This window comes from Shewanella sp. AC91-MNA-CIBAN-0169, from assembly GCF_040310165.1.
GTDB lineage: Bacteria > Pseudomonadota > Gammaproteobacteria > Enterobacterales > Shewanellaceae > Shewanella.
In genome coordinates, this window is the sequence record NZ_JBEOPM010000032.1 from 1 (window position 1) to 49,213 (window position 49,213).

Consider the following 49,213-nt stretch of genomic DNA (forward strand, 5'->3'; position numbering starts at 1 on the left):
TTCATGCAGAATCTCCCTGCGTATATATTACGAGAAAATTCTACTTTTGAAATCTACTATTTTTAGGGGGGATTACCCTGGTGATTATTACGATGGTGCTGAAGTGTTTTGGATGCTTTCAATATTCATTTATACGCCTCAAAAAAGAGCATAAGGTCACAGACAGATCTGCAGGTCAATTACCTTATTAATAACTGACTAAAAAACATTCATGATCTTTCCCTGCAGAAATACCTAGGTTTTTAGTGAGAACATTGAAGTAACTAGCGAAACAAAAATACTTATGCAATGTACTTAAAAAGAACATGTGATCATGATGATAATAGTGGGTCAAATAGCTTGTGAGTTATGTGAAAAACATTCAAATTTAAACTGATTCTTAGATCAATAATTTAACGAAGTAAATAAAAGCGATTGCTGTTGATTTAAACCATTAGCCGCTTAATTTGGCGAGTGTCGCACTTCGGAGTTGAATTAGGGCTTAATCGAATATCATAAAGATATAGATCTATATTTCAGGAAATAAGTATGACATTGATGAACGTAAACAATTGACCACGTAATTATCATGGTCATATTTATTACATTCTCATGTCTAATTCATTGTGTATTAACACCACGCATTGTGATGCAAACAACATTTTGGGCCCCAAGTTTATGTGCTGGGTACCCAGGCGTTTAAGGCTATTAAAGCTCTTCTTAGGCATAGGGATGTGATCGGTCAGTAAAAAACACGGGTTAGCTGCAAACTCTATATCACGTACAGGTGTACCTTTTTTCTCTAACATATACAGCTGATAATCTTCCGCTAACTCTTGCACCAGTTTTTCAAAGCTAACAGTGCGCACTGTGATACCTGCTTCAACTTCACGTAACTGTTCTTTCGCCATGCCTTTAGATGTCGTTAAAGCTTTAGCAATTTTATGGGTTAAGTTTTGCTCATGGAAGCCGCCAATATGACCTAACTCACTTGAACGGAAACAGATGGTGCGAGAAAAATCGAGGGTGCTTTCTAACACTAAATACACCACTACATCGTCGCGATGTGATTGGGCGACAAAAATGGTATTCATCAAAGTGTGAGCTAAAATTTCAGTGTGGGCCGATTGACCAATACCTGCCAAAAATTGTTGGCTATCAACGGGAGCTGCTCTGGCTCGAACTACAAAAGCGCGCATGGGGAAATCCTATTAGAGGTAAATTAAACATGAAGCGGATAACGTAGTCGAATAATCAATCAGTTACTGCGCATAGCATTATTATTGCAGTTTTGAGCTTGGCTGTAACGCGATTAATCTAATGGTTGAGTTTTAGATGGCACAGACTAGTGCTATTGAGCAATACAGTTGTTAAAACAAGCGCTAAGCGTTATGTTATTGATAATGAAGACGTGTGATTTATTCAATTATTGGTGCTGGTCACCAAACCCGTAAATTACATTCATGAGGTCACTAATTCAAGGTCATTTATGATGAAAATCAGGAAAGCGCTAGAGTCTGACGTTCAATCTATTTACAGCATGAGAAACCGAGCTATTATTGAAAAATGCACCGGCTTTTATAGTTCATCGCAGTTGGCACTATGGACACAAGGCGACATTTCAGCAGCATTGATTAATGATATTGTAGCGAACTTCTTTGTATCGGTATTCAAGGATCGTGTTATCGGATGCGGTAAAGTTAATCTCGAAACTGGCATGATAGACGCTATTTTTGTCGATCCTGACCATTCTGGCCAAGGGGTCGCAAAGTTCATGTTGGTTTTTCTGGAAGAGTTAGCCTTGGATAATGATCTGAAATTATTACAACTTGAATCTACACTGAACGCAGCGTCATTTTACCGTGCCTGTGGTTTTGTTGGTGATGAAGTATCGACTTATCATTCGCCAAGGGGAATTAGTTTGGATTGCATTCCGATGCGAAAATTGCTTAAAAACTAAAGCATCAATTATCATTCTGCAATTGCGGTAACAGTCATAACCCCTTAATCACCGCCAAATAAATAGCAAAGTCCATAATTATAGACAGTTATCTACAAGATGTAATCCAGAAGTTCACAGATCTGCTATCTGTGACTTCTCATTTCATCAGCTAAGGTTCGGCGAATCGCAGTTACTTGATTTCTGCAAGTAGCGCTGGGTTAGTGACTAAGTTTCTCACACCAAGAGCGTTTTCTCCTTGAAAATGTTACCCACACACCACTTGCCCGCAGTGCTAACATTCACTTTAACCCCTTTAGGGCGGACACTCCAAGACACTTGGAATGGTGATCCTTTTTCATTATAACTAAGGCCTGTTGTTGAACCATTATACAGAATCAAATTTTGTGTGTGAGATCGGTATTTATAACTAAAAAATACGTTATAAAGTACAAATAAATTACATCTTTAATTGGAGATACTATGTCTGGATCAGTTCACGGCCATCAAGTTATGCAAATGATGCTAACCCACGGCTCAGCGTTAACAAAACAAGAACTTAAAATGATGATGCAAACTACATTTGGTGCAGATACTCGTTATCATACTTGCTCTGCAACAGAGATGGACGCTGAGATGCTGATTGAGTTTTTAGAGGGCAAAGGTAAGTTTATTCCCAGTGACGGCGGTATTACCACTGCAGCAGATAAAATTTGTAATCACTAAATTAATCAAGATGACAATATGTGGCTTAGCACTAGTTGGTTCTAGATAAGCCTAATGTAAATATAATTTACCATACACTCTTCAATTTCACTCACTAACTCTTCAGTGTTGATTTCTGGCTCGGATAAATCCATTTCACCAATTAAGCACACAATCCCCTTTGAACCTTTGAATTTCAATATGTGATCAACATCAAACTTTAACAATAGGAAGGCTCGTATTGTGTAGATAAAGGTAAAGGTGTGGTTATACATATAAATATAGATTTTCTAATTACGCAATCTAATCACGCAATCTAATATCACACAAATAATCGCTGTTAAATAGCACACTTACGCAGATACTCAGGATTGGCTGAAGCCCATCCTGCTGATTTAAACACTCATGCCATTGGCAGTATCTAAGACTAAGGCCAACTCATGAACACATTCTTTTCGTCCTCAAAGTTGAATATTGCCACAAGCAGCCTTGACTGGGTTATGGGCCAAACCATAAGACATTCATTAAATCTGCAAGATGCTGTAGCACTTGATGAATTACAACAGCTGATTGTGCCAGACAAGCCGATTGAAACGCTTTATATCCACATTCCTTTTTGTCATACCTTGTGCCGTTATTGCTCGTTTCATAAAATTAAATTTAATGAACCAGTAGCCCGCGAATACTTTAAGGCGCTGAGACAAGAAATCCGCCAAGTGCTTGCCAAAGGATTTCGTTTTAATCGGGTGTATATCGGCGGTGGTACCACAACTATTTTAGAAGATGAGCTGATCAAAACAATAGAGTTGATTAAGTCATTAACATCAGTACGTGAAGTCACTTGTGAAAGCGATCCTATTTACTTTAAAAATGGTCAGCCGCATTTGCTTAACGGTTTGGTCGACCGAATGTCGATTGGAATACAAAGCTTTGACGATAAGATTTTAAAAGCGGTTGGTCGTTTTGAAAAATTTGGCAGCGGTTTACAACAAGCTGAGTATGTTAGCCGCGCTATCGAGATTATCCCTACGGTTAATCTAGATATGATGTATGGCTTTACCATGCAAACACCGCAGACGGTGGCGAACGACTTGGCTCAAACCATTCGTTTACGTCCAGATCAAATTACCACTTATCCGTTAACCATTGGCATTGGTAAAAATCGCAAAAAAGCCGGTTGCCTTGCTGGCGAACCTGAAGCGTTATGGCCACAGTTTTTAGCGGTAAAACAAGCGTTAGCTGAACACTATATTATGGAGTTTCCGTGGACCTTTAGCCGTAATTTTGGTCAGCCAGTTGAACATAAATATGTATTAGATGGTGAAGACTGCTTCGGTGTCGGTTCAGGCGCATTTGGCCGCTTTGGGGAGCAATTTAGAATTTCCAGTTTTAATATCCCAGATTACATTAACCGTATCAAAGCAGGACATAGCGGCACTTGTTATACCAAACCATTAAAAACCAAGGCACTGTCACAGCATTATTTAATGATGATGATGGGCTGCGGCTTACTGGACAATCGACAATGTAAAGCCTATACCGGCAAGTCTTTGTGGCACGCATTCCCGTTAGAAATGAGTTTTTTAATTTCAGCTGGAGCACTGAATAAGCAGGGTGATAATTATATCACTACGGTTGAGGGTCAGTTTATAGCGCTAAAAATGTTTTCAGGCTTTTTGTCTGGAATGGATTTTTTACGCGAACAGGCCTGTGGATTGCCCTTAAGCGCAATTGAAACGATGCCGAATATTTAGTCTGTGCGTTAGCGATAAACGTTTAAAAAAGCCACAGGTAAGCATATCTGTGGCTTTTTAATGAGATACTTTTTTACATAAACTAAACAATTATAAGTATCAGTTTATGCCTTATTGGCGACGTTAAGAATAACAGACTGCAAAGGGGCTAATTCAATATCAACACTGGCGCTGCCATCTTTGTGTAAAATGAGTTGTTGATTCTGTGGGGTACTTTTCAGCAAATCTGTCAGCTTTTTATTACTGCTAATTTGCCACGTTTGTATCAGTGTGTTTGGCAACTGAAGGGTAAATTGTTTGCTGTGGCTTTGACTGAAATTACTGACAATGATCAATTGCTGTACTTCGTTAAAACGGCTAAAAGCAAATACGCTGTCGTCATAGCCTTTAAGCTTATTTTGGCGTTGTAGGCTATCGAGTTCCCTGTACTCACCGCTTAGCGCAGTAGCAGTGTGGCTTAAGTTTAATAACGTTTGATAATAACCGCGTAATGTCTTTTCATCGCTTGTGGACTGTCCGCCATCAAACTTGCCGTTGTTCATCCAGCGTTGATGAGCCGGTACGCCCACATAATCAAAAATACTGGTGCGAGTCGGTTGGCCAAAGCCTGCATTTTCAGCGCCTTGTTCGCCAACATCTTGGCCAAAATACAGCAAGGTGGGTGAGCGACTTAAGGTTGTAGACACCACCATCGCTGGTAGGGCATTAAATGGATTGCCAGCAAACTCGTTGGTGTTGATGCGTTGTTCGTCGTGGTTTTCTAAAAAATGCAGCATGTGCTGATCGATGTCACTGACTTTGGCTTGAACTGTCGCAATGGCTGCAGTGCTAGCTTTACCTTGAATAATGGCTTTTAAGGTGTCATATAAATCGACTTTGTCGTACAAGTAATCCATTTTACCTAAATGAATATAATCGCGGTATAAATCGGGGTTATACACCTCAGCCAGAATAAATGCATTTGGATTAGTGTGCTTAATGTGGCTATTGAGGTAGCTCCAAAACTCTACTGGTACCATTTCAGCCATGTCGTAGCGAAAACCATCTACGCCTTTGGCTAGCCAATATTGCGCAATGTGCTCAAATTTACGCCATGAATCGGGAATGTTATCGGCCGCTTGTGTTTGCCAAAAGGCTAAATGCTCGGCGGTGCTTTTGTTTGCATATTCTTTTGGCAGAGCAGGGAAGTCATGGCTACCATCGGGTTTGACTCCATAATTTATTTTAACGGTTTCGTACCAATCGTTGGCATCGGGCTTGGCTAAACGTGAACCGTTGCCGGTCCATTTAGCCGGTGACTCGGCAAACTTTCCGTCTATGAGGGGATGTGTTTCGCCGCCTAATGGCAAATAACCATCCGATGCTTGTGGGACTTGAAAGTCTTCACCGACTACATAATAGAAATTGTTGTGTCTACTATAGGTGTTAGTTTTATCGTCGTTAGCACCAAAGTCTGGCTCGCCTTTTGGCGCTGAAATAGAATGATAATTGCGCGCGACATGATTAGGCACTATGTCGATGATGACTTGCATACCATTGGCATGGGTGCGGTCGATTAATGCTTCGAATTCTGCTAATCGAGTCGCTGGATTATCCGCTAAATCTGGATTAACGTTGTAATAATCTTTTACCGCATAAGGTGAACCCGCACGGCCTTTGACGACATCAGGATCATCATTACCAATGCCATAATATGTATAGTCATTGACTAATGCATGATGCGGTACGCCGGTATACCAAAGGTGAGTGGTGCCTAAGGACTTAATATCTTGTAATGCCACATCGGTAAAATCACGGAATTTGCCTACGCCATTTTCGGCAATAGTTCCCCAAGCTTTGTTGGTAGTATTGGTGTTGCCATACAGACGAGTGAATACTTGATATACCACAGGTTTGCCTGTTGCAGCAGTTTGACTTGTTTGAGTAACTGATACGTTTTCGTTATCGTTTTTTACAGCAGTATCAGTTTGTTCAACGGTATTGGGTTGGCAAGCGCTTAATCCTAACCCCAGTATACAGGCTAGTACCAATGCCTTTGGGGTCGGTGAAGGTAGGCGAAGTTGGCTTACTAACGGTTTAGTGATGGGGCGCATGAGTCTCTCTTTTATTGTTTTTATGAGAGTGATTCTATTGAAGAACATAGAACCACTCCTTAATGTCAAATAACTGAACGTATCTGTATCTAAACTTTAGAGCGTAAATTCCAACGTCTAAATATTCGACTCTAAATATTCGACTCTACATATTCGAGTATACATATCTGTGATAAAAATCAATGGCTCAGTTTAAGAATCGTGACACCTTTATTGGCCAAGGTAAGCGGCTTAGATAATGAGTACGTTTGTTTGTTGATAATATCAACGCCAGTAGTGTTGTCATTAATCGCAGGTTTGAAACGTTGTAAATCAAGTTCAATAGGCTGGCTGTTTTTATTGTAAATGATCAGTAAGGTTTCATCGCCCTGATGACGGCTTTGGACATAAACACCGTCTTTGGGCACAAAGTGCTGCAACTTACCTTGTTGAATCGCTAATGAGTTTTTACGGTAATTTAATAATGTACGTACGAAGGTAAGTGCTTCGGTTTGTTGTGCATTCAACCCTTTACCTGTAAATACATTGACACTGTCTTGCGGCCAGCCACCGGGGAAGTCTGCGCGCACAGCGCCGTCGTTACGGTCTTCTGTAGGACTTTGCATGACTATTTCTGAGCCGTAAAATATTTGTGGGATTCGGTTGCTGGTCAGTACATAAGCCATGGCCATTTTGTACAGTGCAATGTCGTTTTTCATTAAACTGTAAATACGGTTGGTGTCGTGATTACCTTCAAATAACACTAACTGGCTTGGATTGGCATACACCACATCGTTAGCCAACATTTGGTAAAGATCGATAAATCCAGCTCCCCAATCTTCCTCTTTGGTTAAGCTTGCTATAAGAGTGTCATACAAGGGGAAATCCATCATGCTCGGTGCAAAAGATTGATAACCATCTGCATTTACCTTACCAGCTTGCCAGTAGCTTACCGTCACTGGGTTACTACTCCATTCTTCACCAACAATATTAAAATGCGGGTATTCATCCATAATGGCTTTTGACCATGCTGTTAGAAAATCTTTGTCAGCATAAGAGTAAGTATCTTCACGAATACCGCTCAGCCCCGCATATTCAACCCACCAAATGCTATTTTGGATTAAGTATGTTGCCATGTGTGGATCGCGCTGATTGAGATCTGGCATAGTGACGTCAAACCATCCATCACTAAAATCGACCGTGTCTGCATTCACAGAGTAAGGATCTTGTACGGTAGTGCGTCTATGGCTTGAATAGCTAACATTTGTAGGGTCTTTCACCCAACGGGATTGACCGTTAATCCAAGTGTTACTCGGCATACTGTTCATCCATTTATGACCAGAGCCCATGTGATTAACAACCACATCTTGGATGATGCCAATGCCAAAGGTTTGCGCTTCTTCTGCCAAGGCTTGGTATTCTTGATTGCTACCAAAACGAGGGTCTATTTTATAAAAATCTGTGGTGGAATAACCGTGGTAAGAATATTTTTGTTGGTTATTTTCAAGCAGTGGATTAATCCACAATTGAGTGACACCTAAATCATGCAAGTAGGGCAGAGCTTTGCGGATCCCCATAATATCACCACCATGGCGGCCGCCATCAAAGCTTCTATCGGCTTTTTCAAGCATGTCTGGGTGGTTATCATTGTCGGAATTACCGTTAACAAAACGATCTGGAGTGATTAAGTAAATCACATCTTTATTACTAAAGCCTTGGCGATCGCGTGAACCTTTTTGACGGGTTTGCAGCTCATAATCAAATTGCTCAACTAATTGGTCGTCTTTATATACCCCCAAAGTCAGTTGTTGTGGTTTAGCTTGGCTTAAGTCCAAATTAACAAATAAATGGTCGTTACTGTCGGTTTTATCAACGCTGCTGAGTGTGACACCTTCAGCCTTGATTAATTTCACTTGGGTGTCGCGAATGTTATCGCCAGCAATCAATAGTTGTAACGTAGGTTGTTGCATACCCGCCCACCATGACATGGGCTCGACGTTAAGTGCGGCATTCACCGACATGGAGCTGACACTGAGCGCACAGCCTAATACTAAACGTGATGCGAGCTTGCTGATGCGATGTTGGCCTAGGGGCGTTGGGTGTGAGTAATGTGATGACATGATTACTAGTCCTGTTTTATATAATTTATTTTTATTTTGTTAACTCATTATTACTTTTTATCAAATACTTAAATTTTTTCGATATAGGTTTCATGGGTCGGCATTTGCTTCACCGTGCTGGCAATGACCTTACGGATATTAGTTAAGTAGTCGGTTAAATCGACTTGGGTGACCGCTTGGGTAAGTGGATGATAATCTGCAGGAATAATGCCTTGCCCTAACATGACCTGGATCCAGGCCGCTTCGGTAAAGAGTTCATCTTGATGCCGAAAAACCGTTGCCGTGGTGGTAAATAAATCTATTTTACGTTGTAAGCTTTCGGGAATGTCCATGTCGCGACATTGCTGCCATAAACCGTGTTCACCGTCGGCAGATTGTTTAGCATTAAGATGATAGTGCAAAATAATAAAGTCGCGGATTTGCTCAAACTCTGTTTGTGATTGGCGATTAAACTCATCAATGTGCTGTGCTTGAATGCCGTTTCGGGGAAATAATTTGGTTAAACGAATTATCGCCGATTGGACTAAATGTAAGCTGGTGGACTCTAACGGTTCTAAAAATCCGCTCGATAACCCAATAGCAACACAGTTTTTATGCCATTGCTTGACGCGCCTGCCTGTGGTGAAGGTGATTTTACGCGGCTCGGCTAACTGTTTTCCGTCTAGGTTGGCTAATAAATGCTGTTTAGCTTGCTCGTCGCTCATATGTTTACTGCTATACACAATGCCATTACCAGTGCGATGTTGCAGTGGAATACGCCATTGCCAACCAGCATCGTGGGCGGTTGCTTTAGTGTAAGGCGTGACAGGAGAGGTGCTTTCACAAGGCACGGCATATGCGCTGTCACAGGGGAGCCAATGCTGCCAGTTTTCGTATTCTATTCCTAATGCTTTTTCAATCAATAAAGCAGAAAAACCCGAACAATCAATAAATAAGTCACCATTAATGCAGTCACCATTTTGTAAGGTGACACTGTCTATCGCGCCATCATTAGTGAGTTGAGTGCTAGTAATAGTGCCTTCAACCCGAACAACACCACGTTGTATGCTGTATTGGCGTAGTAAGTTGGCGTATAAGCTGGCATCAAAATGATAGGCATGGGTGATACCACTCATCTGCGCTTGAGCAATACTTTGAATAGGTTGGAATTTATTATGTTTAGCGGCCTGATAATTAAGCGAGTATTGCCAAAAGTCATTAGCGTTAAATGAACTTTGATTTTGTTGGCTACAATTAGCTTGTGCGCTGAGCCAATAATGATGAAACGAGGTAAAGCCTAAGTCACGACCAATGTTACCAAAAGCGTGCATATAAGCATCGCCTTGTTGGTGCCAGTTTTCAAACTCGATGCCCAATTTAAAGGTGGCTTGAGTTGCTTTAATAAAGTCTTTCTCGCTAATGCCTAATACGCTGTTAAATATCTGCAGGGGCGGAATGGTGGCTTCACCCACACCTATAGTGCCGATGGTATCAGACTCAATAAGGGTGATGTTAAGTTGTGTTTTAAACAACTTGGCTAACATCGCTGCGGTCATCCAGCCCGACGTTCCGCCGCCTACAATGACAATGTTTTTTATTATTGTTTGATCCATTGTTATCGCCTTTTTAACTATTTTTGATTTATTTTTACTGAATCCGATAATATAAAAAAGCCCCTGTAATAGGTTACAGAGGCTTTTTTGTCGGTTTAGTACATTCTATAAGCCCATTAGAACTTGTAGTTTGCGCCTAACATAAAGTTACGACCGTAGTTTTGATAATCACGCACGTGACGTGCATCTTCACCTGTGTACGATGTAAATGGCTCGTTGGTTAAGTTGTTTACTTGGAATTGAACCGATAAGCCGTAAAGAGCATCGATACCGCTTTCGGTAAAGTCATAACCAATTTGGGCGTCAACAACTGTTTCAGCTTTTACGTTTACGTTGACACGAGTCAAGCTGATTGCGGTGACTTCACCTAAGAAGTCACTACGGTAACGTGAGCTAATACGTGCTTCGAAGCCAGCATTTTCATAGTAAACCGTGGCATTGAAGGTTTTTTCTGAAAGGCCAGGTAACGTGGTTGGATCGCTATCTGGTGTTTCTTTCACTTCACTGTCGTTGTACGAACCACTTAAGATAGTACCAAAACCTTCTAGTTGGTCTGCAAAAAGGCCAAAGTCGAGAGACAAAGACGCTTCTATACCTTGTACATAACCACCTTCACCATTTTGTGGTTGTGAGGCTAAACCAATTGGATTACCTTCACGATTTGGGAACAACTCTCCAAAGTTAAAAGGTGCTTGTTGGTCATATACATAGTTTTCTAAGTCTTTATAGAACACAGCTAATGAGAAATAACCTTGGTCGCTAAAGTAGTTTTCGTAGCTAATGTCGTACTGACGCGCTAACCATGGACGTAGTTCTGGATTACCCGCACCACCGGACCAGTTTACGCCGTCAGTTGGGTTTTCGTTGTAGCTAAAGTTTACGTTAGCATTCATTTTGTCCATGCGTGCGCGGGTTAACGTACGTGCAGCGGCAAAACGCAGCATTTGACCATCGGCAACTTCAAAGCCTAAGTTCATGCTTGGTAACCATTCAAGGTAGGTATCGCCCGCTGTGCGTGCTGTCAATACAACTGCATCATCTTCAACTGTCGCGACAGTGCCATTTGAGCTTTGATCAGTATGAACGGCCTGTATACCAATGTTACCGGTTAGTGGGAATCCGAATAGCTCAGACTCTAAGTTGGTTTTAACATAAAAAGTTGAGACTTCTTCTGAAACGTCCCAAGAGTTAGTCGCACGGGATAAATCGACATCTGCTACGTCTGTTTCGGTATAGCCGCCCGCATTGTAAAAGGCTAACGAATCATAACTGAGCACATCACCCATGCCGAAAAAGTCGAGTGAGGTTGGCGATAATAAATATTGCTCTGGTACAGATTCTAGGTAGTTATCAGAACCGTCATAGCCCGCTAACGTTAGGTAATAACCTTTATCAAGTTTGCTTTTATCACGATTAGTGCGGTTAACACCAAACTCAACGCTGCGCACTGCACCGTCATCAAACACATATTCTGCGCTTAAACGGAACGAGTTTAACTCATCTTCAATTTCAGGCTTGTTAATAAAACCGTCTTGAGTATTGGCACCAAGTGGGCTACCCCAACCGAGTGGGTCACCTAATTTGATGACATTAGGGTCTGCATAGTTAAGGTCATGAGTAAAGTTGTAACCACCATTACCGTTGTAAGCAAAGCCTAAGTCATCAACTGCACCAACACCGGTGCCACGGCCTGTACCAGTATAACTTTCCATACCAATGTCGGTACGATCAACTTTTGATAAAGCAATATCGGCTTCAACGCGCCAGTTATCATTAATGGTGAACTTGTTATTCCAGCCAATTGAAAGTGATTCAGCATCACGTTTGTTGACATCATTACGGATAACGACTTCGGCACCATTAATGGTTCCTTGTGTCACTAAACCATCTTCGGTAGTTGTCGCAGTCACTCCACCGTTAGTACCCCAAGCTGCAGGGATTTCAATACCGCGTAAACGCTGGTCATCAGTGAACTTTGTATAGTAAATGTCAACAACTGAAGTGAATTTTTCGTTAGGTGCGTATTCAAATACAGCTAATACACCATCACGTTCTAATTCACTTGAGCGCACAAATGGTTTTGCGCCACCTAAAACACTGTCACCGGCATCATTTTCTGGGTAACCCCATGCCTGCCAGCGTTCTTCTTGGTTGGGTGACATCATGCGGGCATAACCTAACGCAATACCGATAGTGTCGTCTGCAAACTGGTCGATGTATGAAATGCTGCCACGATAACCGGTGTCACTTGAACCACTGTTAAGTGATCCTAAATCATTCATTTCGCCACGAAGCGACATCGCAATAGTTTGCTCACCATGGGTTAATGGGCTGATAGTTTGCATATCTACCGTGCCGCCGATGGCCTGCGCCATGACAGACGCATCAGGTGTTTTGTACACCACAACACGATTTAATAATTCAGAAGGATATTGGTCAAACTCAACACCACGGTTATCGTTAACCGAGGCTTGTTCGCGACCGTTTAATGTCGCAGTAGTGAAGTCTGGGCCTAAACCACGGATAGAGATAACGTTTGCACGTCCATCTAAACGCTGTGCTGATACACCGGGTAAGCGTGCGAGTGATTCTGCAATACTGACATCAGGCAATTTACCAATGTCTTCGGCAGAAATGGCTTCAACAATGGATGATGAAGACATTTTTAGTGATTGTGATTCTTGTAAGCTGCGACGAATACCAGTGACTTGAATCACTTCAATATTTTCTTCGGCAGTATCAGTAGTATTAACGTCATCAGCAGCGTAAGCACTCATGCTTGCACCTGCAGCAACTAACGCTAGCGTAAGTAGGCTCGGTTTAAATAGCAACATTCATCTTTCCCCTTTAGTGGATACTTAACAACTTGAAGTCCAGGTCGAGTGTTAGTGTCCTTTTGAATTTTGGTTACAGTCTTTATTGTGTTTTTCCCTCAGCATGCTTAATTAACTTTTATAAGTGACTGCATAAGTGCTGAAGTTATGACCAAATTGTTGCGCAACAGTGACGATACTACTCCCAGTACAGTTTTGCCGACAATATTATGCATACGTATTCAACGTTATTAGTGACGAATTAGCGGCTCAATTTTACAATTTCGAAACAACTTAAGGATACTATTTATGTAAGTTAACCTATTGTATTAATAGCTTTTTTATTGTTTCCAGTAAGTGCGATAGGTCAATTAATTCTTTGCATACGTATGCAGGTGTATTGAACCTGATTTCCTTATTCACGTATCCTCGGGGTAATGAAAAACAACAGCGAGCTGTTACCCAGCCGCAACATCAAGGTAACTCACAGGTAATTTTGGGGTTAGCTTAATTCTAAGGGGAAGCAATGGATCAGGTAACCTGGTGGCGCGGTGGAGTGGTATATCAAATCTATCCACGCAGTTTAATGGATTCTAATGGTGACGGTGTTGGCGACTTACAGGGCATCATTACTAAACTTGATTATATTGCCAGTTTAAACGTTGATGCTATTTGGATTTCGCCTTTTTTCAAATCACCGATGAAAGACTTTGGTTACGACATTAGTGATTATCTTGAAATAGACCCACTGTTTGGCACCATGGCCGACTTTGATCAACTTATTGAGAAAGCCCATCAATTAAATATAAAAGTGGTGATTGACCAAGTACTCAGTCACACCTCAGATCAGCATGATTGGTTCGAGCAAAGTCGTCAAAGCCGTGATAACGATAAAGCAGACTGGTACGTGTGGGCCGATCCTAAAGATGATGGCAGTGCGCCAAACAATTGGCTCGCTATTTTTGGCGGTTGTGCATGGGAATGGGAACCACGCCGTCAGCAATACTATTTGCATAATTTTCTTAAAAGTCAGCCAGATTTGAATTTCCATTGTCCGCAGGTTCGTCAAGCTGTGCTGGATAATGTTGAATTTTGGCTTAAAAAAGGCGTTGATGGTTTCCGTCTCGATGCGATTACATTCTGTTATCACGATGAACAATTACGCGATAACCCCGCTAAACCAAAAGATAAGCGTCAAGGCCGTGGCTTCAGTGAAGATAACCCGTATGCTTACCAATACCATTACTACAATAATACTCGTCCACAAACCGTTGGCTTTATTGAAGAGTTACGCGCATTAATTAATCGTTACCCTGGCGCGGTTACCTTAGGTGAAGTGTCTTCTGAAGATTCACTTGCCACGATGGCAGAATACACTCAAGGCGATGACCGTTTACACATGGCCTACAGTTTTGAGTTGTTAACCGATGATTTTAGCGCGGCTTATATTCGCCAAACTGTTGAAGAACTGGAAGCCAGTATTGGTGATGGTTGGCCATGTTGGGCTATCGGCAATCATGATGTGAAGCGGGTTGCATCACGTTGGGGTAAAGATAGTGTTAACCCAACGATGGTGAAAATGCTCAATGCGATGTTGTTTTCATTACGCGGCAGTGTGTGTAGTTATCAGGGTGAAGAATTAGGCTTAACGGAAGCACCGATTGAGTTTAATCAATTACAAGACCCCTTCGGCATAGCATTTTGGCCGATGTTTAAAGGCCGTGATGGATGTCGCACGCCAATGCCTTGGGTAAAAGAAGCACCTAATGCAGGTTTTAGTGACGCAACACCTTGGCTACCAATAGATCCGTTACACAATAATAGTGCCGTAGATGTACAAGAAGCCGATCAAGATTCGATACTGAACAGTTATCGTCATTTTTTACAGTGGCGTAAACAGCAACATATCCTGATTGAAGGTGATATTCAGTTTATTGATAGCCATCCTGATGTATTAGCGTTCATCCGCAGTCAAGATCAACAACGGATGCTAGTTCTGTTTAACTTGTCAGCAATGCAACAAACCTTTGACCTAAAAGCGTTAGGTTTATCTTCGACCTTAGAGGGCCATGGGTTACTCAGTGGCATGCAAGATAAACAGCATCCTGCGACTATCGTATTACCAAGTTATGCCAGTTTTTATGGCTTGCTTGCTAAGTAGAGTGACTAAGCTGAAATACGACAGTATTTCAGCTTTTTTGATCTATTAGTTTTCAGTAGAGAGACAATATAAAAATTAATGTATCAAACTTCAAATGCTATACGGCCGCCATTATAATTTATAAAACAGCGACATAATAATAATTAACAACAAGAGACCACACTATGGCTTCATCAATGCAAAGTACTCAACAAACAACAGTGACCGGAGGCAGCGGTAGTTATCGCTTTGCACTTGTGTCATTAACTTCACTGTTTTTCATGTGGGGGTTTATTACCTGTTTAAATGATATTCTCATTCCACATTTAAAAGCGGTGTTCTCACTTAATTATACAGAAGCGATGTTGATTCAATTTTGTTTCTTTGGGGCGTACTTTTTAGTCTCATTACCAGCAGGTAAGTTAGTCAAAAAATTAGGTTATCAAAAAGGTATCGTCACTGGGCTTGTTATTGCTTGTATCGGGTGTTTGTTATTTTATCCTGCTGCAGCGTTTGCAACGTATGGATTATTCCTTGGTGCACTGTTTGTATTGGCGTCGGGGATCACCATTTTACAAGTGGCGGCAAACCCTTATGTCAATGCGTTAGGCAGCGTTGAAACCGCATCAAGTCGTTTAAACCTAACTCAAGCATTTAATGCATTAGGCACGACGGTTGCTCCTTTCTTTGGTGCTGTGTTGATATTATCTGTTGCATCTGGCGCAATAGATGGCTTAAGCCAAGCGCAATCAGAAGCTGAAGTGGTTAAGCTTCCATACCTTATTTTGGCTGCGATGTTAGGCTTACTCGCATTAATTTTTTCCAAACTCAATTTACCTACCATCGCTGAACACAGTGATGATTCTGCTACCGGCGTGATAACGCATAATGGCAAAACAAGTGCCTTACAAAGCATCCATTTGGTGTTAGGTGCTGTAGGTATTTTTGTCTATGTTGGTGCCGAAGTGTCTATTGGTAGTTTTTTAGTTAACTTTTTAGGCGAAGAGCAAGTTGCCGGTTTACAAGAAGCAGAAGCCGCTAAATATATCACCTACTATTGGGGCGGGGCGATGATAGGCCGTTTTGTCGGTTCGGTTATTATGCAAAAAATTCCAGCAGGTACTTTGTTAGCCTTTAATGCCTTTGTTGCCGCTGCACTGGTGTTAGTGGCAATGAACAGTACTGGCGCATTGGCCATGTGGTCTATCTTGGCAGTTGGATTGTTTAATTCGATTATGTTCCCAACTATCTTTAGCTTAGCACTCCGAGATTTAGGCCCACACACCTCACAAGGCAGTGGCATATTATGTTTAGCCATTGTTGGCGGCGCAATTGTACCGTTATTACAGGGTGTGATGGCCGATAGTATGGGCTTACAAGTGGCGTTTATTTTACCGGTTGTGTGTTACGCGTTTATTTTATTCTATGGTGCTAAAGGCTCAAGAATGTAATCTCGTTTTGATTGCAGGTCATTAGTATTAACCATCAGCGGCTTTCGGGCCGCTTTTTTAATGCGTTGCATTAGTGAACATAACATCATGCAGTTATGAATGGGGACGGGTTAGCTTCAGGGTATTAAGGTCGGTTGCTGCTACAAAATGTTATTCACAGAAAACCTATAAAGGTAGAATAATTGGCTATTTTATGCTGTCAAAGTGAGGAGTAAAGCCTGATATGGCCTTGCTATCAACAGCGTTAATCCCTATGATCAGCACGTTTTTAAATTGATCGTTATATTAGATAGAGAGCCCCCATGTTGACTTATCCGTTGTCAGGCAGTTCATCAGAGTTAGTCTTAAATGTACTAACCATGGTGTTAACCCGAGGAAAACCATTAGATAGAGCTTATTCAGAGCATTTTTCTGGTTTAACGCTTAACCCATCAGAGCAAGCGCGGATCACGCAAGTCACCGGCGATATTTTACGTCGTTTAAACTTATATTGTTTTCTGGTTGATATTAAACCAGAAGAATTTGATCGTTTAGGGTCAAAACTACTCAACGGTTGGCATGTATTTCACGGCTTAGATTTACCTAAAATGCAGTATTCATTGCAACTAGAGCAAGCAGCATTTGAGGCGAATCTAGAACAAGCCAAAACTGATCCTGTATTATGGGATGGTTGTCCTGAGTGGCTAAATGAGCTTGGTCAGGCACAATTGGGTGATAAGTGGCCTGCTGAACGTGCGGCACTGGCTGAACAACCAAAACGCTATTTACGCGTTAATGAACTGAAATGTAATCGCGACGCCCTTATTGAAAGACTTAAAAAAGAAGGCGTAACGGCAATAGAAGTAAGCGATGTAGCTTCTGCTATTGAGGTCACATCAGACTCAGCATTATTTCGCACCGATGCATTTAAAGACGGTTGGTTTGAACAGCAAGACGCGGGTTCACAGTTAGTTGCCAATGCTGTGGATGCAAAACCAGGTATGCGTGTTGTTGATGCTTGTGCTGGCGCAGGTGGAAAAACTTTGCACATCGCAGCACAAATGCAAGGTAAGGGCCGTTTGCTCGCGATGGATGTTGAGCAATGGAAACTGGATAATCTTAAAACTCGCGCTAAACGTGCAGGTGCCCATAACGTTGAAACGCGGATTATTGCCAGTTCAAAAACCATTAAACGCTTAAAATTAACCGCTGACCGTGTGCTACTAGATGTACCTTGTTCTGGACTTGGTGTGCTAAAACGCAATCCAGATTCAAAATGGCGTGATACTCCAGAGCGTTTGCCTGTGCTGGTTGAATTGCAGAAACATATTTTGCAAAGCTACAGCCGTATGGTTAAAGTCGGCGGAATATTAATCTATGCGACTTGTTCAATCATGCCAGAAGAAAATCGCGATCAAATTGATGCATTTCTTGCAGACAATCCACAGTTTACGCTTATTGAAGATGAAAACATCTTAGTTTCAGAACGCGGCTTCGATGGTTTCTATCTTGCAAAGATGGAACGCATTAGTGAATAATTATTCAAATAATACCCATTTTTATATTCATTAAATTGATGGTGAGTAACATAAAAACAGTGCATTTATTTGCACTGTTTTTATTTATGGATAAATTTTGCTCGTTAAACTGAGTGTTTTGAATTAATTTACGTTAAGACATTGATTAAGTTCTCACAAATGCATAATCTTATTCATATTAGAAATATCTATTTTTAAGCATTCGCCGTAATAATGGAGCGTTATGGATATAGGACCGCATATCAATAAATTCATAGAAGATACAGACCAACATGATTTTCGTGAATCGAGTATCGAGCGATACAGTACAATACTCGATATGGTATTGCAGGGCCTACCATTAGGCGAAATGCTTCATGCCTTAGTATTATTGATAGAAGCACAAAAAATTGGTACTCGTGCATCAGTGCTTTTATTGAGTGATGACGGTAAACGGTTATTCTCGGGTGCGGCTCCTAATCTTCCTGAAGAATATAACAATGCGATTAACGGCATCGAGATTGGCGTTGATGTGGGCTCTTGTGGCGCCGCCGCATATACTTGTGAAAGAGTCATTGTTGAAGACATTGAACATCATCCTAATTGGAAAGACTTTAAAGCATTACCTTTAAAAGCCGGACTAAAATCGTGTTGGTCTGAACCGATAAAAGACAGTAATCAAAAAGTACTGGGCACTTTTGCCATGTACTATGACACGATTAAATCGCCGTCCAAGCAAGATTTGCACCTAATACAAGAAGCGGCACGTTTGGCCAGTTTAGCCATTGAACGAAGCCGTGGAATGCATATTCAACGATTAAGTAGCAAGATTTTTAACAGTTTGCCTATTGCGTTAGTTATTACGAGTGAAGATAACTCGGTGTTATCAGCCAATCCAATTTTTAAATCCTTAACATCTACCTATTACGCCAATCTTAAATTATTTGATGTTCATCGTTTTTTGAGTCACTCCCAACAAGATGTAGTAGCAGATTTATTTGAGCATTTAAAGCGCGGACACCCTTGGCAAGGGGAGTTAAAAGGTCTTAAAACCGACAATGATATTATTGATATCTCGCTTAATGTGACCGTTATTCGGGATAGTTTTACGCAACAGAATTGTTTTGCATGGTTAATTACCGATATTTCCGCCCGTAAAAACGCTGAAAAAATGATTAACTTTCAATCTAACTATGATCAACTTACTGGATTGTCGAACCGTAAATACTTGTTTGAAAGTCTACAAGCTATGATCGATTCAGAAGACAGCGTAAACGGTTGTAAGCAAGACTTTAGCTTGATGCTGATGGACATCGACCATTTTAAACAAATTAACGATACCCTCGGACATGATAACGGTGATCTTGTATTGAAATTTGTCGCACAGCGCTTACTGAGTGCCATTCCTGATAATGTCCTTATTGCGCGTATTGCGGCCGATGAATTTGCATTAGTTTTACCGGGTAAAATGTGTACCGAGTCATTAATTAGTCTTTTTGATGATCTAACGGATGAGTTGAAAAAGCTTTTTATTGTTGGCGGTCAAGATGTCATGTTATCCATGAGTACTGGCCTTGCTCGTTATCCACACGATGCTGATAATGTGGAACAAATATTAAATTGCGCCACGCAAGCTATGTACAACGCAAAATCTCGAGGCCGTAATTGTCTGCAGTTCTTTAATCAGCAGATCCAAAAAGATGCAGAAAGACATGCAGAATTGTACTTACACCTTAAGTCTGCATTGAGCCAGAATGAATTTGAACTGTATTATCAACCCATTGTGAATCCGTTTAGTGGCCAAATCATTAAAGCTGAAGTGTTATTGCGCTGGATACATGATGGTCAATTTATTTCGCCAGATGAGTTTATTCCTATTGCAGAAGAGTCTGGTTTAATTGTTCAAATCGGTGAGTGGGTGAGAACACAAGCAATAACCAGTATCATCGCATTGCAGAAAAGTGGTTATGCCATTCCATTTTCAATTAATGTGTCGACGATTGAATTTTGGACGACCGATCTACAACAACGATTTTTACGCTATTTTGATAACCTTTCACAGTTGTTAGGTGGTAGCCAGATCCCGTATCAGCTAATCACTTTAGAAATCACCGAATCATTAATGATGAAACAACAATCATCGATTAGCCAATTATTAACAGAACTTCGGCATCGTGGAATGAAAATTTCAGTGGATGATTTTGGTACTGGCTATTCATCTTTATCTTATTTGGCAAACTTCCCTGTGGATCAAGTTAAAATTGATAAATCCTTTATCCAGAAAATTTCATTGGGTGCGCGACATGAAGCGTTGATTGAAGCTATTGTCAGTATGAGCCGAGCATTAGATCTGTCAATTGTCGCTGAAGGTGTTGAAACTGAAGTTGAATTAGATTTTATCAAAAAACAGAATATTGAAGCGGTGCAAGGATATTATTTTTATAAACCTATGCCAAAAGCTGACTTCTTTGCATTATTGGCGAAACAATCTCGTATCTTTTGATATAAGTGTTTAATATAAGTGTTTGATATTCCCGCTTAATAAACATAAAAAATGCCGCATTTATTAATGCGGCATTTTTATTGAATAAAGTTAATTCAATGACTTACTCATTCAAGCAAGCATGCTTCTTGGTTCAGTGAACTCAAGGTTCAACGCTTCTGCCACTTCTTTACAGACGACTTTACCGTGCATTACGTTTAAGCCATTTAATAAATGTTTGTCATTTAATAATGCTTGTTTGTAACCTTGGTTAGCTAACTTGATAATGTAAGGTAGTGTTGCATTGTTTAATGCAAATGTAGAAGTACGCGCTACTGCACCTGGCATGTTAGCCACACAGTAATGTACTACGTCATCAACAATGTAAGTTGGGTCTTGGTGAGTGGTAGCGTGCGATGTTTCAACACAACCACCTTGGTCAATAGCAACGTCAACAATTGCACTGCCTGGTTTCATGCGCTTAACCATGTCACGAGTGATTAATTTTGGCGCTGCAGCACCTGGAACTAATACACCGCCAATAACAAGATCAGCTTCTAATACGTGACGCTCAATAGCATCAGCTGTTGAGTAAATAGCTTTAACCGCTGAACCAAACTGAACGTTTAGACGACGTAATGCATCGATGCTGCGATCTAAAACAACAACATCAGCACCCATACCAACAGCCATTTGCGCTGCGTTTGTACCAACCATACCGCCACCAATGATGACCACTTTAGCTGGCTCAACACCTGGAACACCACCAAGCAACATACCACGGCCGCCTAATGATTTTTCAAGTGCGCGAGCTCCTGCTTGGATTGACATGCGGCCAGCCACTTCTGACATTGGTGCTAGTAATGGTAATCCGCCGCGGTCATCTGTTACGGTTTCGTAAGCAATACAAACAGCGCCACTGGTGATTAATTCTTCAGTTTGCGGCAAATCTGGTGCAAGGTGCAAATAAGTGAATAAAATCTGGTCGTGACGTAACATTGCACGTTCTACTGCTTGTGGCTCTTTAACTTTTACAATCATGTCTGATTTAGCAAACACTTCAGCTGCTGTAGCTAAAATCGAGGCGCCCGCATCCATATAGTCTTGATCGGTAAAACCAATACCCACACCCGCATCTGATTGAACATAAACAACGTGACCTTTTATGGTTAATTCACGTACGCTTGAAGGAACCATGCCTACACGGTATTCGTGGTTTTTGATTTCTGTTGGAACACCAATAATCATTATTTGAGCCTCGATTGACATAAAAAACCCCACTTCAAGTGGGTATAGTTGTTATTAATTGTGACCTGAACGTGCTTATTTCAGGTGACTCTAGTATAGTGCTGCTTTAGCAGATTATGTTGCTGAATTTCGTTAATTAATAGGCAGAAGTGTTGTTTTAAGGACAAAACAAGGTTGAATATATGGCAAATAGCAAAAGCTTTTCAGTGAAAGATTTAGACCGCATTGATCGTAATATCTTAAATGAACTTCAACAGGATGGTCGCATATCAAATGTTGAACTATCTAAACGAGTCGGCTTAAGCCCTACACCGTGTTTAGAAAGAGTAAAAAGGCTTGAGAAACAAGGTTTTATTAGCGGTTATACTGCGTTGGTTAATCCACATTTTCTCGGTGCTTCTTTATTAGTCTTTGTTGAGATCACTCTAAATCGTGACACTCCAGACATTTTTGACCGCTTTAACCGTGCTGTGCAATTACTTGATGACATCCAAGAATGCCATTTGGTCTCTGGTGATTTTGACTACTTATTAAAGACTAGGGTGTCAGATATGTCTGCATATCGGCGATTATTAGGTGAAACCTTACTGAAACTGCCATCCATTTCAGATACTCGTACTTATGTAGTGATGGAGGAGGTTAAACAAACCAATAAGGTTGCGTTATACAACCTAGGGTAATCTCGCTAACTTAATCGCCTATCCCGTTTTTAGAGCCGGAATGATGAATTATAGATGACTGTTGTTGCCTATGTTCATCTTTTTCGCTAACTAAACATTTTTTGTATATAAAATCATCATCTTGACTACCATCATCAATGCTTTTATGTTTCTTGATTAATTCGACATAACAATCGATTGAGCTTGATTAATTCAAGGTGCATAATCACTGCAAATACAGTGATATTCTGTTATCTTAACCCTTATTTTTCACTTTTTTATGGATGCTTTCGTTTGACTCAGGAAAATAGTCTTAAAACACTCAGTGGCCTACAAAGGCTACTTGAAGGTGGTCTTATATTATGTTGCATGGTTGCAACCTATATCCTATTGGCATTATCCAGTTTCAATCCAAGTGACCCTGGCTGGAGTCAGTCGCATTTCCAAGGTGAGATACACAACTGGACTGGTGCTGTAGGTGCTTGGACAGCAGATGTGCTGTTTTATTTCTTCGGGTTCATCGCTTTTTTAATTCCCATGATTATAGCCACAACCGGTTGGTTTATTTTTAATCGCGCGCATCGAGTGTTCGAAATAGATTATTTTTCTGTTGGCCTAAGAATTATTGGTTTTATTCTGATGTTGCTGGCGTTAGCTGCGCTGGTCAGTATGAATGCCGAGAATATGTTTGTGTTTTCAGCCGGTGGTGTTGCAGGTGACGTTATTGGTCAAGCCATGTTGCCGTATTTTAATAAGCTCGGCACCACATTACTATTAATGTGTTTTATTGGTGCAGGCTTCACCTTAGCGACAGGCGTGAGTTGGTTAACCATTATTGAGTTAACGGGTTTAGGTTCTATCTGGTTAGCTAAGAAAATATGGACATTGCCACGATTATTTAAACGTGAACGTGAGACCGAAGATACCAAAGGTTTTATGTCATTAGTGGATAAGTTTACCCAACGCCGTAATGAAATTGATCTACAAAATGAACCCTCACTGGATAAGCCAAGCAAATCGGCAGTCAAAGTGCCAATTCATATTAAGCCAGCAATAGAGACGCCACCTATTGTTGAGAAAAAACGCAGTTTCTTTAGCCGCAAGGCTAAACCTGCTGAAGATATTAACGTATCAGACAATGATGACGATGAATTTGATATAGATGATCGCCAAGAACCGTCGATGCAACTCGATAATGACGACACACCTTTTGCACCTTGGGTCGCGACTAAAGATGATGTCGATTTTGATATTGATGACGACAATGATGATGGCGTTAATGATAGCCCTGCAATTAATAATCTAGATATCGCAGATGAACCTTTTGAGGAAGCATTTAATAAACCTCATTCAACAGGGGCATTAGTCGCTCAGCAAAAGCCGAAAAAAGATGTCCGAATTGTGGATGGCGTTGTGGTAATTGATGGCCAAACCCCTCAACAAGCGCGTCAAAAAATGGATCCGCTACCGAGTATTACCTTACTTGATGTTCCAGATCGTAAGAAAAACCCCATCAGTGAAGCTGAATTGCAGCAAGTTGCTCGATTGGTTGAAACAAAACTGGCCGACTTTAACATTATCGCCAATGTAGTAGGGGTGTATCCTGGACCTGTGATTACTCGTTTTGAACTTGAATTAGCTCCAGGCGTTAAAGCGTCTAAAATCACCAATTTATCGAAAGATTTAGCCCGTTCATTATTATCTGAAAACGTGCGTGTAGTTGAAGTTATTCCTGGTAAAGCTTATGTAGGCCTAGAATTACCGAACAAGTTCCGTGAAACAGTGTTTATGCGCGATGTACTCGATTCTGCCGCGTTTAAAGACAGCAAATCGACATTGTCTATGGTGTTAGGACAAGACATTGCCGGTGAGCCGGTGGTCGTTGATTTAGGCAAAATGCCGCATTTATTAGTTGCTGGTACAACGGGTTCTGGTAAATCGGTCGGTGTGAATGCGATGATCACCAGTTTGTTGTATAAATCGGGCCCAGATGATGTCCGCTTTATTATGATTGACCCTAAGATGCTTGAATTGTCGGTGTATGAAGGTATTCCACATTTATTGTGTGAAGTGGTTACTGACATGAAAGAAGCAGCCAATGCACTGCGCTGGTGTGTAGGTGAAATGGAACGCCGATATAAATTAATGTCGGCATTAGGTGTGCGTAACCTTAAAGGCTACAACTTTAAAATTAAAGAAGCAGCCGCCAAAGGGGAGTACATTCCCGATCCATTATGGAAGTCTTCTGAAAGCATGCTAGACGATGCGCCACCATTAGAAAAACTGCCTTCTATTGTGGTGGTCGTCGATGAATTTGCTGACATGATCATGATTGTTGGTAAGAAAGTAGAAGAACTCATTGCCCGTATCGCGCAAAAAGCGCGTGCGGCAGGTATTCACTTAATATTAGCGACACAGCGTCCATCGGTTGATGTGATCACTGGCTTGATTAAAGCTAACATTCCAACCCGTATTGCGTTCCAAGTGTCGTCACGAATTGACTCTCGTACCATTCTTGATCAACAGGGCGCAGAAACCCTATTAGGCATGGGTGATATGCTGTATTTACCTCCAGGAACGGGTTTGCCAAATCGTGTTCATGGGGCGTTTATTGATGATCATGAAGTGCATAAAGTCGTAGCCGATTGGTGTGCTCGTGGTAAGCCACAATATATTGAAGAAATTCTTAATGGTGCTACAGATGGTGAACAAGTACTGTTACCCGGTGAAACCTCCGATAGCGAAGAAGAGTTGGATGCGTTATATGATGACGCGGTAGCATTTGTTACCGAAACTCGCCGCGGCTCCATATCTAGCGTACAACGTAAATTTAAAATTGGTTACAATCGCGCCGCCCGCATTATTGAAATGATGGAAAGCCAAGGTATTGTGACAGCCCAAGGCCACAATGGTAATCGTGAAGTGTTGGCTCCGCCACCACCGAGGAATTAATGATGAATAAACGTATTACAGTGTTAAGCCTATTATTAGCCACAAGTTTAAGCAGCGTTGCTGCAATGGCCGATGACGCAACCGAATTACGCGCTAAGCTATCTAATATAGACAGCTTGCATGCGACATTTACCCAACAAGTGACTGACATTAACAGTAAGCCTATTCAAACCGGCAGCGGGGTGTTTGCACTTGCATATCCGAATCAATTTTACTGGCATTTAACTCAGCCAGACGAATCATTAATTGTGGCAGATGGCGCTAACTTGTGGATTTATAATCCTTTTGCGGAAGAAGTGACTGTGATGGATGTTGCTCAAGCCGTTGATGCATCACCTATGGCCTTGTTAGTGCATCGAGACGAAGCCACATGGGCTAAGTATTCGGTCATTAAGCGTGCCGTAAGCGGAAAATCAAGCTGTTTTGATATTCAACCTAAAAAACTTAACAGCAATGTCGTTGCCGTGAGTGTGTGTTTTGAAGCGAGCCAGTTAGTTAAATTCAACTTAACCGACGAGCAAGGCAACCTCAGTCAATTTGCGTTAACTCAGCAACGTAAAGTAAAAGATAACGAGACAAACATTTTTAAGTTTGCCGTACCTGATAACGTTGATATTGACGATCAACGTTTAAAGCAAACAAACTAGGTTGTTTGATGGCTAATTTAGGTTTTGATTTTGCACCAGATTTTCGCCCCTTGGCCGCTCGCATGCGCCCAAGGGAGATTAGTGAATACATAGGTCAGGCACACTTATTAGGTGAAGGTAAACCTCTGCGTAAAGCGCTAGAGGCTAATCGAGCACATTCTATGTTGTTATGGGGCCCACCCGGTACGGGGAAAACCACATTAGCAGAGTTAATTGCCCATTATGCCAACGCCCATGTTGAACGTATTTCTGCGGTAACGTCAGGCGTAAAAGACATTCGCGCCGCAATAGAACAAGCTAAAGCCATTGCCCAAAGTCGCGGTCAACGAACCTTATTATTTGTCGACGAAGTTCATCGCTTTAATAAAAGTCAACAAGATGCTTTTTTACCTTTTATTGAAGACGGCACGGTTATTTTCATTGGTGCCACCACCGAAAACCCCTCATTTGAAATCAATAACGCTTTATTGTCGCGTGCGCGTGTTTACCTTATAAATCGACTAAGCTCTGACGAAATAAGCTTAATTGTCACTCAAGCATTAGCCGATGTTGAACGTGGTTTGGGCAAACGCCAATTAACATTACCTGCAGATGTAGCCAAGCAATTGGCCGACATTAGTGATGGTGACGCACGTAAAGCGCTTAATTTGCTTGAGTTAATGAGCGATTTAGTGGCAGATGCTGGCGCGTTTACCACCGAGATGCTGACGCAAGTCGCCGGACACCAAGCTGCGGGTTACGATAAAAATGGCGATCAATTTTACGATTTAATTTCTGCTGTACATAAGTCTGTGCGGGGCTCTGCGCCGGATGCCGCTTTGTATTGGTATTGCCGTATTTTAGAAGGTGGCGGTGATGCTTTGTATGTTGCTCGCCGCTTATTAGCGATTGCCTCTGAAGACATTGGTAATGCCGACCCAGTAGCCATGACCGTTGCACTTAATGCCTGGGATTGTTATCACCGCATTGGCCCTGCAGAAGGTGAACGAGCGATAGCGCAAGCAGTATTGTATTTAGCCAGTGCTCCTAAAAGTAATGCTGTTTATAGTGCATTTGGTGCTGCTCGCGAGTTAGCCAAACAAACCGGACACGAACCTGTGCCCAACCATTTACGTAATGCGCCAACCAAACTGATGAAAGACATCGGCTTTGGTAAGGAGTATCGTTATGCACATAATGAACCTGGTGCTTATGCTGCTGGCGAAAATTACTTTCCAGAATCACTGCAACACAGTCAATTTTATCAACCCACTAACAGAGGTTTTGAAAAGCGCATTCAAGATAAATTGGCCCAATTAAACCAACTTGATCAACAAAGCGAGGACAAACGCTATGACTAATGTGTTCTTGGTGGCATTAGGTGGGTCGATTGGTGCAGTTTTACGCTATCTTCTGTCAATTTTTATGATCCAGGTATTTGGAAGCAGTTTTCCTTTTGGTACACTGTTAGTCAATCTATTGGGATCGTTTTTAATGGGCGTAGTTTATGCGCTAGGGCAATTGAGTCATATTAGCCCTGAAATTAAAGCGCTTATTGGCATTGGTCTATTAGGTGCATTAACGACGTTTTCGACTTTTTCGAATGAAACCTTACTGCTATTGCAAGAAGGCTTATGGCAGAAAGCTATTTTAAATGTGTTGTTGAATGTCACCTTATGCCTCTTTATGGTGTATTTAGGTCAACAGCTTATATTTTCACGTGTTTAACTAAAAAGAACTCACAACATGCTAGATCCAAAATTTTTGCGTAATGAACTGGAAATCACTGCCGAGCGTTTAGCCACTCGTGGCTTTATTCTTGATGTCGATAATTTGACCAAACTTGAAGAAAAGCGTAAATCGCTACAAGTTGCTACAGAAGACTTGCAAGCATCGCGTAACGCGATCTCTAAGTCGATTGGTCAAGCTAAAGCGCGCGGTGAAGATACCAGCTCCATTATGGCGCAAGTGGGTGATTTAGGTGCGCAGCTAGATGCAAAGAAAGCTGAGCTTGCTGAGTTGTTGCAACAAATCAATAGCATCGCCATGAGCATGCCAAATTTGCCAGACGAATCGGCTCCGGTAGGCGCTGATGAAAACGACAATGTTGAAGTGCGTCGCTGGGGCACCCCAAAGGTATTCGACTTTGAAGTGAAAGATCACTTAGATTTAGGCGAAGCACTAGGCGGTTTAGACTTTAAAAGCGCGGTTAAAATTACCGGTTCACGTTTTATTATCATGCGTGGTCAAATTGCCCGTTTAAATCGTGCCTTAGGTCAGTTTATGTTAGACCTACACACCACTGAACACGGCTATACAGAAACATACGTACCGTTATTGGTTAACGAAGACAGCTTGTTAGGCACAGGCCAATTACCTAAGTTTGGTGAAGACTTATTCCACACTAAACCGGCCACAGAAGAAGGCCAAGGTTTATCACTTATCCCAACTGCTGAAGTGCCATTAACTAACTATGTGCGCGATATGATCGTGGACGAAAATGAACTGCCAATGAAAATGACGGCGTTAACGTCATGTTTCCGCAGTGAAGCGGGCTCTTATGGTCGTGATACTCGTGGTTTGATCCGTCAGCATCAATTTGACAAAGTTGAGTTAGTGCAAATTGCTCACCCAGATAATTCAATGCAAGCACTAGAAGAAATTACTGCCAATGCTGAAAAAGTATTACAGTTATTAAACTTACCGTACCGCACTATGGTGTTATGTACTGGTGATATGGGCTTTGGATCAAGTAAAACTTTTGATATCGAAGTGTGGTTACCAGCGCAAAATACTTACCGAGAAATTTCATCTTGTTCAAACATGAAAGATTTCCAAGCGCGAAGAATGCAAGCTAGATACCGTAGCAAAGTCGATAACAAACCTGCTTTATTGCACACCTTAAATGGGTCAGGTTTAGCGGTTGGCCGTACGTTAGTAGCAGTACTTGAGAACTATCAAAATCAAGATGGCACCATTACAGTACCTGAAGTATTACGTCCATACATGGGCGGTTTAAGTCTGATTGGTTAATGTTAAGCGCTAATTATAGTTAGCTAATTATAGTTGGCTAATTATAGTTAGCTAATATGATTGGCCAATTGATATAGTCCTAGCCGCAGTCCATTTTAGTGTGGCTAGGGTGTTAATTGTCAGTCTTGTACAAGATAGAGCTTTAGGCATTCGTGGCCTTAAAAGACCTGTATGTAGTAGCGCGTTGAGTAACCCCGTAATCTGTAAATCGTGTTAATGGCGTTACCGTGTCGCAGCACATATTTTATTTTTACGTTGTATTGGAAATTGTGTCACTCAGTTTGAGTTGGTCACATATTTATAAGGGTTGGTACAACCAGCAATGGGTTCAAGTCGGCGTGATAATCGTAGGCTTATCTACTTATCAGTTATCTTCTTTTTTATGTTGTTGGTAATTGTTCAACTAGCTCAAGCAGCATTTATAGTGATAGAAAATATATTTCCAAAATAACCTCAGTTAAGGTTAGCCATTTAAAAAGCCCGCTTAAGTTATCTTGAGCGGGCTTTTTTGTCAGCATTAATCAGCTATAAACATTTTGCTGGTTTGGGTAAGCCTGCAATTTTTGTTGCTTGTTTTGCTGGGCCAATCGGAAACAAGGTATATAAGTATTTAGAATTACCTTTATCCGCACCTAAACGTTGACCTATCGCTTTGACCAACACACGAATAGCTGGGCTGGTTTTGTACTCTAGATAAAAATCACGCACAAAACGGATAACTTCCCAGTGTTGCTCAGTTAACTCAATGTTCTCTGTAGCGGCAATCGCAATTGCCATAGGCTCTTGCCAGTCATTAACATTTTTTAAATAGCCTTGATGATCGGTTTCAATTTGTTGGCCATTAAATTCAAAAAAGTTTACCAAGTTATCACCTTATCGTGTAACAAAGATTGTTCAACAAATTGTGAATAATCAATAATATCAAAAGAGCCCGCAGCTTTATTGGCTAACATAATCATCAAGCGATCCGATAAGCCCCTGGCGACAACATCATCTTGTAGCACAAACAGAGCAATGTTTGCTAAACGCTGTTGCCACTGGGTTTGTAATAAACAATTCACTGCATCGCTAGACAATAAAATACTGTCTGTAGGGTGAATATAGCGTAAGCATGTACTTAAGGCGTCGTCAGTCATTACTGATGTTTGGATATGATGTAATATCAAAATACTAACACCTCATCAGCAGCTTGCAGGGTTTGACTAATCACCTCTGGAGTCGCCACCGTCGCGGCAATACTAAGGTCATTAGGCTGTAATCCTAATGTGAGCATTGATTCTGCACAAACCAATACGGTATTAATATCGTAAAGAGAAAGTGCTTTAAATGCGGACACATAATCTTTAGATCCTGCTTGCTCAGGTGTTTGGCCTGCCAGCAAATGTAATACCGCTTCATTGGTAAATATAATACTCACTTGTTGTTCAAAGCTGGCACTGAGCATGGCAAAATCTAGCCCTTCACGGGTACTTGTGGTACCCAATGGTGCATGCCTAAACATAATTGCCAGTGATTTCATTATCTATTCCACTCATACGTTAAAAGCTAATCAACCTGTCAGCTTGTTCAATACCGACCACTAATTCACCTAAACCGCCCATGGTAAATGCGTCACTGCTATTCCATTGTGGTTTGCCGTTTTCGGTTGCATCTTGTGGAGATAACACACCACGACGCAGCGCTGCAGACACACAATTGGTTAGCGGTATTGAATGTTGTGATGACAATGATTGCCATTTTGAATGCATATCAATTTCGTCAGATGCAGGACAGGTGAGGGCATTACTGTTGGTTACGCCATCTTGATAGAAAAAGACATTGATGACTTGATGGCCATTGGCTAATGCGCTTTGACAAAATGATAACGCACGAAAACTGGCCGTAGAGCCATAAACGCTGCCGTTTACTTGAATGATGAATTTGCTCATGATAAAAAAAATGACCCTAATGTAGGGTCATTTTAACGTAATTTGTCAATGAACTCTATCGACGATTAATCGTCGTTGCCAATACCCATTAAATGTAACAGGCTTATGAATAAGTTCAAAAAGTCTAAGTACAATGAGATAGTCGCACGAACGTAGTTTGTTTCGCCGCCATTCACGATACGACTAGTGTCATATAGAATGAAACCTGTCATTAGCAACGCAATACCTGCATTCATTGCCATAAATAATATTGAGCTACCGACGAATATATTAATGACCATCGCACCAATCATCACTAATAAACCCGCAAATAAGAAGCCGCGCATAAATGAGAAGTCTTTCTTAGTGGTTAACGCATACGCTGAAAGCGACACGAAAATGATAGAGGTTAACCCTAAGGCCTGCATAATTAAGCCAGGGCCATTTGCCATACCAGCATAATGGTTAAGAATGTAACCGAGCGACGCACCTTGCATACCGGTAAAGGCAAACACCCAAAATATAGCGGCTGCACTGTCTGCTTTTTTAAGGGTCACAAATAATAACACTAAGCTACCAAGCGATAAGCCTATTGACATCATTGGACCAATGTTGATTGCCATGGCGAAACCTGCAGTAACAGCAGAGAATGCCAATGTCATTGCAAGCAGCATATAAGTGTTTTTTAGCATTTTGTTGACATCAGTAGTCGATAGACTAGGTGATATAACTGATTGTTGATTCATTATCGTCTCCAGGTGTTAACTCAATGATTTGCTCAACGGGAAAATATCTTTCACAAAAAATATATTTCACTCTGAAGCTAAATCCTTTTGTATAGCGTAAGCAATGTACATTAAACAAAAATTAATTCATAACAAACATCATCTTAATAGTCGCTAATTTAACATAAACGTTTGTATAAGTAATGTTATTAACAAAAACTTATTTTGCAAAAGTGGTTTAACTAAGCCACTCTTTTTTTAATTTTTCGGTATCGCCGAGATGATCTAATACCCACTGCATAGCAGGCGTCATATTGGCATTATTCCAAGCTAAACAGCAGGCTGTGTCTTGCTTTGGGGTGGCAAGTTGTTTTTCTATTAGCGCGCCGGCTTTGATAAAAATATCGGCCAAATGATATGGCATGTAACCCACGCCTAAGCCTTCTCTAAAACAATTTATTGCTCTGATCCAATCAGGTACCACAATTCTGCGCTGGTTATTTAACAACCAATTTGGCCTATGGGCAATATTATGAGCCGTGTCTTGCAGGCAAATTGACGGATATTGTAATAATTCATCATCGGTTAACGCATGCTCTGCTTTGGCTAACGGGTGATTTTTACCGACTAAAAAAGACCACTGAATCATTCCCATATCGCGCGACTTGAAAGTACCACCAACAGGAATACTTGAGGTTGCTCCTATGGCGATATCGCTTTTACCCGTCGACAATGCTTCCCACACACCATTGTAAACTTCTAAGCGAATAATCAATTCAATGTCGGTAAAATGGCGATAAAAATCAGCAATCAAGCCACTGATTTTGTCTGCGCGAACCATATTGTCAATCGCAATAGATAAAGAAGGGCGCCAGCCATTAGCCACTTTCTGGGTATCACGTTTAATGTTGTTCAATTTAGTCATTATCTCGCGCGACTGCGCCACAAAATGCTCACCCGCGGGCGTCAAACTGACACTGCGATGGTGACGCTCAAACAATATTACCCCTAAGTCATCTTCAATCTGTTTAATGGCGTAACTCACTGCAGACGGTACTTTATTCAACTTATTGGCTGCGGCGGTAAAACTGCCCACACGGGCAACAATATCTATCATCTCGAATGCTTGTTCTGAAAGCATCTCGCTATCCTTGGCATTGGCAAAATTACTTGCAGTAAAGGTAAACATTAAGCCTAATCAAATCAAGCAAAGTCGCCGCTATCAGCTGTTTAATCACATTTTAAATGACAAAAATGGTCAGCTTAAGTTGATAAGCACAATTCAACTGCCGTTAAGCTCGTTTAAGAACACTTCAAGCCACATATTCTGTTCATCCTCAGTATAGAGGCTTAGCTGTTAGCGAATAATCCATATCGATACACCAATTACAGTTAACTTGAGTGTTTAATCACCACTTAACAAATTATTTGCAATTTACCCTTTACACAAAACAGTCATTGTCATATTATTCGCCCGCTCGGAGGGATGGCAGAGTGGTCGAATGCACCGGTCTTGAAAACCGGCAACGGTTTATCCCGTTCTAGGGTTCAAATCCCTATCCCTCCGCCACATTAAATACGAGAAAAGCCGTTGATTATCAACGGCTTTTTTTGTTTCTGGCGTTTGAGGGGCTCTCCATAAGGATTGACTCAGACAATGTATCTTTATCGAGCACCCAACAACGTGTATTTCACACGTATCTGTTTAGCCAAGTCGCTTCGCGATAAAGGCTTTCCTTTTGATGTAAAAGTGTCGTTGCTGACTCGAGATAGAGCAGAAGCGGTCATCCGCAATATTGATGTTGCCGGAACACTCAAAAAAATCATTAAGTCTATTGACCATCAAACTCGTATTAACGACTTTATTCGCTACGTCGATGAAGTGATTAACCATCTTAGAGCTCAGTTTGATGGTAATGAAACTGATATTACGTTCAACATCACGCAAAAACCTCATGCTATCCCCATTAGAGAGACTAAATTGTCTCAGCATCGTGAAACTACCGCTGTGGCGCAAGCAAAGCCTGTTATTGGGTTAAACGAAGCATTAAGTGCGTTTATTATCTCAAAACAAAAATCAGCCATTAGGCCGCTGTCTATTAAGCAGCTTGAGCAGCGCACTCGGCATTTTATTGATACTGTATCATCAAAATCCACTCTTAAAACCAAGCTTAAAACTGATGATAGATGTGTGCATGAAATCACCAGCGCTGATGCGATGACCTATCGCGATGAGTTACTGACTCAAGGCCGAAGCTACAAAAGCAATAAAGAGTACTTAGCTGCCGTATTTCAGTTCTTTAAGTGGTGCCAATTAATGAATTACTGCACCAGTAACCCCTTTGAAAGCGTTACAGTCGGACAAAAACCAAAAGCTAAACCGAATCAAGCTAGAGACCGCTGGACGCACATTGAACTTAAACGACTACTTCGCAGCTCATCATTCAAAGCTTCAACAATCGATTTCAAATGGGTCACCCGATTAATGCTTTATGGTGGTTTAAGGCCTTCAGAAGCTTGCCAGCTCAAACCTAGAGATATCAAACTAATCGATGGCGTACACTGTATTAGCATTGATGACAGCGGTTCAGCACAGCGATTAAAGAACCTCAACGCTAAACGTTATGTGCCCATTCACAAATACTTGCTTGAGCAAGGTTTTATTGCGTTTGTTGAGCAAAGAAAATCAACACATACCCAGCTGTTTGATTATAAACCCGTTGGTATAAACGAAGATTGGTCAAAAATTTACTGTAAACAGCTCGCCAAGCTTCAAACCGAGATAGGCATGCAAGCGAACCTGCGCCCCACGTCATATGGCTTCAGACACACTTTTATCGATGAAATGAAGCAATTAGATATCAGTGAGCATATTGTTGCTCAAATCGTCGGTCACGCTAATCCCAACATCACTTTCAGTCGTTACGGCAAAGATATAAACGTTGCAGCATTGCTTAAGGATATTGAGAGAATTGAATATCAAATTTGATGATCGGGTGTGGTTAATAAATAAACTTTAAACCTAAATTAACAATCTGTCTCGATTGGCAGTAACAGTGTCAGTTGAGGCACAAACACTGCCAAAGCTGTCATTATTTCGCTACAGCAGAGAGCGAGATATTAGGCTGTTGAAAATGGCTCGCAGTCGGTGAGTGCGAAGCAAAAACAGCCCACAATTATGTGGGACTAGTACGTAACCCGGTACGTTTATCTCCCACTTTTTGTTCCAAAAAGATGGGAGATAAACTCGGGCAAGGGGAGCCCCCTTTGAACCCTAAAGACAACAGCATTGAATTAGCTGAAATACTTCAATAACCCTAATCGGTTATGAGTAACAATTAGGTCTAATGAAGTTAATAATCAATTTGATGATCCCTCAGTTTTACCCATGTATCAAGACAACACTACAAAGAAAAAGCATGAGCATGTGGCGATTAAATTTAATTACAACCAATAGCAAAACGACAAAACTTAATGGTGACTCACCTAGAACTCGATCATTGATAACGCTCCGATTTTATCTTCGATTAGTGGTTAAAAAATAATTTTGAAAAGTTGATTTTATTATGTTGACAGAATGTAAAATTGGGCATATTTTCTTCAAATTCTAGTATCAGCAACTTTAGCTTGCAAATGGATTTCAATATATGCACAAAAGGTTGTTTCCCCCTACATTAAGAAGATTGAACATAGGTTTGGTGTTTTTTTATTTTGTAGGCTTGCCAGCTATTGCAGCTAATCAATCTGTATCTTTCGATGTATTAAACAACACCAGTTATGACGGCTGCCCTTATTCCGGTGAAGTTGCCATTTCTGTTGAGTATGATTTAGTCGAATCGAACGTTGGTCAGTTAATTGTTTCCGCTGTTAACTCAGGTCGGTCTTATGAGCTAACAAGGAAAGATGTTGAACACGGTCCAGGCAGTGCTGTATTTGTCTTTGAGCTACAAGAGTGCATTGAACGTATCGATGTAGCCCTTACCCCCTTTTAAATTCCAATTATCAACCTTTATTATTACGTGAAAGTAAGGATGCCTCATGTCTCGCCATAAATTATTGCTTCCAATAATGCTCATTATTTTTGGAGTAAGTGCATCTTCGAAGGCCGAAGTTGTAGGGTTGTCTTCAGGTGAGTTTAGGGTTGATGAGAGTGGTGCCGCCACATACTCAGTACCCATTAACATACCTGAAGGTCGAGCAGGCGTAACGCCGCAAGTGTCGTTAAACTATTCAAGTAATAACCTTCAAGATGGCCCTGTAGGTATTGGTTGGAGTGTTGGCGGTATTTCAGCCGTTTCTCGCTGCCCACAAACGCCAATTAATGACAATGCGATTACAGGTGTAAATTTTACCAGTAGTGATAGGTTTTGTCTTGATGGTCAACGATTGATATTGCTTGCGGGTACCTACGGTGCACCTTATTCAACTTACATTAAAGAAATTGATGACTTCTCAATTGTTACCGCTATGGGCGGTAGCCAAGCTAATGGGCCTAGTTATTTTGAAGTCAAAACGAAAGCCGGTGAAACTTATTATTATGGTAATCCCGGTTTAACGGGTCTTGTCAGTACAAATCAAGCGGACGCATTTGTTGAGCCAAGCAATAAGACTGGAATGGCAAAAACATGGGCTGTTAAAGTCATCAAAGATATTAAAGATAACTATATTCTGTTTAATTACAACAACAGTAAAGCGAATGGGACATTTTACATTGATAGCATTCAGTACTCAGCAAAATTGGGCGACAGTACTGCTTTCAATAAAGTTAAATTTGTTTACGAAGACTACGGTAAGGGTTTTTTAGGTTATCAAGCGGGGGCTATTGCAAAGCATAACAAAATACTAAAGCGTATTGACTCATCGGTTGACGGTAGCAACTACCGTTCTTACTTTTTGAACTATGAGAACAGTAATTTTATAGAAGAGCGCACCTTATTAACATCCGTTCAAGAATGTCCCGATAATGATACTGACTTTGGTAATTGCTTACCCAAAACAACGTTTGGTTGGCAACGCCCCAATCTATCTAGCAGTAGCATGCAATATCTGTGTAAGTCAGAGCCTGCTGGGCCTGACTTTTGTCATGATGTACCCACATCAACTGATTTTAAGCCATTTGAGAATCCCACCTCTGTTGCGAGTGGATCTGCCAACGTTAGTACTTCTCAAGTTTTTGACGTCAATGGTGATGGGTATCAAGATATTGTTTACGTCAGTGGTAGTTCGTGGGCTGTGAAGCTCGGCCCTTACTTTACTTCCACCAAAACGATGACATCGATTGGTACATCAAAAAAGGAATATGCACTTAATATTGATTATAACGGTGATGGTGTAAGGGATTTACTTGTTGCCAACTCTGCAACAGCAAATTGGCATGCATTATCATTTCAGGCTAGCGAAAGTGTTGAGGCATGTGCTAAGTGGGAGCAATGTGTTACTAAAATTATAACCTCTGAATACACGTTAACCAACCTTAATGTCGTCGCCACCGGGCTTGAGAACGGTGCGCAAGTTATGGATGTCAATGGTGATGGCAATGAAGACATTGTTTTTCGAACGGGCAATACGATTAAGGCCCATGTAAACAATGGCAATGGAACTTTTACTGCAAATAAACCCCTCTATACCTTTACGGATACCGTTGCATCTGTTGAGCTAAATATGGGAGTGCAATCTCAAACTGCTGATATGAAATCTGCCAGCGCCGTTGATGTTAATGGTGATGGCCGCTCAGACCTTGTGATGAAAGTGACGTCGACAACATCCGGTTGTTATGTTCGTGGTGTATTAAATGCTTCTATTCGCACTAGAGATGAATGTCAAAGAGATTGGGCTGGCACTTGGACCAGCAGTACTTCAACAAAACATATGCTTTTTGTTGCATCAGGCACCATGGCAAATCCGGTCTTAACCTTACAGCAGACCCTTGGTAACTATGAAGACACCTTCCGTATAGCCGATTTAAATGGTGACGGCTTGAGTGATTTGTTATTTGTCAGTGGCGATAAATGGTGGTATCGACTCTCTAACGGTATTGAATTCTTAGCGTCTAGAGACGCGGGGTTAGCTACATCGAGTACTAAAAAATACCTTGACCAATTTGTTGATTTAAACAATGACGGCCGCGCGGACGTGTTACATGCAACTTCCACGTCTAATTGGGCTATTTTCTTCTCTCGCCCCACAAATTCGGGTGAATGGATTTCATTTGAGAGCCGTGGCTTTATGGATTTTGACGCCAATGCTACGGTTCGTTTTGGTGATACGGATGGCGATGGTAAATTAAACCTACTGACTTCAACAGGCAGCAGTTGGAAAAAATACTATAACCGTAAAGGGATTAAAGAGTTCGCCATCAATACCATTACCAATGGCTTTGGTGTTGCGACAACGGTGACCTACAAACCGATGACAGACTCATCCGTGTATGTGACCAATTTCTCAGATGCAGACACAACAACAGATACGTTCTCACCTCACTCAGGTATGCAACTCGTCAGTAAAGTAGAAACACAAAGCAATATTGGTGTTGATGGCAAAGTATCGGTCAACTATCAATACGGTGGTTTTCTTATCCATAAAAAGGGCCGTGGTTTATTAGGCTTTCAGATGTTAAAAACCATCGATAACCAAACCAATGTTGTGACCGAAACCAAATACAGTCAAGAGCATGGTGAATTAACGTTTGCCCATGCAGGCATGCCTATTGAAACCATTCAAATGCTTGATACTCAGATGCTTTCAAGGGCGAGTAACACGCTAGATGTCATCCAAACCGCTAATGGTGGTATTTCACCTTATATTGCATCTTCAGAAGAAGAAAGTTACATACTAGACAGTAATCTGAGTAGCACACTGTCAAGCGTAACGCTCACGACCAATCAATATGATGACTGGGGTAACTTACTTGAAAGTAACATTGAAATTTCTGATGAATACTCCAATGACGTACTCACTACCAACAATGTTAATACCTATGGTTCAGGTGACTGGGAACGATATGGCCGTTTAGCTTCTTCTGTTGTCACAAAAACACGAACAGGCGACCCTAAAACACATGTCCGAGAAACAACATTTGATTACTATTCAAATTTGATGTTGAAATCGAGCACATTATCACCTAATCAAGCAGCCACTAAACTCACAACCACTTATGGGTATGATGTCTGGGGAAATAAAACCTCTGAAGCAGTAACGGGTTATAGCACAGCAACAGGCACAAATATTACTCGCAGTACGAGTAGCAATTATGGTGCTAAAGGGCGTTACCTGAGTTACACAGATGATGCGATGGGGTTTAGAACCAGTTTTAAGTATAACAATGTTGATGCAGACTCTGTAACAGGTGTCATCACTTCAATAAAAACTACCGATGCCAATAATGTCGCAAAAATAGAATATTTTGATGATTTAGGCCGACTAAAAACCATTGACCATCCTGACGCAAAAACAACAACCGTTACTCAAGCTTTTTGCAGTAGCTGCTCTAGTAATGCTTATTACTACGTTAGAACAACGGTAACCGGAAATCCCACCCAGGAAGTGTATTTTGATAAATGGGGGCGCGAGGTTATCGCGCAAACCACAAGCTTTAGCGGTGGCTGGAACAAGGTCATCAAAGAGTACGATGAGCAAGGCCGAGAAAAAATGGTGTATGAGCCAAACTCAACTGGTTTTACACTATTTGAATACGATGAATTAAATCGACCTAATACCGTTACAAAGCCCAATGGCAAAACAGTCACAAATGAATTATTTGGCTTTGAAAGTCGAACCACTAATGAAGTCGGTATAACGACAAGCGTATATCAAAATGGTTTTGGTGAAACGGCTTATACTGAAGATGCAATCGGTAATACAGTGTCTTTTACTTATGATGCTCAAGGCAATGTTGTGACTACAGACACAACCGGAGAAGGCAGTAATTACATTGTCACCGTGACTTATGATGACTGGGGCAGGAAACTCTCCACCAATGACCCGTCAAAAGGCCTATGGAAGTACACCTATAATGCTTTTGGTGAGTTAATGACCCAGGAGACCGCTAGAGGCCATACCTTCACTTTTTCATATGACTTACTTGGACGCAAAATAAAAAGCTATGAGCCATCAGAAGGCACGCTTTGTTGGAATTATGGTACAGCGACCGATAAAGGCAGACTGCTTTCAGTCGAAAAATTTGATGCAGCAGTTGCAACGTGTGCTACTGGCAATCCAACGTATAAAAATAGCTTTACTTATTATCCAGATGGCTTAGTTAAAACCACAACAACCTTAATAGATGGGAATACGTTCACACAAAGCCAAACTTACGATAGCTACAGCCGCCCAAGTATTACCACTTACCCTACAGGTACTGCGGCGTTTTCAGTTAAGAATCACTACTCAACCACAACAGGGTATCTTACAGAGGTGCGCAATAATGTGACAGGTGCATTATTAAAACGTGTTGACTCAATGACCGCGCGAAACCAAGTCGACGAAGTCACTTACGGTAATAATGTGACTACCACAGCGATGTTTGAAGATGACACTGGCTGGTTATCAAGTATTGACGTTAAAAAGGGTAGTGCTCAGCTTGCTTACACTGATGTCGTGCATGATGATATCGGCAACGTAACCAGTCGCTGGACTAAATTTGGTTCAATTCCTGGAGGCATTACCGACTTTACAGAAACCTATGGCTATGACTACCTGACAAACCGTTTAGAAGACCGCACGATTAGTATTGCCACTGGCAGTGCTATCTTGCCTGCTAATTTTAAAACTTATCAAGATTATAATTATGATGACTGGGGTAATATTAAATTTAAAACGGGGGTGGGCAATTACACCTACTATGCAACTAAACCGCACCAGCTTAATGAGGTCAAATCAGCCTCTGGAGCGCAATTGTATAAGTTTTTCTATGATGCCAACGGCAATAGTGAAACCGATGGCACGCGTACCTTTACTTATGGCAGTTACGACAAGCCAACATTAATCACGAAAGCTGGCAGCAGTTCTACCATGAAATATGGGCCTGAACGTGAGCTTATTTTTAAAACGGATACGTATGTAGAAAATGGCAAAAATGTCACTTATCAGACAACCTATTTAGGTAATTATGAAAAGGTATATCGTACGGGTGGCGCAGGTCCATTAACCGAGCATAAGTTTTATGTTGGCGACATTGTCTATACCCAACGAAGCAATGGTTCAAGTGATACTTTTTATCTACACAAAGACCATCAAGGCTCAGTCATCGCCACAACCAATGCCAGTGGCGCAGTGGTATCGCAAGCGATTTACGACCCTTGGGGTAAACGTACCGCTGTCTATTTGGCAAGTTTATTATCAAATTATACCTACAGCGAGCCAACGGACAGAGGATATACAGGCCATAAGCATATAAAAGACTTAGATATTATTCATATGGGTGGGCGTATTTACGACTCAACCTTGGGTAGATTTTTGCAGGCTGATCCGTTTGTGCAAGCCCCGACTGATTCTCAAAGTTATAATCGATATGCTTATGTTCGAAATAACCCAATGTCGATGACAGATCCAAGTGGGTATTTCTTTAAAAAGTTACTGCGTTCAATTGCAAAGGTTCCTATCTTAAATATGGCTGTTCATGTGGTATTGAACTTGATACCCGGCTGTCAAGGTTGGTGTAGCGCTGTGTATGCAGCAGCTTCTGCTTATGCTGTAACGGGTAGTTTAAAGGCAGCATTTACGTCAGGAATCGTTTCAGCCATCACTCCCGGTGCAGAAGGCTTTTTGGCTGCTGGAGTTATTGGTGGACTAGCTAGTAAAGCACAAGGTGGTAACTTCGGACATGGCTTCTGGTCTGCGGGGTTAGGTGCCGCTGTTGGAGGTCGAATAAAAACGGGTAATGCATATGCAAATGTTATTGTATCCGCTGTTATTGGTGGATCGGTGTCTAAAGTCACAGGCGGTAAGTTTGCTAATGGAGCGCAGACTTGGGCATTTAGTGCTGCACTTAGAGCCGCAATGAATGGGGAATTTGAGGCCAAAGGCCGTGAAGCAACCAACCAACAAGAATTAACAAAAGATCAAATTGCTGTATCTAAAGCTAATTTCTTAAAGGCTAAGTCAGCAGTTTTAAAAGACTATACAAATGGCTATTTTGGCTCAGCAGTAGATGGTGAAGTGATGCATGTAGACGCAGCTGACGTAAGCTTCGAAGAAGGAAGACTGTATCATGAGGGTAAAGAAGTTTGGGGTCTTACCACACCTAAGAACCATCGGAGTAGCTGGAGCGCAAGTATTGAAATTTCAGCCGCGGCTTGCTTAGATTCGGCTAATTGTTATCAGACGCTTGGTCATGAGTTTGCTCATACAAATATGTATTCTTATTTTAATCTTAAAAATGGTCATAGTGAAATGGCCCTAATGGCACAGGGTATGGGGTCACCTGAAAGGTTCATGATGGCAATTAGCGCAGGTCGGAAAACATATCTTGAGGATTTTGCAGAATATACGGGGGTTACATGGGCAAAAAGCAAAGGTTACTAATGTGCATTGTACTATTTATTGTGCATGAAAGTGCATTCAGCAGTGAATACATATATCAAGATTTAATCTCAGGTATTGAATATAAACTAAGTGTTGATAATGAAGTAGGAGGCTGCATTATCAGTAAAGATGGTTTTACTCAAACTGAAGATCATGAATGTTCAACATTTTATAATTCAGATACTTTGAGTTTAAGATTGATTAGGTTTTCTTCTTTTAGGGTGAGCAAAGAAAGTTTGGATGAATATGATAGGCTTGAAAAAAACAATGAATTGAAAGAAAAGATGGCCGTAGATGTTTGGTATAAGCAAAAATATTATATTGATGATGATGAAAAGCTGATCATAATAGATAAAGGCAGAGATTTAAAAATTTTTAATGCACTTTTCAAAGATGTGTACAGAATAACTTATCAAAGAAAAAACACGTTAGAGCATGGTGGGGTTTTGCTTTTTAGTAGATATAGTGGTGTTATTGCTTTTGCAAAATCTGTTGACATCAATCAGGATCTTCCTTTCCAGTTTTTGATTGGAACTTGTGGGTACGGCGGGGAGTGCAATGAAGGCGCTACTAAATAGAATTCAATCACTGATGATTAATAAATAGGATATATATGGACAATCCCGCTCCTGGTGAGTCTCAGCAATAGTCTGCTCACCAAAGACTTTTTGGCCTAGTTTTCTGTACAACATTCTCACTCTTATCGTTGCTTTTATGCGGCTCGTTTACCGCTAGAAGCGGTTTGTAATGCCCAGATGTTTATACAGCAGCGGACTTAAGAGCCAAGCTGCGCCCCTAATGAAATCCGTACCACTGCGCCGGTAAATTGAAACACCCATGCGGATTAGGTTTCCCTTCCTTTTTTGCTGTTCGGGCTCGTGGAGTTTAATCAGAGGCGTTCATTTATACGCCATTATGATTAAAGTTTTAGATGCACAAATTAGTGCTTTTAAAGGCTCATAATTATTGACTTTTTTCAAACCAATAATTAAGACACCCAAGATTGTTGACTAAATATTGAGCGCTGAACTACGCTTTATTTACCCTTTCACAAACGGTACTTGAAGATGGCCAGACCAAGACAGACGATCGTTAGCCTGGAAGATACGCCTTACTATCACTGCTGCTCTCGTGTGGTGCGTAAGGCATTTCTTTGCGGTTTTGATAAATCCACAGGTGAGAACTTTGAGCATCGCCGAGAATGGGTTGATTCACGCATTCTTGAGTTAGCGACCATTTTTGCCATCGACATTTGTGCTTATGCCGTGATGAGTAATCACTTACATGTGGTGTTAAAAGTTGATGCTGATAAAGCAAAACAGTGGTCAGATAAAGAAGTGCTCACTCAATGGCACAAGGGCTTTAAAGGTACGTTACTCACGCACAAATACCTTAAAGAGGAAGACCTTAACCAGTTTGAACTTCAAACGGTTAATGAATGCATTACTGAATACCGTAAACGCTTAATTGATATCAGTTGGTTTATGCGCTCACTCAGTGAGCCTATAGCCAGAATGGCCAATAAAGAAGATAAGTGCACTGGTCGTTTCTGGGAAGGGCGCTTCAAATCTCAAGCACTACTCGATGAAGCTGCAGTATTAGCCTGTATGGCCTATGTAGATTTAAACCCAGTCAGAGCCAAGATGGCCACAACCCCTGAAACCTCAGATTACACCAGTATTCAACGTCGAATAAATTCAGCAATGAAAGGTGAGCAACCACCCGAGCTATTACCGTTTGTGGGAAATGAAAGACTCAATATGCCTAACGGACTCATGTTCAGCGTAAAAGATTACATTGTACTGGTTGAAGATACCGGTCGGATTATTCGAGAAGATAAGCGTGGTGCTATTAGCTCAAGCAGTCAGGACATACTGAATAGGCTAAACATCCCCGCAGAGAATTGGCTTAAAATCACTACAGAATTTGGTGCATTATTTAAAGGCGCTGTCGGCGCATTACCTGCCTTAACCGAATACTGTGAGCATTTGGACCGAAAACGACGACAAGGCGCGGCAAATTGTCAGCGCTGGCTGTGCGCTTAAGTCATCATCCCCAATCAAATTTCAATTCTTCTAATACTTGATAGCTATCAAGTTTTTCTGATGTGTTGAATTCTACAAATGATGAATAAACCACTAATTTAACGATAATATGTTAGTCATATCGATAAAAATTGATGAGCTGAGCACATCGTTCGTAACCCTCGCCAAAGCCATGAAAACGAGTTATGTTATTTGTTCAAGAAATGGGTGGCATCGTTTTTGTTTGGGCAGTTTTGAGCGTGAAGTAACCCTAAGCAGTACGGTAGATAAAACCTACATTGGTGACCACACCATTAAGATGAAAGCCCATGTGGGCAGCTTAGGTAATCAATCACTGTTCCAGCACGTACTGCGCGACCATTTAGGCAGTGTCGATACATTGATGGATGCCAAAACCGGAGCAGTACTGCAGCACCGTGGTTATGATGTATTTGGTCGCCCAAGAGACATTGCATCAGGTAATGCGTTATTAAGTAGCTGGCAAGGCGTCACTAAAGGCTATACAGACCATGAGCATTTGATTGACCAAGAGCTTATTCACATGAACGGGCGGATATACGATTTCAACGTTGGCCGTTTTTTAAGTGTTGACCCGTTTTTGCAGTTCCCAGAGAATAGTCAAAGCGCTAACCCGTATTCGTATATTTTGAATAACCCGATGAGTGGGACAGATCCGACGGGTTATTGTCAGGCTGAAGACAACATGTCTGACTGCTCTGGTAGTTTGAAGAGCGGTGAGACAAAAGCTATTACAGATGCTGATGGCAAAAGAGTTGGTACAGTTGGTAAAGACAGTAATGGTACGACTTACGTAACTTCTGGAGGTAAGGGCGATGTCAAAGATGCAATGGCTTTTACTAATAACACTGGGCGCTTCAAGTCTGATGTCGGTAAGCAAAATAGTATTGGTATTAAGGATAGTTCTACTAGCTATGGAAATTCGTCAAGTTTTATCGCTGGTTATAGCTCTGCGAATAAAGGAGATATGACTGGTGCGCTTTCGCTAACACCCATTGGGCAAACTGTTGATGGAATTAAGTCTGGAATAGATGCATTAGAAGCAGGTTATGAGGAATATCAAAAAACAGGTGATCTAACAAGCGCAGCTGTTGTAGCAGGAAAAGTTGGAACTGAAGCCTATATTGAGCGTAAACTTAAGGTTGCTAGGCTTCCTGATGTTACAAAGGGAAGAATTAATAGCGCTGGACAGCCTATTAATGAAAAGGGTCAATTTGTAAGTGGTGCTGGCGGTGAATCGGCTGCTGCGGCTCGAGGAAGAGCAGCTCACGACGCTTTTGACGCAATAGTAGAAGCAAAACGCGATCAAGGCTGGGTAAGTAAACCACGAATTGTAGATGCAAATGGAAGGGTGCATATCCCTGACGCCTTAACTCCTAGCGGACGCCCAATAGAATATAAACCTAATACACCTTCAGGAATTAAAGCCGGTAGACGCCAGCTCAAGCGGTATGAGCAGGTAACGGGTAAGAAAGGACGATTATTAACTTACGATTAAGGAAATATCGGTGATTAAAGAGCTTATTAAATTGTACATTGCGCCCTTTCTTAAACGACTAGGATTTAAGAAAAAAGGCTCTACGTGGAATAGAGAAATTAATGGCGTTGTTCATGTAATTGATATCCAATCAACTAAAGCACGTGTAGATGGTACAGAATTATTTACTATTAATATCGGCGTTTTTATCAATGAGCTGTGGCAGATCTTTTGGAATAAGGAAGTTCCTCAGTTTGTAAAAGAAGAAAATTGTTATCCTCGATTTAGATTGGGGTATTTACTTTCTGGGTTTGATCCAAAACGCCGTGATCAGTGGTGGCAAATTAACACTGAAGAAGATATCGAAAAAATTTGGAAAGAACTTGATGTTATATTCTTGAAACATTGCCTGCCTTTTTTTGATGAAATTGAAAGCGTGGGCGACCTTCTTGGTATATCTGATAAAACTAGACCTAATATGCCGTCAGAGAAACTTTCACATGGCATCTTGTTGAATATGACTGACAATAAAGAAGAGGGCGATCGATTAATTGGCGAGTTAGTTTCAGATTCGCACTGGGGCAATAGGGCTACGGAAATATCAGAAAGACTGTCCCAACGATCTTGATATGTGGTTATGAAGTCTAGCCCAATAATTAGGACATCACCCATAATTATTTCATCGTAACTACGACTATGACGCCGCAGGTAATATCCTTGTTAAAGGCGATTACGGTAGTCAGTATCTTTACGTTAGTGTAGGAAAAGGTGCTGGCGGTAATGCAGGCCCTAACGCCATTAGGCAGTTTATTCGTAATGGCACCCAAAACTTTACCTATGATAATAACGGTAACAGGCTCACGGGTGACGGGATAACGTTAAGCTATAACGACCAAAACAAGCCGTTAACGGTTGACCGCAATAATGTAAAAAGTATATTCAGTTACGATGCGAATGGTAACCGCTATAAACAGGTTAAGCAGCAAAACGGTAGTGTGGTATCGACCACGTATTATGTGGGCAGTTTTGAGCGTGAAGTGACCTTAAGCAGTACGGTAGATAAAACCTATATTGGTGACCACACCATTAAGATGAAAGCCCATGTGGGCAGCTTAGGTAATCAATCACCGTTCCAGCACGTACTGCGCGACCATTTAGGCAGTGTAGATACCTTGATGGATGCCAGAACTGGAGCAGTACTACAACACCGTGGTTATGATGTATTTGGTCGCCCAAGAGATATTGCATCTGGTAATACATTATTATCTGGAACTAATTGGCAAGGTGTCACTAAGGGTTATACAAATCACGAGCATTTGATTGACCAAGAGCTCATTCATATGAACGGGCGGATATACGATTTCAACATCGGCCGTTTTTTAAGTGTTGACCCGTTTTTGCAGTTCCCAGAAAATAGCCAGAGCGCCAACCCGTATTCGTATATTTTGAATAACCCGATGAGTGGGACAGATCCGACGGGGTATTGTCAGGCTGAAGACAACATGTCTGACTGCTCTGGTAGTTTGAAGAGCGGTGAGACAAAAGCTATTACAGATGCTGATGGCAAAAGAGTTGGTACAGTTGGTAAAGACAGTAATGGTACGACTTACGTAACTTCTGGAGGTAAGGGCGATGTCAAAGATGCAATGGCCTTTACTAATAACACAGGGCGCTTCAAGTCCGATGTCGGTAAGCAAAATAGTATTGGTATTAAGGATAGTGGTACCAATGTAAATCAGGACCCATCGTTAGGGCAGCAAGGATTATCACTTGGCTTGGATGTTGCTCCTGTCGTTGGTGGTGTTAAGGGGGGTGCACAAGTATTCACTGGTGAGGACCTAATCACTGGAGAAAAACTTAGTCGCTGGGAAGAGGCTGGGTATGCGGTACTTGGCTTCTTTGGTGCAAAAGGGCTAGCAAAAGCTGGCGATATTGCAGATTTTGGTGAAGCATCACTCAAGGTACTGAGGCAAGGTGATAACCTACCCGACTCGGTCAATTTTAAAGGGTTAGTGCAAAATAGAAACCTCCAAGACCTAACTCATCAAGACCTAACCAAGGCGTTTGATGGTACTGGTTTCACACTGTCGAATCACGCAATCAACCGACTTAAACACTCGAGAACTCGGGATTTGGGTTTCGGTAACCTGAATGATATATCAAAAGTTTTCAACAAGGGCGCAAGGTTTGACGCTGGCAGAGGTGAAATAGGCTTCAGTTATAGAGGGTTAGAGGCTATTGTAAACCCGAAAACCAATAACATAGTAACCTTTAGACCGGAAAAGCTAAGGCGGTAGAATATGCATATTAAAGGCAGGGATTCGTCATTCAAACTTGAGGTTTTGGGTTACGAATTTCAAAACTCGACAGATACTGATGATTCAAACTGGTTGAGTGTGAAAATAGACTGCACTGACAACACTGATAAGTGGAGCGCTTCAGGGGGCTTTCTGCGCACAATGGAATTGATAGAAATTCAGGAGTGGTTATCCAGCATAAATGATGCGGACTCTCACCCTAATAGACTATCATTCACTGAGCACGAGATTGCATTTGAGTACCTTGATGATGGTAGGTTAGCCGTTTGCTTGGATTATGATTGCCATCCAAAAGGAGTTAATTACAACCTGAATGATGATGCTGAATATCAAATGCATTTCACCTGCAATGACAAGGTGCTAAAGAGGTTGATAGCAGATATAGATACCGCACTTAAGATGTACCCTGTTCGAAATTTATCACACTAGAGCATGTTATATAACGAAGCTTACACTGAATCTGGTGTAAGCTTTTTATTTCACATTACTAGCAATTCCCACCCATCATCACTGTGTAAAGAAAACCACCGTTTATGAACCATTGCCATCATCACAGCCAATCATGGTCAAAACAGCCGATAATCTGTAAAGAAACTTGTAAAGTTATCAATATCCACACCAGTTCACATTACTAGCAATCTTCATCACCGTATAAATCTTTCCAGCTTTGGGCTATAATGTCGAAAATTATGGAGAGTCGAATGAGCAATATCAGCAACTTAGAAGATTAAAGAACACCCACCCCAAACACCGAAAACTCGAAAGTTACCAATACCCGCAAATATAAAGATGTTCGTGAACGTGAATATCTAACATCATCAGATCTCTAACGCATCAGCAAAACTGAAAGCCTAGTCGTAGCATTATGGATAACGCCAACTTCAATTGACAATTTTTCATTTCAATCATATAGTCAATCTTAGTTAGCAATTGCAGAGCTTGAAGATATAAAACTCTGCAACCAAATGAATTTAAACGACTATTTTAACTATTTAATTCGAGAGCCTGGGTTCAAATCCCTATCCCTCCGCCACATTAAAATAAAAAGGCCCGCTATTTATAGCGCAATGCCGATCGTTTAAGGGCACTTGACCGATCTTGCAGATGAAAGATAATCCCTACCAGTATTCTGGTGGGGATT

Annotated in this window: 34 protein-coding genes, 1 tRNA gene and 1 pseudogene; 23 read left to right on the forward strand and 13 right to left on the reverse strand. The window is 41.2% G+C overall.

The features are described from left to right. Nucleotides 1–581 precede the first annotated feature (581 nt). Complete coding sequence (gene trmY, locus AAEY98_RS19860) at nt 582–1,178, reverse strand: tRNA (pseudouridine(54)-N(1))-methyltransferase TrmY (RefSeq protein ID WP_192116069.1); 597 nt, start codon at nt 1,176–1,178, stop codon at nt 582–584. Between the two features lie 290 nt (nt 1,179–1,468). On the opposite strand from trmY, the gene AAEY98_RS19865 reads away from it, so the two are divergent. Beyond that, nucleotides 1,469–1,939: a GNAT family N-acetyltransferase gene (locus AAEY98_RS19865; protein ID WP_182743655.1), complete on the forward strand. Its 471-nt coding sequence runs from the start codon at nt 1,469–1,471 to the stop codon at nt 1,937–1,939. A 172-nt stretch (nt 1,940–2,111) separates the two neighbouring features. Here AAEY98_RS19865 and AAEY98_RS19870 read toward each other — a convergent pair. Beyond that, nucleotides 2,112–2,311, reverse strand: a pseudogene (locus AAEY98_RS19870) (delta-class carbonic anhydrase); the annotation flags it as partial. Between the two features lie 90 nt (nt 2,312–2,401). On the opposite strand from AAEY98_RS19870, the gene AAEY98_RS19875 reads away from it, so the two are divergent. Together AAEY98_RS19875 and AAEY98_RS19880 are read left to right on the forward strand one after the other, a co-directional pair. After that, nucleotides 2,402–2,644: a YecH family metal-binding protein gene (locus tag AAEY98_RS19875; RefSeq protein ID WP_182743654.1), complete on the forward strand. Its 243-nt coding sequence runs from the start codon at nt 2,402–2,404 to the stop codon at nt 2,642–2,644. Between the two features lie 419 nt (nt 2,645–3,063). Next, nucleotides 3,064–4,377: a coproporphyrinogen III oxidase family protein gene (locus AAEY98_RS19880; protein ID WP_162022954.1), complete on the forward strand. Its 1,314-nt coding sequence runs from the start codon at nt 3,064–3,066 to the stop codon at nt 4,375–4,377. Between the two features lie 104 nt (nt 4,378–4,481). On the opposite strand, the gene AAEY98_RS19885 is transcribed toward AAEY98_RS19880, so the two are convergent. The 4 genes from AAEY98_RS19885 to AAEY98_RS19900 form a co-directional block, all read right to left on the reverse strand. Beyond that, nucleotides 4,482–6,470: an alpha-amylase family protein gene (locus AAEY98_RS19885; protein ID WP_351019079.1), complete on the reverse strand. Its 1,989-nt coding sequence runs from the start codon at nt 6,468–6,470 to the stop codon at nt 4,482–4,484. Nucleotides 6,471–6,649: 179 nt separating this feature from the next. Then, nucleotides 6,650–8,569: a glycoside hydrolase family 13 protein gene (locus AAEY98_RS19890; RefSeq protein WP_351019081.1), complete on the reverse strand. Its 1,920-nt coding sequence runs from the start codon at nt 8,567–8,569 to the stop codon at nt 6,650–6,652. 68 nt (nt 8,570–8,637) lie between these two features. Next, entirely contained in the window at nt 8,638–10,161 is a 1,524-nt protein-coding gene (locus tag AAEY98_RS19895; RefSeq protein WP_351019084.1) for a tryptophan halogenase family protein, read from the reverse strand. 116 nt (nt 10,162–10,277) lie between these two features. Further along, on the reverse strand, nt 10,278–12,995 hold the full coding sequence (locus tag AAEY98_RS19900) for a TonB-dependent receptor (protein ID WP_192116063.1): 2,718 nt from the start codon (nt 12,993–12,995) through the stop codon (nt 10,278–10,280). Between the two features lie 505 nt (nt 12,996–13,500). Between AAEY98_RS19900 and AAEY98_RS19905 the strand changes: the two genes are divergently transcribed. From AAEY98_RS19905 to AAEY98_RS19920, 4 genes are all read left to right on the forward strand, one after another. After that, a complete protein-coding gene (locus AAEY98_RS19905; RefSeq protein WP_351019087.1) occupies nt 13,501–15,135 on the forward strand; it encodes an alpha-glucosidase family protein in 1,635 nt (544 codons plus the stop codon). Nucleotides 15,136–15,299: 164 nt separating this feature from the next. Beyond that, a complete protein-coding gene (locus tag AAEY98_RS19910) occupies nt 15,300–16,565 on the forward strand; it encodes a sugar MFS transporter (protein ID WP_351019090.1) in 1,266 nt (421 codons plus the stop codon). Nucleotides 16,566–16,867: 302 nt separating this feature from the next. After that, complete coding sequence (locus tag AAEY98_RS19915) at nt 16,868–18,082, forward strand: RsmB/NOP family class I SAM-dependent RNA methyltransferase (RefSeq protein WP_059746707.1); 1,215 nt, start codon at nt 16,868–16,870, stop codon at nt 18,080–18,082. A gap of 223 nt (nt 18,083–18,305) precedes the next feature. Further along, nucleotides 18,306–20,564: a bifunctional diguanylate cyclase/phosphodiesterase gene (locus tag AAEY98_RS19920; RefSeq protein WP_351019093.1), complete on the forward strand. Its 2,259-nt coding sequence runs from the start codon at nt 18,306–18,308 to the stop codon at nt 20,562–20,564. Between the two features lie 111 nt (nt 20,565–20,675). Here AAEY98_RS19920 and ald read toward each other — a convergent pair whose 3' ends face one another. Next, entirely contained in the window at nt 20,676–21,791 is a 1,116-nt protein-coding gene (gene ald, locus AAEY98_RS19925; RefSeq protein ID WP_192116148.1) for an alanine dehydrogenase, read from the reverse strand. 182 nt (nt 21,792–21,973) lie between these two features. Here ald and lrp point away from each other — a divergent pair, with 182 nt between their 5' ends. The 6 genes from lrp to serS all read left to right on the forward strand — a co-directional run bounded on the left by lrp (nt 21,974) and on the right by serS (nt 29,061). After that, entirely contained in the window at nt 21,974–22,471 is a 498-nt protein-coding gene (gene lrp, locus AAEY98_RS19930) for a leucine-responsive transcriptional regulator Lrp (protein WP_101087629.1), read from the forward strand. Between the two features lie 273 nt (nt 22,472–22,744). Continuing rightward, the gene (locus AAEY98_RS19935; RefSeq protein ID WP_335692158.1) at nt 22,745–25,402 is read left to right on the forward strand and encodes a DNA translocase FtsK; all 2,658 of its coding nucleotides are present in this window, start codon (nt 22,745–22,747) and stop codon (nt 25,400–25,402) included. 2 nt (nt 25,403–25,404) lie between these two features. After that, the gene (lolA, locus tag AAEY98_RS19940; RefSeq protein WP_351019124.1) at nt 25,405–26,049 is read left to right on the forward strand and encodes an outer membrane lipoprotein periplasmic chaperone LolA; all 645 of its coding nucleotides are present in this window, start codon (nt 25,405–25,407) and stop codon (nt 26,047–26,049) included. 8 nt (nt 26,050–26,057) lie between these two features. Continuing rightward, entirely contained in the window at nt 26,058–27,389 is a 1,332-nt protein-coding gene (locus AAEY98_RS19945; protein ID WP_192116059.1) for a replication-associated recombination protein A, read from the forward strand. Further along, nucleotides 27,382–27,756 (forward strand): fluoride efflux transporter CrcB, encoded by a 375-nt coding sequence (gene crcB, locus AAEY98_RS19950; protein ID WP_101087633.1) that lies wholly within the window; start codon nt 27,382–27,384, stop codon nt 27,754–27,756. The genes AAEY98_RS19945 and crcB overlap by 8 nt, the downstream gene beginning before the upstream one ends. An 18-nt stretch (nt 27,757–27,774) precedes the next feature. Beyond that, nucleotides 27,775–29,061: a serine--tRNA ligase gene (gene serS, locus AAEY98_RS19955; protein ID WP_182743646.1), complete on the forward strand. Its 1,287-nt coding sequence runs from the start codon at nt 27,775–27,777 to the stop codon at nt 29,059–29,061. Between the two features lie 525 nt (nt 29,062–29,586). On the opposite strand, the gene AAEY98_RS19960 is transcribed toward serS, so the two are convergent. The 6 genes from AAEY98_RS19960 to punR form a co-directional block, all read right to left on the reverse strand. Beyond that, nucleotides 29,587–29,925 (reverse strand): TusE/DsrC/DsvC family sulfur relay protein, encoded by a 339-nt coding sequence (locus tag AAEY98_RS19960; RefSeq protein WP_101087635.1) that lies wholly within the window; start codon nt 29,923–29,925, stop codon nt 29,587–29,589. Beyond that, nucleotides 29,919–30,227: a sulfurtransferase complex subunit TusB gene (gene tusB / locus AAEY98_RS19965; protein WP_192116057.1), complete on the reverse strand. Its 309-nt coding sequence runs from the start codon at nt 30,225–30,227 to the stop codon at nt 29,919–29,921. Before tusB ends, AAEY98_RS19960 begins: the two co-directional genes overlap by 7 nt. Beyond that, entirely contained in the window at nt 30,224–30,580 is a 357-nt protein-coding gene (gene tusC / locus AAEY98_RS19970; protein WP_192116056.1) for a sulfurtransferase complex subunit TusC, read from the reverse strand. Before tusC ends, tusB begins: the two co-directional genes overlap by 4 nt. A gap of 19 nt (nt 30,581–30,599) precedes the next feature. Further along, nucleotides 30,600–30,989, reverse strand: a complete 390-nt coding sequence (tusD, locus tag AAEY98_RS19975; RefSeq protein ID WP_335692156.1) for a sulfurtransferase complex subunit TusD — start codon at nt 30,987–30,989, stop codon at nt 30,600–30,602. A 65-nt stretch (nt 30,990–31,054) separates the two neighbouring features. After that, nucleotides 31,055–31,714, reverse strand: coding sequence for a Bax inhibitor-1/YccA family protein (locus AAEY98_RS19980; RefSeq protein ID WP_182743641.1), 660 nt, complete (start codon nt 31,712–31,714; stop codon nt 31,055–31,057). Nucleotides 31,715–31,931: 217 nt separating this feature from the next. Continuing rightward, complete coding sequence (punR, locus tag AAEY98_RS19985; protein ID WP_059746694.1) at nt 31,932–32,834, reverse strand: DNA-binding transcriptional activator PunR; 903 nt, start codon at nt 32,832–32,834, stop codon at nt 31,932–31,934. Nucleotides 32,835–33,173: 339 nt separating this feature from the next. On the opposite strand from punR, the gene AAEY98_RS19990 reads away from it, so the two are divergent. The 10 genes from AAEY98_RS19990 (at nt 33,174) to AAEY98_RS20035 (ending at nt 48,501) form a co-directional block, all read left to right on the forward strand. Continuing rightward, nucleotides 33,174–33,263 (forward strand) — tRNA-Ser (locus AAEY98_RS19990). Between the two features lie 87 nt (nt 33,264–33,350). Then, complete coding sequence (locus AAEY98_RS19995; protein WP_351019099.1) at nt 33,351–34,682, forward strand: tyrosine-type recombinase/integrase; 1,332 nt, start codon at nt 33,351–33,353, stop codon at nt 34,680–34,682. Between the two features lie 658 nt (nt 34,683–35,340). Continuing rightward, nucleotides 35,341–35,685 (forward strand): hypothetical protein, encoded by a 345-nt coding sequence (locus tag AAEY98_RS20000; RefSeq protein ID WP_351019102.1) that lies wholly within the window; start codon nt 35,341–35,343, stop codon nt 35,683–35,685. 46 nt (nt 35,686–35,731) lie between these two features. Further along, nucleotides 35,732–42,214, forward strand: a complete 6,483-nt coding sequence (locus tag AAEY98_RS20005) for an FG-GAP-like repeat-containing protein (protein ID WP_351019105.1) — start codon at nt 35,732–35,734, stop codon at nt 42,212–42,214. Further along, nucleotides 42,190–42,792 (forward strand): hypothetical protein, encoded by a 603-nt coding sequence (locus tag AAEY98_RS20010; RefSeq protein WP_351019108.1) that lies wholly within the window; start codon nt 42,190–42,192, stop codon nt 42,790–42,792. The genes AAEY98_RS20005 and AAEY98_RS20010 overlap by 25 nt, the downstream gene beginning before the upstream one ends. Nucleotides 42,793–43,281: 489 nt before the next feature. Then, nucleotides 43,282–44,259, forward strand: a complete 978-nt coding sequence (locus tag AAEY98_RS20015) for a transposase (protein ID WP_351019111.1) — start codon at nt 43,282–43,284, stop codon at nt 44,257–44,259. 109 nt (nt 44,260–44,368) lie between these two features. Beyond that, nucleotides 44,369–45,775 (forward strand): RHS repeat-associated core domain-containing protein, encoded by a 1,407-nt coding sequence (locus AAEY98_RS20020; protein ID WP_351019114.1) that lies wholly within the window; start codon nt 44,369–44,371, stop codon nt 45,773–45,775. Nucleotides 45,776–45,785: 10 nt separating this feature from the next. Continuing rightward, on the forward strand, nt 45,786–46,382 hold the full coding sequence (locus AAEY98_RS20025) for a DUF4304 domain-containing protein (protein WP_188927288.1): 597 nt from the start codon (nt 45,786–45,788) through the stop codon (nt 46,380–46,382). Nucleotides 46,383–46,749: 367 nt separating this feature from the next. Then, a complete protein-coding gene (locus AAEY98_RS20030) occupies nt 46,750–48,051 on the forward strand; it encodes an RHS repeat-associated core domain-containing protein (protein ID WP_351019118.1) in 1,302 nt (433 codons plus the stop codon). A gap of 3 nt (nt 48,052–48,054) precedes the next feature. Then, a complete protein-coding gene (locus AAEY98_RS20035) occupies nt 48,055–48,501 on the forward strand; it encodes a WapI family immunity protein (RefSeq protein ID WP_351019121.1) in 447 nt (148 codons plus the stop codon). The last annotated feature ends 712 nt before the right edge of the window (nt 48,502–49,213 follow it).

What these genes read in the sequence shown, in the direction of transcription:
- trmY (WP_192116069.1), bottom strand. Translation starts at nt 1,178, where the DNA reads ATGCGCGCTTTTGTAGTTCGAGCCAGAGCAGCTCCCGTTGATAGCCAA.
- AAEY98_RS19865 (WP_182743655.1), top strand. Translation starts at nt 1,469, where the DNA reads ATGATGAAAATCAGGAAAGCGCTAGAGTCTGACGTTCAATCTATTTAC.
- AAEY98_RS19875 (WP_182743654.1), top strand. Translation starts at nt 2,402, where the DNA reads ATGTCTGGATCAGTTCACGGCCATCAAGTTATGCAAATGATGCTAACC.
- AAEY98_RS19880 (WP_162022954.1), top strand. Translation starts at nt 3,064, where the DNA reads ATGAACACATTCTTTTCGTCCTCAAAGTTGAATATTGCCACAAGCAGC.
- AAEY98_RS19885 (WP_351019079.1), bottom strand. Translation starts at nt 6,470, where the DNA reads ATGCGCCCCATCACTAAACCGTTAGTAAGCCAACTTCGCCTACCTTCA.
- AAEY98_RS19890 (WP_351019081.1), bottom strand. Translation starts at nt 8,569, where the DNA reads ATGTCATCACATTACTCACACCCAACGCCCCTAGGCCAACATCGCATC.
- AAEY98_RS19895 (WP_351019084.1), bottom strand. Translation starts at nt 10,161, where the DNA reads ATGGATCAAACAATAATAAAAAACATTGTCATTGTAGGCGGCGGAACG.
- AAEY98_RS19900 (WP_192116063.1), bottom strand. Translation starts at nt 12,995, where the DNA reads ATGTTGCTATTTAAACCGAGCCTACTTACGCTAGCGTTAGTTGCTGCA.
- AAEY98_RS19905 (WP_351019087.1), top strand. Translation starts at nt 13,501, where the DNA reads ATGGATCAGGTAACCTGGTGGCGCGGTGGAGTGGTATATCAAATCTAT.
- AAEY98_RS19910 (WP_351019090.1), top strand. Translation starts at nt 15,300, where the DNA reads ATGGCTTCATCAATGCAAAGTACTCAACAAACAACAGTGACCGGAGGC.
- AAEY98_RS19915 (WP_059746707.1), top strand. Translation starts at nt 16,868, where the DNA reads ATGTTGACTTATCCGTTGTCAGGCAGTTCATCAGAGTTAGTCTTAAAT.
- AAEY98_RS19920 (WP_351019093.1), top strand. Translation starts at nt 18,306, where the DNA reads ATGGATATAGGACCGCATATCAATAAATTCATAGAAGATACAGACCAA.
- ald (WP_192116148.1), bottom strand. Translation starts at nt 21,791, where the DNA reads ATGATTATTGGTGTTCCAACAGAAATCAAAAACCACGAATACCGTGTA.
- lrp (WP_101087629.1), top strand. Translation starts at nt 21,974, where the DNA reads ATGGCAAATAGCAAAAGCTTTTCAGTGAAAGATTTAGACCGCATTGAT.
- lolA (WP_351019124.1), top strand. Translation starts at nt 25,405, where the DNA reads ATGAATAAACGTATTACAGTGTTAAGCCTATTATTAGCCACAAGTTTA.
- AAEY98_RS19945 (WP_192116059.1), top strand. Translation starts at nt 26,058, where the DNA reads ATGGCTAATTTAGGTTTTGATTTTGCACCAGATTTTCGCCCCTTGGCC.
- crcB (WP_101087633.1), top strand. Translation starts at nt 27,382, where the DNA reads ATGACTAATGTGTTCTTGGTGGCATTAGGTGGGTCGATTGGTGCAGTT.
- serS (WP_182743646.1), top strand. Translation starts at nt 27,775, where the DNA reads ATGCTAGATCCAAAATTTTTGCGTAATGAACTGGAAATCACTGCCGAG.
- tusC (WP_192116056.1), bottom strand. Translation starts at nt 30,580, where the DNA reads ATGAAATCACTGGCAATTATGTTTAGGCATGCACCATTGGGTACCACA.
- tusD (WP_335692156.1), bottom strand. Translation starts at nt 30,989, where the DNA reads ATGAGCAAATTCATCATTCAAGTAAACGGCAGCGTTTATGGCTCTACG.
- AAEY98_RS19980 (WP_182743641.1), bottom strand. Translation starts at nt 31,714, where the DNA reads ATGAATCAACAATCAGTTATATCACCTAGTCTATCGACTACTGATGTC.
- punR (WP_059746694.1), bottom strand. Translation starts at nt 32,834, where the DNA reads ATGCTTTCAGAACAAGCATTCGAGATGATAGATATTGTTGCCCGTGTG.
- AAEY98_RS19995 (WP_351019099.1), top strand. Translation starts at nt 33,351, where the DNA reads ATGTATCTTTATCGAGCACCCAACAACGTGTATTTCACACGTATCTGT.
- AAEY98_RS20000 (WP_351019102.1), top strand. Translation starts at nt 35,341, where the DNA reads ATGCACAAAAGGTTGTTTCCCCCTACATTAAGAAGATTGAACATAGGT.
- AAEY98_RS20005 (WP_351019105.1), top strand. Translation starts at nt 35,732, where the DNA reads ATGTCTCGCCATAAATTATTGCTTCCAATAATGCTCATTATTTTTGGA.
- AAEY98_RS20010 (WP_351019108.1), top strand. Translation starts at nt 42,190, where the DNA reads ATGGGCAAAAAGCAAAGGTTACTAATGTGCATTGTACTATTTATTGTG.
- AAEY98_RS20015 (WP_351019111.1), top strand. Translation starts at nt 43,282, where the DNA reads ATGGCCAGACCAAGACAGACGATCGTTAGCCTGGAAGATACGCCTTAC.
- AAEY98_RS20020 (WP_351019114.1), top strand. Translation starts at nt 44,369, where the DNA reads ATGTTAGTCATATCGATAAAAATTGATGAGCTGAGCACATCGTTCGTA.
- AAEY98_RS20035 (WP_351019121.1), top strand. Translation starts at nt 48,055, where the DNA reads ATGCATATTAAAGGCAGGGATTCGTCATTCAAACTTGAGGTTTTGGGT.